This window comes from Candidatus Accumulibacter sp. ACC012 (genome assembly GCF_907163155.1).
GTDB lineage: Bacteria > Pseudomonadota > Gammaproteobacteria > Burkholderiales > Rhodocyclaceae > Accumulibacter > Accumulibacter delftensis.
Genome location: NZ_CAJQUC010000016.1, coordinates 1 through 57,671, shown reverse-complemented (window position 1 = coordinate 57,671; position 57,671 = coordinate 1). Strand labels below are relative to the sequence as shown.

Genomic DNA, 57,671 nt, shown 5'->3' with positions numbered 1-57,671 from the left:
TGGCGTCATTCAGCTTGACGAAGCAGCGCCGCTGGCCGCTCCCGACCAGCAGCGTGCGCGAGATCGAAGCACCGCCAATCGGTGTAGCGGCGTCGATCGCGGTGGGCTGTGCTTCGCTGTCGCCATCAATCAGCGCACGCAGCGCGTCGCCCAGCGCAGCATTCGTGGCCAAGCTCGATTTCATGTGCTTCCCGCCAGGGCCGAGGCTGGCGTCAGCTCACTTGTTGACCACGGCAGGCTGCGGGCGCGGTGCCAGATTGACACGATTGCGACCCTCGCCCTTGGCCGCGTAGAGCGCTTGATCGGCGCGTGCGATGAACTCTGCGGCCGACTCGCCAGCGACGTAATCGGCGATACCGATGGAAACGGTAATCTTGCCGATCAAGAGTTGCTTGCCGCCGCCGGTCTTGATACGGCTGGCAGCGACCAGCGCGCGCAAGGCCTCGGCCAGGCCGACGGCGCCGCCGCGCGGCGTTCGTGGCAGGATGACGGCAAACTCTTCGCCACCATAACGAGCAGCTGTGTCCTTGCCTTTCACGTTGGCCCTGAGCATTTCGCCGACGCCGGCCAGCACCTTGTCGCCGAACAGGTGACCGTGGGTATCGTTGAGCCGTTTGAAACGGTCCAGATCGATCATCAGCAGGCATGGTCCGGGGCCGGAAGGGATGTTTTGTTGCAGGCTGGCGGCCAGGGCCAGATCGAAGCCCCGGCGATTGGCCAGCCCGGTCAGGCCGTCGACCAGGGCTTCTTCGCGGGCACGCGCGACCTCGTGTCGCAGCTCCTGCGCTTCACGACTGCTGTTCTCCAGGCGCGCCTGCAGGTCCCCGATCGCCTTCTGCATGTCGCGTGTACCGCGTAGGATCTCGGCGAGACCGGGTGGCGGCGGCTGTGCCCCCTTGGCATTTGTCGGGTGCTGCAGCGTCTCGCCCCAACGTTCCAGCGAGTCGCTGTAATGTGAGGCCTGATCGCCGGCATGAGTTGCCGAGTCGGCGACCTGGTCGACCAGATGGCCGACGCTGTCGCCGATACTCAGCGCGGTTTTCGAGTCCAGGTCGGCGACGTGTTTGTAATACAGCGCGCAGGCGGTGGGGTCGTCGAGCTTGCCTTCCGTCGTGAGGCACGCGTCGAGCGCTATTTGCAGGTCGCGATTGATGCCCGACACATATTCGTACCAGATCGCGTAGCTGAACGGGTGCAGGCCGGCCTCCTGCTGGCCCATCCGTTTCACTGCCTGGCGCAGAAACTCGGCGCTTTGCGCGAAAGTGTGCTCGTACCTCATTGTTGTTCTCTCTTGTCCGGTTGGTCTGCAAGCTGTCTTTGCAATTTGTCGTCTGCCCGGGTTGCTTGCGGCGGCAGTTCGATGCTGCCCTGTCGCAGCAGCTGCTCGACCTCGCCGGGTGGCCGCGGTCGGCTGAACAAATAACCCTGCATCTTCGGGCAGTTGGCCTGGCGCAGGAATTCAAGCTGCGCGTGGGTTTCGACACCTTCCGCGATCACCTCCAGCCCGAGGCTGTGCGCCATGGCGATGATGGCGGTGGTGATGCCGGCATCATCGGCGTTGTCCGGCAGGCCGCGGACGAAGCTCTGGTCGATCTTCAACATGCCGATCGGAAAGCGCTTGACGTACGACAGCGATGAATAGCCGGTGCCGAAATCGTCGATCGAAAAATGCACGCCGAGTGCGCGCAGACGATGAAAGCCGTCGATTCGTCGGGCCTCCGGCTCCATCAGAATGCTCTCGGTCAGTTCCAGTTCGACCTGGCTGGGTTCAATCCCCGTCTCGGCGATGATTGTCGCAACCGAGCCCAGGAAGTCGTGCGTGCGCAACTGGCGGGCTGAAACGTTCACCGCCACTCGTGGCGTCGCCAGACCCATCGCCTGCCAGCTGCGCAACTGTTGGCAGGCGGTGCGCAGCACCCAATCGCCGAGGGCGACGATCAGACCACTGTCTTCGGCGACGGGAATGAACTGTGCCGGCGAGACCAGGCCGTGTTCCGGGTGCTGCCAGCGAATCAGCGCCTCGAGGCCGACGATGCTGCCGTCGTCGGCGCTGACCTGTGGCTGGTAGAAGAGGCGAAACTCGTCGCGCTGCAGGCCCTTGCGCAGGTCGTCCTCGAGCCGGATGCGAGTCATCGTCTGGGCAGTGAGCGACCTGTCGTAGAGCTGCCAGTTGTTGCGGCCCTGGTCCTTGGCGTGGTACATCGCGGTATCGGCGTGCTTGAGTAGCGTCGCAGCGTCATCACCGTCTTCCGGGAAGATGGCGATGCCGATGCTGGCGGTGACGGTGATATCCTGACTGCTGATCCTGAAAGGTCGGGTGAGGAGCGCCTGCAGGCGTTCGGCGACCATGCTGACCGTCTGAGTGTTCTCGAGGTCGGGCAGGACGACCGTAAACTCGTCGCCGCCCAGGCGGGCGAGGTGCAGACCGCCTTCTACCAGGGCCGGCCGGGTGACCACGTCACCGGCGCGCAGCTTTTCTTTCAGTCGTGCGGCGACGGCCTGCAGAAGATAGTCGCCGGCGCTATGCCCGAGGGTGTCGTTGACCCGCTTGAAACCGTCGAGATCGAGGAACAGCAGCGCCACCTGACGCCGTGCGCGGCTTGCCCGCAGCAGTTCCAGGTCGAGCTTTTCGAGAAAATTCTCGCGGTTGGGCATACCGGTCAGGGTGTCGAAGTATGCCAGGCGCCTTATTCTCTCGTCGCTGCGCTTCTGCAGGGTAATGTCACGTACGACCATGACCACTGCTTCCGGGCCACACGGTGCGATGCGGCCTTCGTAGTGATGGACGCCGTCGGGCATCGTCAACTTGTACACCACGGACTGCAGGTCGCCGTGCTCGCTGGCGCGCTCGACGCCAAGCAGAATGACCGCGGCAACGTCGCTGGGCAGGACTTCCGACAGCTTGCGGCCGAGAAATTCGTTCGCCGGGACATAGGGCTCGGCGCCGAAACCTGCCTTGTAGTCGAGGTGGACTCCGTAGCGATCCATCAGGAAGATCATGTCAGGCATGGCGCGCACGATCGCTGCCTGCTTTTCCTCCAGTTGGCGCAACTGTCGCGCCTCCTGCGCCGAACGCAACACGTAGCGCGCCCGGTGGCCGAGAATCGGCCAGTTGATCGGCTTGGAGATGAAGTCGTTGGCACCCGACTCGTAGGCCTGGTTGATCGACTCGATATCATCCATGCCGGTGACCATGATCACCGGCAGCTCGCTCATGTCCCAGCGTTGGCGAATGTGTCTACAAACGGCAAAGCCATCGACTCCCGGCATGTCGACGTCGAGCAGGACCAGCGCAGGCGGTGGCCCAGCCAGTAGTTCGATCGCTTCTTCACCGTCGGCCGCGATGCTGACTTCGAAGTCGAACTGCGCCAGCGTCTCCTCTTCGAGCATGCGCATCACAGGGTCGTCGTCGACGATCAGGACTCTCGGTCGTGTGGCCGCCTCAGGCAGCTGCATGGTCTGGACTTTCGGCAAGGATGGTCGCCAGTGAGGCGAGTACGCGCGGGATCTCGAATTCTACTACTTCGAGCAGTGGCTTCGCGCCGTCCACGGTTTCTTTGCGAGCGAGTGTTTCGAGTTCCCTGCATAGCGTTGCCAGTTGTTCGGCGCCGACATTTGCGCTGCTGGATTTCAGCGCATGCGCGGCCTTGCGCAAGGTTTCGGCGTCGCCTGCTGCGGCAGCAGCGCGCATCTGCGCGAGACGCCGGGGCGTATCGGCCAGGTAGGCGCCGACCACCTTGTTGACCAGCGCGGCACCATTGGGTCCTGGCAAGCGGCGGATGGCGTCGAGTGCGCGCGGGTTTATCGGCCCCTCGCCGCTCGCGGCGGTCGTCTGTTCGGCCGTGACGGGTTTTGCAACGGGCGTTGCCGACGGAGCGGCTGGGGTCTCGGTGCTTGCCAGCGGCAGCCAGCGCCGCAAGGTGGCGAGCAGGCGCTCACGCGAGAAGGGTTTGCTCAGGTAATCGTCCATTCCCGCCGCCAGGCAGCGCTCGCGGTCACCGTCGACGGCGTTGGCGGTGAGGGCAACGATCGGCAAGCGGCCGCGCAGGCGGCCGTCGCCCTGCCGGGCACGGATCTCGGCGGTGGCCTCGAAGCCGTCCATTTCGGGCATCTGGCAATCCATCAGCACGAGGTCGAAAGCTTCCTCCTGTAGCCGTTCGACGGCCAGGCGGCCGTTGTCGGCCAGGCTACAACGCAGCCCCAGCGACTCGAGCATGGCCAGGGCCACCTGCTGATTGACCGGGTTGTCTTCGGCGATCAGGACGCGGCCGACCAGACTGGTGGGTCCGTCGTCGGCGAGCGAGTGTGGTGATTGCGGCGAGTGCACCGAAAGCAGGGAGCGCTCCTGTGTACCGGCCAGCGACGGTTGCGCCATCGCCGTGGCGATGGCGTCGTAGAGGTCCGACTGGCGCACCGGCTTGCTGAGGTAGTAATCGATTGGGGCCTGCCGCCGGCGCGCGTGATCGTTGGCGATGCTCACCGACGACAGCATCACCAGTGGCAAGCCTTGCCAGCGGGTTTCCGTTTTGATCGCCTGGGCGAGCGTAAAGCCGTCCATTTCAGGCATGTGCAGATCGAGGATGGCGAGGTCGAAAGGCGCGCCGCTCGCTTGCTGCAGGGTCTGCAGCGCCTCGCGTCCGCTGGCCGCATCGGTGGTGTGCATTGACCAGCCGGCGAGCTGGTGGGCGAGAATCTCACGGTTGGTGGCGTTGTCATCGACGACCAGCACGCGCAAGCCGCGCAGGCGTACGGCCATATCGACTACCGCGCGCGCGTGCGCATCCTGCTTGAGCAGCGGGATCTCGAACCAGAACAGTGTGCCGCGTCCGGGCTTGCTGTGCAGGCCAATCTCGCCGTCCATGGTCTCGACCAGGCGCTTGGCGATAGCCAGGCCCAGGCCGCTGCCGCCGTACTGGCGGGTGGTCGAACTGTCGGCCTGGATGAAGGCGCTGAACACGCGCTCCTGCGCCCGCTGGTCGATGCCGATGCCGCTATCCTCGACTTCGAAGCGGAAGCGGGCCTGCGCGGCATTCTCTTCGCGCAGGGTGACGCGAACGACGACCTCGCCATCGGCGGTGAACTTGATCGCGTTGCTGACCAGGTTGGTCATGATCTGGCGGATGCGTACCGGATCGCCACGCACCGCCACCGGCAGGTCGTGCGGCACGCTGCAGGCCATCTCCAGGCCCTTGCTCTCGGCCGCCTGGGCGAACAGGCAGCCGACGTCCTCGACCAACTGACGGAGGTTGAAATTGATGCTTTCGATCTCCAGCCGGCCGGCTTCGATCTTCGAGAAATCGAGGATGTCGTTGATGATGTTCAGCAGATGCTCGCCGGACTGGTAGACGGCGTCGGTGAAGCGGCGTTGCCGGGCGTCGAGCGTGGTGCTGCGCAGCAGTTCGGTCATCCCGAGAACGCCGTTCATCGGGGTGCGGATCTCGTGGCTCATGGTGGCCAGGAACTCGCTCTTGGCGCGGCTGCCGGCTTCGGCCTGCTCCTTGGCCTGGCGCAGCTCGGCGGTGCGCAGCTCGATTTCGTTCTCCAGGACATCGCGGTGCGCCGCCAGGCGCTGCTCGCGATCCTCGATCTGTTCGAGTATGACGTTGAAGCCCCTGGCCAGGGCGCCGATCTCGTCATTCGACTCGATCGCCGCGTGCGCGCCGTAGTTGCCGCTTTGCGAGACCTCGCGTATGACTCCGACCAGGCTTGATATTGGCCGCATGATGCCGCGGTAAGCCCAGACGAAGGTCGCCAGCAGAGCGAAGGTCATGAACACCACGCCGGCTGTCGCCAGACTGCGCAGACGCTCGGCCTCGTCTTCAGCCGACGCCCTGGCAGCGACGCGCAGTTCGTCGAGCTCACGGCTCAACAGTTCGGCCTGGCTGATCAATCTGCCGAAGGCGATCATGGCTTCGTCGTTGTCGGGTCCCGGCAGGCGAATTGCCAAAAAGCTGTCGACGCCATCGCGGAACTCTCGCCAGCGGGGCTGCAAGACGCTTGTGAGCTGCACTTGCTGAGCCGGGTCATCGCTTTGCGTAATCAATGTTGGCCACGTTCGGGCGAAATTGCGCATGTTCTCGGCGACCAGCCGCCGGGGGGCAGCGGTGCCTTCGGTGAGGACCGTCTCATGAAGCCCGCGCAAGGCCAGCTGCAAGCTGATGAACTGCTCGGCAGCGGCATCGGCCATTGCCGATTTGCGTTCGATTGTGCGATAGCCGTGCACCACCGCCGCGATCAGAAAGCTGACCATGGCCAGTGAAAGCAGGACGATAGCGAGCAGCCGGGCACGTAGCGTCATGGGCGTCCTTGTCACTGACAGCGCGTCGCGCCGCTTACTCGACCGGTAGACCCTTTGCTGTCCATCCGGCAAAGCCCTCGCGCATCCAGAGTACGTTCCTGTATCCCGCCCTGGCCGACAACACGGCCGCCTTGTAAGACTTCCAGCCTTGCGGGCCGTGACTGTAAATGATGATCGTGGCGTCCTTGTCGGCCGGCAACTTGCTGAGGTCGAACGAGTCCTGCGCCGCGTCGAAGTCGGTCGCGAACTCGCTTTTTTCCTTGTAAGCGAGGAGGGTGGCACCGGGGACGTGGCCCTTGCCGAAGTTGAGCGCGTTGCGGGTATCGAAGAAGCGGGCTGCTTTCGTGTAGAGCAAGCTCCTGGCTTCGCCGACGGCGATGATTTTTGCGTTGTTGATGGTGGTCGGCGTGTCAGGCCTCGAATCGACAGCGCTGCTCGGCGTGCTGGCGAGGGTCAGGGCAGCGACGAGGCTTAATAACAGTCTTGCAAACAAAGTGATTCCTCCTGCAAGGGGTAAAAAAATTATGTCGCGGCCATGGTCTTGCCGCGATTCATGTCATGGAACGGCAATCTGAGCGGAAACTTTATGGCTAGATGCAGTGGTCTGCGCGCTTCGCTGCCGGATTGGCGCGGGTCGGTGTGTGGAGCGGACCCGGACCATCCCTACTCCTGGCCGCAAGGGGTAGTGGGCCAGGCGGGGAAAAGTGCCGTGCGGGCGTATTCACCTGCGGAAGACGCCGACTGCAGCGGGCAGCTCGTTGGCCATCGTTTTCAAGTCTGCCACCGCGACGCTCGAAGCCTGTACTGCACCGAACTTCTCCTGCGCGAGGTCGGCGATGGCTTCGACGTGCCTGACAATCGGCGCGCCGCTTTCCTTGCTTGCCGCCGCTGCCTGTGCGATCACATCGACCACGGTGATCACCTGCAGGCCCGTGCTGCACACCTGCGCCATCGATTCCCCGGCGCGGGCGGCTTCGATGGCTGCGTTCAGGGCAAGCAGATTGGTCTGTTCCGCAATCTGCTTGATCGCGGCAACGATTGCGCCGATCTCGCGCGAGCGCCGGTCGAGGCCATCGAGTTCGTCGGAAACCGCGCTTACCGCTTCGGCTGTTGCCTGCATTTCCTGTGCCGTCTGCATCACGATCTGGCCACTGCCGTCGCTTCGCCCGATGAATGTTCCTGCCGGGCCGATCCGGTGCGCACGGACTCCGAGGTTTCGGCGAGGGGTATTGCCGAAGCCTTGATCTTGGCCTTGAAGTCGAGCTCAGCGGCCACAGCCTGAGAGGAAGCGAACCAATATGGTTGGCGCTTGTGGCGGATCGCTGAATTACGCGTCGCCTGGAGCCCGGTTTTTTGAACTTCTGCCCAATTCCTGGCTGGCCACCGCCATGAACAGGGAATGGGACCAGAAACCCGGATAGTCGAAAGCGACGCACGAGCCCTTGAGAGACTGGTCGACCAGCAAGCAGGCAATTCGCAGGTGGCCACGGCCGGTGATGATTGGCGCACGGGCTGTGCATGACATGGCGGGGTCGGCAAAGGGCACCATGATGGCTAAGCTGCCGGCGATCATCCGGCAGTGGCGGCTACGCCTTCACCGCTTGTACGGCGCGCCGCAGCAGGTAGCCGAGCAGAATCGACGCCAGGGTCAGACCAAGCAGCGAGGCCAGCCAGAAGCCGGCGGCGCCCATTGCCTGTCCGGCATGAAAGGCTAGCCACCAGCCACCGAACAGGCCGACGCCCCAGAAGCAGAAGACGTGTACCAGCATCGGCACGAACGTAATCTTGTAGCCGCGCAGGGCGTGCGCGGCAATTGTCTGTACGGCGTCGAAGACCTGGTACAGGGCGACGTAGCCGATCAGCGCCAGGGCCACCGCCTGTACCGCCGGATCGTCGGTGTAGGCGGCGATCAGCGGCTTCGCGATCAGCCACAGCAAGAGGCCGAGCAGCGTCGACAGCACACCGGCAAGCAGCAGTCCGGCGCTGATCGACAGTTCGGCCCGCCGCCAGTCGCGTGCACCGGCGGCATGTCCGACCTGGGCCAGCGTGGCGATGGCCAGCGCCAGTGGCAGCATGTAGCAGATTGCGGCGAGGTTGGCGACGATGCGGTGACCGGCGACCACCGTCGCGCCGAGTTGGGCGACGAACAAGGCCATCAGCGTGAATGAGGAAATCTCGACGAAGCTCGAGAAACCCATCGGCAGGCCGAGACGCAGCAGTTCTGCCAGCGGGCGGCGGCGTGGCAACTGCCAGTCGGCGAGCAGCTGGTAAGGCTGCAGCGCCTTGGCGAAGAGCAGGTAGCCGGCAGCAGCGAGCATCGAGAACCAGCCGACGACGGCGTTCGAGACGCCGCAGCCAAGGACGCCGAGCGCTTCGCCGCCCCAGCGCCCGGTGACCAGAAACCATGCCAGCAGCGCGTGCAGGAGGGTGCTGGCGACGCTGATGACCAGCAGTGGGCGGGGTTTTCCGAGGGCGTTGCAGAAGGCGTGGAAAGTTCGGTAGAGGAGCACGCCCGGCAGTCCGACGGCGAGCAGGCTGAGGTAGGCGCGCGCCTTTTCTTCGACGCCCGGGTCGATCCTCGAGAGCGCGAACAGCGGCTCGGGGTGGAGCAGGATCAGTACGCCGGGGATGGCCAGCAGCAGCGCCAGCCAGAAGGCCTGCTGCAGGGTGCCGGCGATCTCCTGCTCGCGGCGGGCGCCGCGCAGGTGGGCAACGCTTGGCGCGACGGCCTGCAGGATGCCGGCGAAGGCAAAGAGCACCGAGATGTAGATGCCGCCGCCCACGGCCACCGCCGCCAGATCTTCGGTCCCGTAGTGGCCGAGAAGGGCGGTGTCGATGATCATCATGCCCATCGACGTCAGCTGCGCGATCAGCATTGGCGTCGCGTGCGCGACAATCAGGCGGGACTGCTGGGCGAGCATCGGTGGCGGAAGCGAAGAGGGCCGCCAAGGCTACCCGATTTTTCCCGCGCGCGGGTCGGCGGCGGCCGCCATGCGGGTTCGTGGCGATCATTCGCGTGCTCGCCAAAAGACCGCCTGAGTGAATGAACGAAATGAACGCGCGAGTGAATGCCTTGGCGAGGCTTTGCCCGGCAGCCGGGAGGAAGGCATCGAGCGGCGCAGCGAAGGGCTGCGATGATCTTCCGAAAATGGACAGCTGCGCCGCAAATCGGCCATAATCTCGGGATATTTTTGCGGCGTTCCTGATGAAGTTTCTCTTCGACCTTTTCCCGGTCATCCTTTTCTTCGTTGCTTACAAGCTTGCGGACCTTTATGTCGCGACCGGAGTGGCGATCGCTGCCACTTTTGCGCAGATCGCCTGGCTGTTGTTCCGGGGCCGCAAGATCGACACCATGCTCTGGGTCAGCCTGGTGGTGATCACCGTCTTCGGAGGAATGACCCTGCTGCTGCACGATGAAGCCTTCATCAAGTGGAAGCCGACCATCCTCTACTGGGGGTTTGCCGCGATCTTGCTGGGTGGCGTGCTTTTTCGGCGCAAGAACCTGATTCGCATCCTGATGGCCGGGCAGATGGATCTGCCGGAGGCTGCCTGGGACAAACTCAACTGGGCCTGGATGGGATTCTTCGTATTCATGGGAATCATCAATCTGCTGGTCGCTTTCAATTTCTCGACGGACGACTGGGTCAACTTCAAGTTGTTTGGTGCCACTGGCCTGACGCTGGTCTTCGTGCTCGCGCAAGGTTTGCTGCTGTCGAAACATATCGAGGAGAAATAATGATGCTTTACGCCATCGTCGGTGAAGATCGCCCGGACTCGCTCGCCGACCGTCTCGCGGCCCGGCCGGCGCACCTCGACCGTCTCAAGGCGCTGCAGGCAGAAGGCCGCCTCCTCCTGGCCGGTCCCTTTCCAGCGATCGATTCCCCGGATCCCGGGCCGGCTGGCTTCTCGGGCAGCCTGATCGTTGCCGAGTTTTCCTCGCTGGCAGCGGCGCGCAGCTGGGCTGATGCCGACCCCTACGTGGCCAGCGGCGTCTACCAGGCGGTCAGCGTCAAGCCGTTCAAGAAAGCGCTGCCGGCGTGAGCGATCAGTATGCGGCCGCTGCGGCTGCCAAGCGCGAAGCGGTCATCCAGCAGCGCCTGGCCGTGCTGCTTCCGCAGCGTTGCGAACTGATCGACGACTCGGCTCGACACGCCGGTCACGAAGGTGCCCGCGGCGGCGGCGCCCACTATCGCTTGTTGATTGTTTCGCCGGCCTTTCTCGGTCACAGCCGTGTCGCCAGGCACCGCATGGTTCATGAGGCCCTTGGCGATCTGCTGCGCAGTGCGATTCACGCCCTGAGCATCAGGGCGATGACTCCCGAGGAAGCGGCCTTGACGTCGGCGATCGATTCCTGATCGCGCTTGTTTCACCCCCCCAAAGAATTCAAAACTCACACCCACAGAAGGACACAGACATGCACAACCTCTCCAAGCTGGCTAGCGCACTGCTGCTCGGCGCCATGATTTCCTTGCCGGCGGTGGCGGCCAAGAGCGGCACCCTGGTGACCGTAAACGGCGTCGCCATTTCCGACAGCGTCGGCAACGCCTTCCTGGCCGAACAGGAAGCCCAGGGCACCGCCGCGACGCCCGAGCTGAAGAACGCCATCAAGGAAGAACTGATCCGCCGCGAATTGCTGGCTCAGGAAGCCAAGAAAATGGGCCTCGACAAGCAGGCCGATGTCGCTGCCCAGGCCGATCTGGCGCGGCAGGCAATTTTTATCCGCGCCTTCATCCAGGACTACATCAAGAAGCACCCGATCAGCGACGCGCAGCTCCAGGCCGCGTATGACCGCGTCAAAACCCAGATGGGCGGTACCGAATACAAGGTGCGCCATATTCTGGTCGAGCAGGAAGCGGATGCCAAGCAGATCATCGTCAACCTCAACAAGGGCGACAAATTCGAAACCCTGGCCACGCAGTCCAAGGATCCCGGCTCACGCGAGAAAGGCGGCGACCTCGGCTGGAGCAGCCCGGCCAACTACGTCAAGCCTTTCGGCGAGGCGGTTACCGGCCTGGCCAAGGGCAAGTTTACCGAGACGCCGGTGAAAACCGATTTTGGCTATCACGTGATCCTGCTCGAGGACAGCCGTCCGCTGACCCCGCCGCCCTTCGACCAGATCAAGCAGCAACTGGCGCAGCGTCTGCAGCAGGAACAGATCCAGAAACTGGTCATCGATCTGCGCGCCAAGGCGAAGATTCAGTAAGTCGCCTTTGTCGTATGTCGTAGGCAATGAGAAAAAGGCGCCGGCTTTGCCGGCGCCTTTTTCAATGGTGGCAGCCATCTGAAAACGATGGCGGACTGGCCCGCGCTGGCCATCCCGGCATATCTGGATACGTCACACGCCTGGCTTAGTCAACCCAGCGCCGCGCGTTGCGGAACATGCGCAGCCAGGGTGAATCGTGCCAGCCGCGCGCGTCCCAGTCGGCGGGGCGCCAGGACATCTGGACGCTGCGGAAAACGCGTTCGGGGTGCGGCATCATGATCGTGAAACGGCCGTCCGCAGTGGTGAGAGCGGTGATGCCGGCCGGTGAGCCGTTCGGGTTGTCCGGATAGCGCTCGCTCGGCTGCCCGGCCGGGTCGACGTAACGCATCGCCACCAGCGCGCGCGCCTGCTCCTCGGCCGAGGCAAAAAGCGCGCGTCCCTCGCCGTGCGAGACGACCACCGGCAGCCGGCTGCCGCCCATGCCGGCAAAGAAGAGGGATGGCGACGCGGGCACTTCGACCAGCGAAAAGCGCGCTTCGAACTGCTCGACGCGGTTGCGCTCGAAGCGCGGCCAGGCGTCGGCGCCGGGAATCATTTCCTTGAGCGCGCTCATCATCTGGCAGCCGTTGCAGACGCCGAGGGCGAAGCTGTCCGGGCGGGCGAAGAATGCCGCGAAGCTGTCGCGCGCACGCGCGTTGAAAAGGATCGTTTTTGCCCAGCCCTGGCCGGCACCGAGGACATCCCCATAGGAAAAACCGCCGCAGGCGACGGCGCCCTTGAAATCGGCGAGGGTGACGCGGCCGGAGAGGACGTCGCTCATGTGCACGTCGATGGCGGCAAAGCCGGCGCGATCGAAAGCGGCGGCCATTTCGACGTGGCCGTTGACCCCCTGTTCGCGCAGGATCGCCACGCGCGGGCGGGCGCCGCTGTTGATCATTGGCGCCGCGACATCGTCGCCGGGGTCGAAGCTCAAGCTCACTGACAGGCCGCTGTCGGCGGCGTCGAGAATGCGGTCGTAAGCCTGCTCTGCGCATTCCGGGTTATCGCGCAACTGCTGCATGCGGAAACTGGTTTCCGACCAGGCGCGTTGCAACTCGACGCGCGGTTCGGCGAGCACTGCTTTGGCATTGCGGATGATGCGCACCTGGTCCCAGGGATTGGGCGCGCCGATGAACTGGCTGCAGGCGCCGAGCCCGGCGGCACGCAGGATAGCCATCACCGGGCTGCGTTCGGCGCGGCGAATCTGTACCACGGCGCCCAATTCCTCGTTGAACAGGGCGCCCATCAGCCGCTCGAAGGAACGGCCGCCGAGCAGGTCGGGGCGTTTCTCGTTGCCATCGACGTCATTCATCAGCGGGTCGTAGCAGAGACTGTCGGTATCGATCGAGACGCCGCAGTGCGCGGCGAAAGCCATTTCGCAGATGGTGGCGAAGAGGCCGCCGTCGGAGCGGTCGTGGTAGGCGAGGAGCAGGTTTTCGCTAGCCAGCTTGCGGATGGCGCCGAAGAAAGCCACCAGGCGGGCCGGGTCGTCGACATCCGGTGTTTCACTGCCGGTGGCGTTGAACACCTGCGCCAGCGCCGAACCGCCGAGGCGATTGCGGCCAGCCCCGAGGTCGATCAGCAGCAGGTCGGTGTCGCCGACATCGAGCACCAGTTGCGGAGTCAGCGTGCGGCGCGCATCCTGCACCCGTGCGAAGCCGGTGACGATCAGCGACAAGGGCGAGACGACCTGTTTTTGCGCGCCGGAATGCTGGCCCGCTTCTTCGTCGGTTTTTTCGTTTCCTGCTTCCTGCCAGGCGCTGCGCATCGACAGCGAATCCTTGCCGACCGGGATGGCGACACCGATCTGCTGGCAGAGGTCGGAGACCGCACGCACGGTGTCGAACAGGCGCGCGTCTTCGCCCGGAAAACCGGCGGCGGCCATCCAGTTGGCCGACAGCTTGACGCCAGCGAGCGCGGCGATGTCCGCCGCGGCGATGTTGGTGAGCGCTTCGCCGACCGCCATGCGCCCTGAAGCCGGCGCATCGAGCACTGCCAGCGGCGTACGTTCGCCGATCGCGAACGCTTCGCCGAGATAGCCTTCAAATGCCATCAGCGTCACCGCCACGTCGGCGCAGGGTATCTGCCAGGGTCCGACCATCTGGTCGCGCGCGGTCAGGCCGCCGACGCTGCGGTCGCCGATGCTGATCAGGAAAGTTTTGTCGGCCACCGCCGGCAGGCGCAGCACGCGAGCGGCCGCTTCCCTGAGATCCACTGCGGTGGCGTCGAAAGGCACGCTCAGTGGCGGCAGATGCGTGGCCGTGCGTGTCATCCGTGGCGGCTTGCCGAGCAGCGCCTCCATGTCCATATCGACCGGCTGGTTGCCGAAATGGCTGTCGGCAACGACCAGGCGCTTCTCGCGGGTGGTCACGCCGACGACCGCAAAAGGGCAACGCTCGCGCTCGCAGAGGGCGCTGAATTCGGCCAGGCGCTCGGGCGCGATGGCCATCACGTAACGTTCCTGCGCTTCGTTGCACCAGATCTCGGCCGGTGACATCCCCGGTTCCTCGATGTTCACTGCGCGCAGTTCGAAGCGCGCGCCGCAGCCGGCGCCGTGCGCCAGTTCCGGCAGGGCGTTGGAAATGCCGCCGGCGCCGACGTCATGTACCGAGAGAATCGGATTGCCATCGCCGGGGGCCGAAGCGTCGCCGGTGGGGGCGCCCATCTGCCAGCAACGGTCGATCACTTCCTGCGCGCGGCGCTGGATTTCCGGGTTGCCGCGCTGCACCGAGGCAAAGTCGAGATCGGCGCTATTGCTGCCGGTGGTCATCGAGCTGGCCGCGCCACCGCCGAGGCCGATGAGCATGCCGGGGCCACCGATCTGGATCAGCAGGCTGCCGGCAGGCAGAGTTTCAGACTTGAAGGACTGGCTGGCGGCGATACTGCCGACGCCGCCGGCGAGCATGATCGGCTTGTGGTAGCCGCGCAGCAGGCGACTGCCCGGGCTGTCGGCACTGCCGGTGAACTGCTCGTAGGTGCGGAAATAGCCGGCCAGGTTCGGGCGGCCGAACTCGTTGTTGAAGGCGGCGGCGCCGATCGGCCCTTCGAGCATGATGGCCAGCGGCGAAGCGATGCGCGCCGGGCGGCCATAGGCGGCGGATTCGGCTTCCCAGGGTTGCAAGGCCTTCGGGATGTTGAGGTTGGAGACCGAGAAGCCGCACAGGCCGGCTTTCGGCTTCGAGCCGCGGCCGGTGGCGCCTTCGTCGCGAATCTCGCCGCCGGAACCGGTCGCCGCCCCCGGAAAAGGCGAAATCGCCGTCGGGTGGTTGTGCGTCTCGACCTTGGCCAGGATGTGCGTTAGCTCCTCGTGCCAGACGTAGCGAGCATCGGCGCCAGGGTGGAACAGCGGCACGCTGGCGCCTTCGATGACCGAGGAATTGTCCGAGTAGGCGACGACGGTTCCCGCCGGGTGCGCCTGGTGTGTCTCGCGAATCATCCCGAACAGCGTTTCGCTGCGCGCCTGCCCGTCGATCACCCACGCAGCGTTGAAGATCTTGTGCCGGCAGTGCTCCGAATTGGCCTGCGCGAACATCATCAGCTCGACGTCAGTCGGATTGCGCTGCGCTTTCAGGAAAAGTTCGACGAGGTAATCGACTTCGTCGTCCGACAGCGCCAGGCCCAGGCGCGTGTTCGCTGCGGCCAGCGCGGCGTGCCCGCCTGCCAGCAGATCGACACGGGTCAGCGCTTGCGGCGGGAAGTGGCGGAACAGTTCCGCGCTCTGCGCGAAGTCGTCGAGCACCGTTTCCAGCATGCGGTCGTGGAGCAGGGCGGCGATCGTCGCCCGCTCGGCAGCCGACAAGGTGCGCTTGCCGGTATCGAGCCGGAAGGCGATGCCGCGTTCGATGCGTTCGACGGTGAGCAGGCCGCTATTCGCGGCGATGTCGGTGGCTTTCGACGACCACGGCGAGATGGTGCCGACACGTGGCGTGACCAGGAACAGTTCGCCGCCGCCAGCGGCCGCGGCCGGCTGTTCGCTCTGCTCTGCCAGCAGCACTGCAAGTTGCCGCCGCTCGCTGTCGCTCAGCGCGCTGCGCAGGGCGACGAAGTGCCAGTAGTCGGCAGCGGCAATGCGTATTCCGGGGACGCCAGGAACGGCGGCCGCGAGGCGCTGCTGCAGACCCTGCAAGCGGAAAGACGAAAACGCGGCGGCACCGCGAAGAAAAAGGATATCGGCCATGGCGGGCGGGCTGCAGAGAAGGGCAGGCAAAGCTGCGTGCGGAAAGGACGCCAGGAAAGATCGGCGAGGAGCCGCGATTATAGCCGACCGCGGAGGGGCTCCGACTGTCGCGGCCGGCGGCCGGCGCGTTGTTCAAGGCCGGGCCCCGCCATGCCGGCGAACACCGCGCCGCTTTGCAAGACTTGACACGGCTTTTGCTGTTTTTTGAGGCCAGCCGGCAACGGTGCTCTACCGGGAAGGGCTGGTTCAGGTCGATGGCAGCCGCAAGGGCCGCGGCTACGCCGGCCGCCTCCAACTGTAGACCGGAAGCCCCTTGCCATTCCTGAGAAGTCATGGCTGCTTGTCGGAATATTTTACATTCATCAACTGTTTAGATGTTCTTGCCTGGCCGACCGTTCACATGGCACTAATTTAATATCATTTAATTTGATGCGTCGTTTCTGGCCCCAATTTTGCTTTACACGGTTCGGAGCGTCTATGTCGTCAAACGTAACCGACTTGTAGCCAAGTGATTGCCGAGTTCAACGAGATCGGTAGCAGTAGTTTTTCAGGGATGGCAGACGTGATCCCACTTCGATTCAATTTTTGTCAGGAGATACCCATGTTGAACTCATTTTCCGCTATGCGAACCGGCTTGGCGATTGCCGCGACGATCGCCTGCAGCAGTGTCTTTGCCGCACCGACCTATGTAGGTAGTTGGGAAGTGGACGACGGTCCAAGCTGGACGGTCGTTCCGCCTTCGTACACCGGCCAGGAAGCCGCGGCTCTCCTGTTTGGTGGCGCCGCCTCTGATTACGTGATTTCGACGATCGACAGCCTTGTTGCGAACATCGACCACTTGACCTGGGTCAGCACCTGGGGCGGCGCTTGTGGCGGTTCATTTCCTTGTGGAACAAAGGTTGCTGAAACTTTCGAAGTCAGCACCGGCGGCTTGTATGCGACCCCCGGCGACACCTCGGCCTATGTCAGTGATTGGGCGACAGGAACGGAATACACGAACTACGCGTTCAAGGTTGACGCTGTAGTACCAGAGCCTGCCTCTCTGGCGTTGCTGGGTATCGCTATCGCCGGGTTGGGCGTGACGCGCCGCCGCAAGACGGCCTGAACTGGTAAATAGGCGGGCAGTTCCTTGAGCGCTCTGGCGGGGTCGCCGCCAATCCGCTCAAGGACGCGCAACAGGTCGCGAAGCTGCTCAAGAAGCTGCGTATCGAGCAGACCAGATCACGCTCGCGTCATAGCAAGGACAAGGAGGCCTTGGCCGAGAGCAAGAATGCCAGCGTGGTGCGCAAGCACAGGGGCCATGAGCAGATCCGAAAGTACTTCGCACAGCGGATCAATGCCTTCTATCAGAAAACCTTCAATGCGTGGCTCAAGCTGCCGCGCCCCTGCCTGTTCGCCACCGCGGTCGTCAGCCCCAAGGGCAAAATCGTCAAGCGTTACCGGCACGAGGACGTGAAAACTCCCCTGGAGTGCCTGGCCCAGCTGTACGACAAAAACTTGCTTCAGATGAACCCCGGGGTGACGCTGCTGGCCTTGCAGGCACAAGCACGCTCACAAACCGACCTGGCCGCTACGCAGGCCATGCAACGCGCCAGGGGCAGCCTCTTCGACAGCTTTGACAAAGCGAAGCAGCGAGCCTGACGGCGCCCCCAATCCCCTGCCGCCCAGGTTCCGCGATTCAAACTGAATAGATAGTCGGAAGGCCGCGCCAAGCCTTGATCTTGGATAGAGTGATGTTATCGAGACAGTCACCTATTTGGAGAAGAAAGGAGGCGGGGCGATGGGGACTCTGGCACAAACGGTGCTTCCATTCAAGGTTGAAGCAACGGAAGAACGGCTGACGGCGAATGCCGGGCTGGTGCTGTTCGGGGAGTTTGTACGCGGCGTGGGATTAAATCGCTGGTTGGGCGCGGAGATGCCCCAGCCCAGCCCGGCAGTCGGCGTGGCTATCAAGCCAGTGCCTACGTGACGCCGCTGGTGCTGATGCTGACCGGCGGTAGTCGTTCGTTGGAAGACCTGCGTACGCTGAAGAACGACACGGCCTTGAGCCATCTCCTCAAGCAGTGCGTGTTGCCGAGCACCGACGCGGTAGGTGACTGGCAGCGTCGCACGGGTGCCGGTGAAGGACTTGCCAGGCTGGATCGCATTAACCGACGCGTCGTCGCGACACGGCTTCGTCAGACCGGCCTTACCGCACACACGTTGGATGGTGACGCTTCCCAGATCGTCGCCGAAAAGGAAGTCGCGCAGTTCACCTACAAGGGAGAGCAAGGCGACATGCCGATGATCGGCCATATGGCTGAAGCCGGTATCGTCAATTACTGCGAAGACACCGGCAAGATCTTCGCCATCGGCGGACGGCTGGATGGTCCGACGCAACAGGCCATTGCCGGAATCCCCGGAGCCAATTGGAAGACCTACGCCGACTGCGCCGTTGCCGAGACGCTACACGGTATGAACGAGACCAGGAAAGCGTTTCGTCTGATTGTCGTCAAATACAAGCGACAGGCTGAACTGTTCGATGACGCGCCGAAATATCACGTCATCGTCAGCAACCGCGCCGAATCGACCGCAGACACCCTGATCTGGCAGCGGAAACAGGGGGACGCACCACCAGCGGAAACAGGGGACGCACCACGGTTTTTGCGGAGCCAGGATCGTATTCACGACGTCCAAAACTCGGTTCTAAACCGTGATCTGTCCCCGAATCTCCGCGCGAATCTCCGCCCCGAATCTCCGCGCGAATCTCCGCCCCGAATCTCCGCCCGAATCTCCGCAGGCCCCGACCAACTCGCTGACAGCTCGCGCCGGCAAGAGCATGGTCGCTGCCGCCCACCAGCAAACCCATGCCGGCCGGGCCGATTGCAAGGGTCGGAGCTTCCCTGACGAGTCGGGATGCTTCCACGAGGCGTCACGATGCTTCCCGGATGCGTCGGGATGCTTCCCGGATGCGTCGGGATGCTTCCACGAGGCGTCACGATGCTTCCATGATGCGTCGGGATGCTTCCATGAGGCGTCACGATGCTTCCATGATGCGTCGGGATGCTTCCATGAGGCGTCACGATGCTTCCCTGATGCGTCACGATGCTTCCATGATGCGTCGGGATGCCTCCCGAATGCCTGCGGCCGCCTCCCTGGTCATGCAGTGGCCGATTCGGCAGGAGAGATTGCCGGCACGGATCAAGCTGTGCGCATTATCAGCGGGCCCGGTGGCCGCTGCGCGCACGCGCCACGAAACGTGTTGACAATTTTGGCGGCCCGGTCCTAATCTCTTCTCCGAGGGTAATCCGCTCCTCGGCAACTTCACCTTCCGGGAGAAAAAAATGGCAAAGAACGAGAACGTTCGTCTGCAGGCAGAAATACTCCAGGCGGATGAAAGAGCCTTCCTGGCGGTCAAGGCGACCACCGATTACAGCCCGGCCAACCCGGCCTACAGTTTCGCCACCCTGGCCGCCAAGAACGAGGCCCTGCACGCCGCCCAGGAAGCCGAGCTGCGCGCCGAGAACGCCTTCAACGCCGCGCGCGACGCCAGCGTTGCCATCCAGTGGGAGTATCACAATCTCATTCTCGGCGTCAAAGACCAGGTCATCGCCCAATTCGGCCCCAATTCCGACCAGGTCGCCTCGCTGGGCCTGAAGAAGAAATCCGAGCGCAAGTCACCGGCCCGCGCCAAAAAACCTGCCGCGTAGATCGGCGCCTGTGATTTGGCACGCGTTCAGCATGGCGGGAAACAGTGGAGGCGGGAAACAGGGGGGAAACAGCGGACGCACCACGGTTTTCCGGAGCCAGGATCGCCTTCACGACGTCCAAAACTCAGCTCTAAACCGTGATCTGTCCTCGAATCTCTCTATAGGTGAACTAGTAACTATCTTGAACGCGCAAGTGCATCCGAGTGCGAGGGAAGCCTAACCAATCCATGGAGCGAACGTCCAGCGGGCTGCGCCCGCTGTCCGCCGCTCATGTCAAACGTGTGCGCCGGGCATGGCGCGTTACTTCGTAGGTGAAAGTCCTATGGCCAGGTTTTCGCAGAGCCGAAGGCAAGGAGAAGGGCAAGGGCGTCGTCGTGAGGCGGGGTCTGAAGGAAGCCCAATCCAAAGCTGCGGGGCGATGAACAAAAACCGGATATGAGGCGTGATGCATCCGGGGCGAGCGGGCACGTGACCGCGAAGCCCTCCATCTGCGGTTGGGGTGCATTTTGTAAATCCGGCGTCTATGCAGCGAAGGTGGCGCGTCTTACCCCGGGAGATCTCCCCGGTGCTTCGGAACACTGAAGCTGGGCATCTGGAAACGGACGCTGAATACCGTGGAGAAGTCAGCCGAGGGCATAGTAGGTGGGCTGCCCCCACTGAAGGCCCGAACGATGAAAGGCGAAGGACCATGACAAAGAGAAACGGGAGCGCACCTGACCACCTGCAGACGCAGGCTGCGGCGACGCCGCAGGGTGAACTCGTCGCTGGATTGTCAGGGACACCTGAGTCGATTCACAACCCAGCGTTGCTGGCCCAGGTCCTTGACCGAGCCAATCTGCAACGCGCCCTGAAGCAAGTGCGCCAGAACAAAGGCGCGCCAGGCATCGACGGCATGAGCGTCGATGCCCTGCCGGAACACCTCCGACACCACTGGCTGGAAATTCGCGCACAACTGGAAGCGGGCAGCTATCGCCCGCAACCGGTCAGACGTGTGGAAATCCCGAAGGCTGGCGGAAAGACCCGCCCGCTGGGCATCCCGACGGTGTTGGACCGTTTCATTCAGCAAGCCATCGCGCAAGTTGTCTGTGCGCAGTGGGAACCGCACTTTCATCCACACAGCTACGGATTTCGCCCACAGCGCTCGGCCCATCAAGCCGTTCGTGAAGTACAGGCGAATATCCGGGCAGGCTACGGCTGGGTGGTTGACATGGACCTGCAAGCCTTCTTCGACCGAGTCAATCACGACCGCCTGATGGCGCGGCTGAAAAGTCGCTGTCCGGACGCCGATCTGTTGCGGCTGGTCAATCGCTTCCTGAAGGCCGGCGTGAGCGTGGGTGGCAAAATTGAGCCCACGTCCATGGGCGTCCCGCAAGGCGGGCCGCTCTCGCCGGTGCTGGCCAACGTGGTGCTCGATGAACTGGATTGGGAACTGGCTCGGCGCGGCCACCGCTTTGCCCGCTATGCCGACGATTGCAACATCCTCGTCAAAAGCAAACGCGCCGGCGAGCGGGTGATGGCCAGCGTGACACGCTTTGTCAGCGACACACTGCGACTCACAGTGAATCCGCTGAAGAGCGCGGTCGATCGACCCAAGAACCGCAAGTTCCTGGGTTTCACGGTTAGCCGCAACGGCGCCAAGCTCAAGGTGGCCGATCAGGCCATCGACAAGCTCAAGGACCGCTTGCGGGAACTGACCCGTCGTACGCGAGGCACCAGCATTGGCGCACTCGTCGCGGAGCTTAGAGAAACCCTGCTTGGTTGGAAAGCGTACTTCGGCATTGCCGAGGTGCTGAGTCCTCTGCGCGAGATCGACAAGTGGGTACGACGCAAGTTGCGCTGCTATCTCTGGAAACAGTGGGGGTCGTCTGGCTATCGGCAACTGCGCCAACGTGGCATCTCGGTCCGCGAAGCGTGGAACACCAGCAAGTCGGCCCATGGCCCGTGGCGGCTGTCCAAAACACCGGCTCTGTCCATCGCGCTACCATTGCGCTTCTTCGAAACATTGGGACTACCCAGCCTTGCGCCACGGTAGGAATTCAATTCATCGAACCGCCGGATACGTGACCCGTTCGTCCGGTGGTGTGGGAGGGGGAGGCCGTGAGGCTTTCTCCTATCCCGATTAGCCGTCGGAATCAGAGGACCTATCGATGTGGGACGCATTTATTAGCCATGCGAGCGAAGACAAGCCAGAATTCGTTCGCCCACTCGCTGACGCTCTTGCTAAATATGGCCTAGCAGTATGGTACGACGAGCTTTCACTATCAATCGGCGATAGCCTTAGCCGCTCGATCGATAAAGGACTGGAGAATAGTAATTTCGGCATTGTAGTATTGTCGCCAGCCTTCTTTAGTAAGAATTGGCCGGAGTATGAACTGCGCGGCCTCATTGCAAAGGAAGCCCACAGAGGAAAAGTTATACTTCCGGTCTGGCATAAACTTACCCAGCAGGATGTGCTTACTTATAGTCCAACGTTAGCTGATAAGTTCGCGATCGCAACTGATACTCGTGGAGCAGATCAAATCGCAATCGAACTCATCAAGGTAATCAGGCCAGACGTATTTGCCAAAATTCACAGAAAGCTTCAGTGGGAAGAGCAGCTACGCAAAGCCAAGTCGCTAGATATTGACGTCGACGCCATTAAGATCGGACCGATCATACATGAAAGCCTTTCCAATTCACTACTCGGACGAATTAGACTACTTCGCGCAGCCCTTTGGGGTGCCCATACCCATTCAATGAAGACTTGGGTTGATGGATTCAGACACGATATGAATCCGGAACAGGAGGTCGAATGGTGGGAGCATGTCGCCGCGTGCTATCTCGAATTTATAAAGTCCAGGTCTCTCACTCCCCAGCAGATTGAAGCCGCCTTCTCATTCATCTTTTTCAGCTGCAACGGTGAAAAACCTGAGGACTTATCGCAATATGCGGTGTTATTCGATAGCACGGACCTTGAGCTACTAACCAATCTCCAAAAATATAGATATCCTTTGCTCGATGTGAAGGAAGAACTGCCAAAGAAGACCACAAGACTATCGAATGAAGTCTACCGAAAAATACGTGCCGTTCAAATTGATGGCATACCATCTTCACCCAGCGACCGCTAACCCGCGGCTCAACCGTAAAAAGAAAGGGTAAAACGAAAGGGGCCAGGGTCGAATGCAAAAACGAAAAAACGAAAGGGGCCAGGGTCGAATTAAATGCAAGTCAATACCCTAACTCTGTGCTCCAACGGACGCTGCGCAATAAAGCCGCGCAGCGCTCCTGAGCTTTCACGTTAGCCATATCTCCAAGACTATCCGCAATGCCAAGAATTAAAGGGGCCAGCAAGAATTAAAGCAAGAATTAAAGGGGCCAGGGTCAAATAATAAAAGTAATAAAAGGGGCCAGGGTCGAATTGAGCAATAAAAAGGGCCAGGGTCGATTTAGATGCTAATCCACGTTGAGATGCAAGACTAGAGGTGACACTTGAAATCTACCGTTCACATTGAAACTTCAATGGAAGAAATGGGCCAAGGTCGAATTAAATGCAAGTCAATAGCCTAACTCTTCGCTCCAAGGGACGCTGCAGAATTAAAGGGGCCAGGGTCGAATTAAATGCAAGTCAATAGCCTAACTCTGCGCTCCAACGGACGCTGCGCGATCAAGCCGCGCAGCGCCCCTGAGCTTTCACGTTGGGCGTGCGAGGCCAAATCATGACCCCAGGCGGCCGTGGCCGAGGGTAAAGGGGCCAGGCTCGATTTAGAAGGTAAAGAGAAGGTAAAGGGGCCAGGCTCGATTTAACTGGAAGAACCTGCTATCCTCAACGACATGCCCCGTCGTCCCCGCATTCATCTCCCAGGTTTTCCCCTGCACGTCGTTCAGCGGGGACATAACCGCGACGCCTGCTTCTTCGCGGAGGAAGACTACCTCGCCTACCGCGAATGGCTGGGCGAGGCGTGCCAAGCCACCGGTTGCGCGCTGCACGCCTACGTCCAGATGACCAACCACGTGCACCTCTTGCTGTCTCCGCCGGAATCCGAGGCTGTCCCCCGGCTGATGATTTCGCTGGGCCGGCGCTACGTGCAGTACATCAACAAGTCGTACCGTCGCACCGGCACCTTGTGGGACAGCCGCTACAAGTCTTCTCTGGTGCAGGCCGATTGCTATCTACTCCTTTGTCAGCGCTATATCGAACTCAATCCCGTGCGCGCAGCGATGGTCGATGACCCGGCGCACTATCGCTGGAGTAGTTATCGGACGAACGGACTGGGGCAGAGTGACTCATTGCTGACTCCGCATGCGGTGTATTCCAGTCTGGGCGCAAACGAGGCTGACCGGCTGGTGAACTATCGGTCCTTGTTCCGCCCGGAACTGGATACCGAGGCAATCAGCGACATCCGCATGGCCTTGGATCAGGGACAGCCGCTCGGGGATGCTCGGTTTATCGACAGCATCGAACGGGCCACTGGACAGCGGCGCGAAATTCGCCCGCGGGGTCGGCCGCGGAAGGCAATGCTTGAAGAAACAGGACCACAGGACCAGAAGTCACTTCATATGTGAATGTGAGGCTGGCCCCTTTTTTGCTCCTTCCTCGCTGTCTGGAATATACACCTATAAACTATGGTCAAGCGGAGAGTAATTCGAACGGTCGCTGCCTTCGAGGCATGTAAAGGAGTCGTTGTTCTCCTAGCATCACTTGGATTTCTATCGCTCATCCACAAGGACATGCACGAACTTGCGGTTAGACTCGTGGAACATACGCACCTCAACCCAGCGTCGAAATACCCTCACATATTTATTGATGTAGCGGGTGAACTTCAGAACTCGCGTCTAGTACTCCTTGCGTTTGGCGCGGCAGCATATATTTCAGTACGTTTCATCGAGGCCTACGGCCTCTTCAATGAGCGAGCCTGGGCGGAAGCACTCGCCGCGGGAAGTGGTGCCGTCTATATCCCGCTTGAGGTGCTGGAACTGTTTCGAGACGCGAACTGGTTAGGGATCGCACTACTGGTAGTCAACTTTGCTATCGTGGCCATAATGATTCGAGCACTACTTCTGCGACGGCAGACCGCTGCAACAGAAAAATAAAACGTGGGAATCGGGGACCGGGAATCGGGCGGGAATCGGGGACAGGCGGGAATCGGGGGCAGATCACCGTTCTTTTGAAAATCATGCACCGACTCGTCTGACAAGAGTAATCTCTTCGCCGAGGGTAATCCGCTCCTCGGCAACTTCACCTTCCGGGAGAAAAAAATGGCAAAGAACGAGAACGTTCGTCTGCAGGCAGAAATCCTCCAGGCGGATGAAAGAACCTTCCTGGCGGTCAAGGCGATCACCGATTACAGCCGGGCCAACCCGGCCTACAGTTTCGCCACCCTGGCCGCCAAGAACGAGGCCCTGCACGCCGCCCAGGAAGCCGAGCTGCGCACCGAGAACGCCTTCAACGCCGCTCGCGACGCCAGCGTTGCCATCCAGTGGGAGTATCACAATCTCATTCTCGGCGTCAAAGACCAGGTCATCGCCCAATTCGGCCCCAATTGGCTCTATGTCGTTTCGTGTGGAACGGGCGCTGGTTTTGGCGGTTTGAGGGGGCGGCGATGTCAAGGGCGGACGCAGTCCGGGCGCAGCCGAACCCTTTACATCGCTGCCCGCTCGCTTACGCTTCCTCCGGGCCGAGGAAGGCAGTCTGCCGCCCTCGGCATGGAGGACAATAGCGGCCTTTCCTCTCGCGGCCTCTTCCTCATGATTGAAACGCTGTTCACCCAGGCTCTGGGCCTCGTTGCTCCTTGGCAGGTAGCTGAAGTCATCTTCAAGCCAGAGTCGGGACGGATCGATTTCCAGGTCCGATTTGGCGCGGCCAATCATGCTTGCCCGGCTTGCGGTGCGGCAGCGCAGCCGCTGCATGACCGCTTGGCGCGTTCCTGGCGCCATATGGATTTCTTTCAGTACGAAGCCCACCTGCATGCCGAGGTGCCGCGAGTGGCCTGTGCCGGTTGCGGCAAGGTCACGCAGATCGCCGTGCCTTGGGCGCGAGAAGGCAGTCGCTTCACCCTGCTGTTCGAGGCTTTGACGCTGATGCTGGCGCCGACCATGTCGGTCCTGGCGGCCGGCCGACTGCTGCGTGTGCGCAGTCGCAGACTGTGGCGCGTGATCAATCATCATGTGGGCCAAGCGCGTGCGCAGGAAAGTCATGCCGAGGTTCGCGTGATTGGCGTCGATGAGACCGCCAGTAAGCGCGGCCAGACGTACATCTCTGTTTTTTATGATCTTGATGCACAGCGCTTGCTGTTTGCGACGCCGGGACGGGACAAGGCCACGCTCGGGAAGTTCGCCAGCGACCTTACCGAGCATGGTGGTCAGCCGACCGCGATCACCCATGTCAGCATGGACATGAGCGGCTCGTTCCAGGCCGGCGCCGCCGAGCACTTTCCAGCAGCCGAGGTCTGCTTTGACCGCTTTCACGTCGTTGCTCTGAGCAGCACGGCGCTGGACGAGGTGCGACGAGCAGAGGTCAAGAGCGAACCCGAACTGAAGGGCACCCGCTGGGGCCTGCACAAGAAGCCCGCCGACTGGACCGTCAAACAAACCGAGACCATGCACTGGTTGCAGCGCTCGAACCTCAAGACCGCACGGGCCTGGCGGATCAAGCAGGCGCTGCGCTCCATCTACGCCACCGCCACGACACCTGACGAGGCCACGCCCCTGCTCAAGCGCTGGCTCAGCTGGGCCAGCCGCTGCCGACTCGAACCATTCAAGCGCCTCGGCAGGACGATCAGCAAGCATCTTCCTGGCGTACTCAACGGTTTTAACGCCGGCAAACACAACGGCCGCGTCGAAGCGATGAATCGATCGCTCCAGGAGGCGCGCGCACGGGCGCGCGGCTATCGCCGCGTCGAAAACTTCATCGCCATGGCCTACCTTATCGCTGGGAAGCTCACTCATTTGCCCGCCTCGCCCTTCGCCCCGTTCTTGCCCGTTCCACAGGAAACGACCTAAACCCCCCCAATTCCGACCAGGTCGCCTCGCTGGGCCTGAAGAAGAAATCCGAGCGCAAGTCACCGGCCCGCGCCAGCAAACCTGCCGCGTAGATCGGCGCCTGTGATTTGGCACGCGTTCAGGATGGCCGGAAGGCTGCCTCGGGCGAATCATGGGGTGGGGGTCAACGAATCCTGAATGAAGCGTTGCCAACCGGCAAACCGCTCCGACTCGCACCGCATCGCTAGTCCAATGCGTCGAGCGGGCTGCGCACCCCTCGCCCGCCCTTGTTGAGGACGTGCGTGTAGATCATCGTCGTCGCCACGTCGGCATGCCCCAGGAGTTCCTGTACCGTACGAATGTCGTAGCCGCTTTCGAGCAGTGAGGTCGCAAAGGAATGCCTCAGGGTGTGCGGCGTTGCGGGCTTGGCGATGCCCGCCGCCAGCACGGCCTTTTTCATCGCGCGTTGCAGCAGCTTTTCGTCGAGATGATGACGCCGCTCCACGCCACTGCGCGGGTCGACAGAATAACTCCCCGAGGCGAAGACGTATTGCCAACCCCAGCTGGTGTCAGCTCCCGGATACTTGCGCTGCAGAGCATACGGCAAGTAGACGGCGGACTTCCCTTTCTGTAAGGCGTCCTCGAACACCTGTCGCCGGCGCAGCAGATGAGCGCGCAGATCTGACACCACCGCCTCGGGCAGCATCGTCACCCGATCCTTTGCACCTTTGCCGTCACGGATCAGGATTTCGCTGCGGTCGAAATCCACGTCTTTCACACGCCAACGGATCACCTCCATCAAGCGCATGCCGGTGCCGTAAAGCAGGCAGGCAAGCAAGGCATGGACGCCCTCCATGCGCTCGAGCACCCGTTGGACTTCTGCGCGCGAGAGAACCACCGGCATACGCTGCGGCCGCTTTGCCCGCACCACGTCATCCAGCCACGGCAAATCGACGCCCAGAACCTCGCGATAGAGGAACAGCAGCGCCGACAAGGCCTGGTTCTGCGTTGCCGCTACGACCTGCCCTTCCACCGCCAGATGGGTCAGAAACGCCTCCACCTCGGCAGCACCCATATCCCGGGGGTGACGCTTGTGGTGGAAGAGAATGTACCGCTTGGCCCAGTGGACATACTGGGTCTCAGTTCGTATGCTGTAGTGCTTGAGGCGGATGCGATCTCGAAGTTGGTCGAGGAGCCTAGGTTCAGAAGGTGTGTTTTGCGAGCCATCAGGTGCGTTCATGTCTGGCACCCCTATGAAAATCAGTGACTTACGCCGGCCGGACAGGATTACACACCTGCACGCGCCGAGATATACATCGAAATCGGTGTCGACTAAACGTTAGGAGATTCAATGCACCGCGACATGGATGTAATCCGAAAAATCGTTCTCGCAGTTCGCGCTGCGCCAGATGTCGTCAATTCGGTTGATGGCGTATCCCGAGAAGACTTTGCATACCACGCGCAACTGCTCGAAGAAGCTGGCCTTATCTCAGCCGCAATCCAGGGTCAAGGGAAACGCATTGCTGAGGTAGCCGTTATATTTAGGCTCACTTGGGCTGGGCAAGATTTTGCAGACTCGATCATTGATGACAATCTTTGGAATAAAGCAAAAGAGAACATTATTAAACCCTCCGCGTCATGGACTTTTGGAATCCTTCTTGACTATCTGAAGTTCGAGATCAAGCGAAGAATCCCCGGCCTCGATCAGATGCCGTAACTGGAAAGCGCAATTTGCATAACATATGGCACCATGCTCAATGAATCGCCTTTGGAACTCATGTTGTTCTTTCTCCGCACAACGGAATTTTGATCGTGCAACTGCCTCCCATTCGGTCACAAGTCCCATGAGTTTTTCTCTCCGAAAATCCCCTAACCCGGCGCTCAAACTCGCTCCCTTCGGTCGCTGGACGCTGCGCGATAAAGCCGCGCAGCGCCGGTTAGCTCTACGTTCGGCGTCATTTCAACGTGCATGACCAATCGTGGGCTCCGAGATAAATGAATCAACACCTACCCAGCGTCCTCTTGCCCCTCTCGGAGGTATCGAGCCCCACGCGCCACTTATGCGCATCCCGCCAGATGATCAACTGCTGTACAAGGTCATGACGGTCGAGAACCTATTGCGGTCGGTCACGAACAATTATCTCCATTTCAATCGCGTCGACAGCTATTTAGACTTTCCCCACGCCGACGAAAATGACGGGCGGCAATTGCCGAAGGATCAACCTCTCAACGCTGCCGCAACGTTCCAGAAGGCCCCCGACTTTTCTGCGGCGGACTACTACGACCAATGCCGGAGCAGAACCTACGCTTGCTGCTTGTCGGTTGAGAATTCCCCCTACATCTGGGAGAACTACGCGAACGGCAGCGAGAAGGGAAAAGCCTGCGTCGTGTTCGAGTTCGGGAAGCTGAGGGCTATGCTCAACTCGGCACTAAACCCCGAGGGCGCCGTCCTTCTCTACGAAGGCAATCCCTGCCGTCAGATATTCTCGGTGAACTACGGGCTGGTCAATTATGTCCCCTGGGGTACTCATCGAACCAATAAGGAGTATCTGTCCAATCCGATTCTTTACACATACCTCAAGGATGGCGACCGCTTCCGCGAAGAACAGGAATTGCGCATTTCTCTGTCTGCCGTCGGCATCGGGCATTTCGCCCTAAAGGATGGTTCGCTGATTGAATTTCCGTCTTCTCTGCAACTTGGGTTCGACTTTCGGAACGCAATCGCTAGTGCTGCGATTCGGGAAATCCTGCTTACTCCTGAAGCCGATTCGAGCTTCCTTAAGGACGAGTTGAGCAAACTCCGTATTGAGCCTGCACCACCGTCGGAGAAGAAATGACGCCGAACCCTACAGTCGAGCGGACCTGCGCGAAAAGCCGCGCAGGCCGCTCACTTCTACGTTGGGCCGCACAGACACACTCTTCCTCGTCCCCCAAGTCGTAACCCACTTAGGAGCACCGATGACCGCAGAACAAAAGATGCTGCTTGAGCAAATTGCCGCGGCCCTGTCCACCAACTCAAGTATCGGCACTTACGATTACGTCATCCTGCACACGATCTTTTGGATCTCTATCATTGCAAGCGCAACTGCAGCTTTGCTGACGGCAATAAGTAAGGGCGAGAAGTGGTTGGTTGCGGTGCTCGCTGCTCTTCCTGCTCTGTGCCTCACTGTTGAAAACACTTTTTCGTTCACCACAAGATATTCGATCAGAAATCAAGCAGTGCTTGATCTCAAAGCATTGACGCGAGATATCGAGTTGAAGAACACGGTGACAACATCGGAAGGCGTAGATCGTCTGAACAAGATTGAGGCGATGGTCGCGCAATCTCCCCTGCCTCGATTCGCAACAACGGACACGAAGCAGAGCCAAAGTACGCCTGCCAAGTCGGCAAGCTCTACACAATAGCTGGCAGTAAAGTGCGGCCTAACCAGTCGCTCAACCGGAGGTTTTACGGCACACGTCGGTTGGGCTTCGTTTCATTCTCGCCCAACCGTCGCGTGCCGTAAAACGCCGGTTAGCTCCAACGTTAGAGGTGTCATGAGCATCCTCACGTCATTGCCAAAAAAATTTCGCCCGTTGGTAATTGAAGACCAGTTTTTTGGCTCGCTCATGTACATGAAGATGCCAAAGGGGCACGTCTCGTACTGGGAGGCAACTCGCCATTTTTCACCTACGAATCGTGAAGTCGAGCTATTCATTGATGCTCCAGCACCAGAACAACCGCCGAGTGAGTTACAACGCCAGTTCTTCTCCTCTGTCGAGTATAGATTCAAGGAGATTCTTACTTCTGCCGAAGCAATTCTCCGCTCCCAGTTTGAGGAGTGGTGTCGTCAGCCCTTAGGGCAGCCTTTCCAGGTCGAGTTCACTACGGCAAGTTTTTCCGTACCGACCTTGCCTTTGGAGCAAGCAAACTGGGAAATTTCTTTCGTATCTCAGACCGACGAAAACCATTTGTTCTCGGTGGCTTTCGGTGGCTTAAGCGCGAATGGTGTAACGATCGATGGATAACACCTCTAACATGGCGGTCGACCTCGCTCCCTTCGGTCGCTGGACGCAGCGCGATAAAGCCGCGCAGCGCCGGTCGCCGCCCCGTCGCGGCTGGCGCAGCGGCTTGCTGGGAGGCCGTTGCTGCGCTGCGGCCTCATCGGCTGCCGCGCTTATGGTGCCGCGTGCTCCGCTGGCATGCTGACCCGTGGCCGTGGCTAGCAATCCGGGACAGACCACGGTTTCAACAAAAGGACTGAATTCATGAAGCGCAGAATCTACGTCGAAACTTCCGTCATCAGCTATCTGACGGCGCGCCCAAGCAAAACCATTATTGGTGCCGCTCATCAGCAGATAACGCTGGCTTGGTGGGAACTGCGCTCGGACTATGAACTTCTTGTTTCTCAGTTGGTCTGGCAAGAGTGCGCCGCTGGCGATTCTTTGGCTGCGCAGAAAAGGCTTGCGGCACTTGAGGGGATATCCGTACTCGCGGTTACGCAAGACATGATTCGCTTGGCCAAATCGCTTATTGAACAAGCGATCATTCCCGCCAAGGCGATTGAGGATGCGCTTCATATTGCGGTTTCGACACTGCATCACGTTGATTTTCTAGTGACTTGGAACTGCCGTCACATTGCCAATCCAGTGATTCAGGAAAAGATTGCCGTGTATCTTGAGACAATCGGATTGTTCCTCCCGATCATATGTACTCCCGAGGAGCTTCTTGGAGGAGATAACGATGACTGACGAAATCATGATGGAAATTCATGCGATCAAGGACGCGATTGGCGTCAAGTATGGCAACAATCTGGATGCACTGTTCAAAGAGATACAGCTTGGCGAAGCCAGACTTAAGGAGACTGGCGCCCGGGTTTTGGCTCCCCCGGTCAATCCAGAAAATTTGCCTAACACTGCATTGCAACGGACTCGCTTCGCTCGCCGCTGAGTTTCGACGTTATGCCGCACAAACGCTACTGGGGGGAGATTTCACATGCTTCAAGTACTCATAGCGCTCGTTCTCACCGTCGTCGGCGTCCTAATGAAAGGGCTTCTTAATCTCTCACTGGCCGAGGTTGCTTTACTCCTCGCGGCCCCGTGCGTATTTCTCGACCACGGAATCGGGGACAGACCACCGCTCTTTTGAAAATCATGCGCCGACTCGGCTGACAAGAGAAAACCTTTCCGGATGGCGAAGCGACTCAAAGGCGAAATCAATATCAAGTTCGGGCCAGTACAGATGCTTTGCAGAGGGGAGTTCGACGTGCAGGATCTTGCCGACCGGAAGCTCTCGAAACCAGGGGAACTCCGAGAACGGGAGGAACAGCTCGGCGTCTTCCAGCAAGAGCCGGAAGCCATGTTTGGAGAGCTTGGTCACCTCAACCGGGAAAGTGCTTATGCCAGGCGCTGCGAATGTCATCTTGGTGCTCCCGAACTAATCGAAGGGCCTGGTTGGTTTCGCGCGGTGCGAGGCCGATGTGCTGGGCCAGTTCAATCGTGGGTTCGAGCCAGAACTTGGCCTCGCCATTTTGGCCTTGAACATGGAGACGAATTCTCGATTCTTCTCGTGAAAAGAACCGGAAGCCACTTTCTTGAAATACAGTCGGACTGCGTGAGCAGAATGATGGGCGCAGTAGTGGCCTGTGGCGATCCAGGCGAAAGAGTACCCCCCAAGTTCCCGAGTAACTGCGGAGGACGAGTTTGACCTGTCGAGCACTCTGCTGGCCAACCGGACGTCCGGAAGGGGGCGGAGAAGTTCTCGGCTACACAAGGGTACTCGTGCTCGCACCAGCGCAGGTCGGCTAGAATCGGACTGCTCCACTCCTTGGTCGTCCTCGTGAAACTCTTCTATAGCGACGTTTTCGTCCTGCCGCTGCCCGCCGGCCATCGCTTTCCGATGGAGAAATACGCGCGTCTGCGCGAGCGCTTGCGTGCCTCCGGAGCCTTCGTTGAGGGCGATTTCCAGACCCCGGAAGCCGCGACCAGCGAGCAACTCTGCCACGCCCATGATGCGGCTTATGTCGCGCGGGTGAGCGCGGGCGAATTGAGTGCTGCCGAGATTCGACGCATTGGTTTCCCCTGGAGCGCGGCGATGGTCGAACGTTCGCGACGCTCGGTGGGGGCGACGATCGCCGCTTGCCGCGCGGCGCTGCACACGGGCTGTGCGGTCAATCTGGCGGGTGGGACGCACCATGCGCATGCCGCCCACGGCGAGGGTTTCTGCGTCTTCAACGACACCGCGGTGGCTGCTCGTGTGCTGCAGGCCGAGGGTCTGCTGCAGCGCGTCGCGGTGATCGACCTCGACGTCCATCAGGGTAACGGCACGGCGAGCATCTGCGCCGATGACGAGGCGATCTTCACTTTTTCGATGCACGGCGCGCGCAATTTTCCTGTCCGCAAAGCGAGCAGCGACCTGGACATCGAATTGCCCGACGCGAGCGGCGATGCGCCGTATCTGCAGCAACTGGCGGTGGCGCTCGAACGCGTCTTCACGCTGGCCCGGCCCGAACTGGTGATCTACCTGGCGGGCGCCGATCCTTACCACGACGATCGACTCGGGCGCCTGGCGCTGAGCTTCGCTGGCCTCGCGGCGCGCGACGAGATGGTGCTCGCTGCCTGCCGCCAGCGGGCCGTCCCGGTGGCCATCAGCATGGCCGGCGGCTACGCGCGCGACATCGACGACACGGTCAGCATCCACTGCCGAACGGTGCTCACGGCGCGGCAAATTTTCAATCCTCTTCTGGGCTAGTGTAGTGTTGCGTTCTTGATGAGACGTTCGGCAAGCATCTACCACCCTCTGTCATTGCGAGGAGGCGACGCCGACGCGGCAGTCCAGAGGTTTGGCTTTTCGTGTGGTCACGATGTCAATGTGTCGATGCGGCGGGACATAGTGAGAGGATGGAACTGGATTGCCGCGTCGGCTGCGCCTCCTCGCAATGACGCGGGGGTTCGTGTGGTGCCGCATTCACCATCCACCACTCACCATCCACCATTCACCATTCCCGACGCGGCCTTCAGCAAGCATGACAGCGGTGCGAAACCCACAGGGTAGCGGGAATTTACAGGTTCCATACTGCGTGCAACACTACACTCGTATCCGGCAATGACCACTCCGATCCGATCCGAAGCGCTTTATCGCGCCGCCGACTTGCGGCGTATCGAGGCGGCTGCCGCCGCGCAACCACTGATGGAACGTGCTGGCGAGGCTGCCGCCGACCTGGCTATTTCGCTCTCGCGTCTCGAAGGTGGCGCGGTGCTGGTGCTCGCCGGACCCGGCAACAATGGCGGCGATGCTTTCGTCGCTGCTCGCCATCTGCGCCTGCGCGGCTTTGCGGTGAGCGTTGTTTTTGTCGGTGAGATCAGCCGTTTGCCGAAAGATGCCGCCGCCGCGTATCGGCATTTCGACGCCGATGGCGGCACGACGCTGCAGGCCATCCCCTCCGGTTCGCGCTGGTCGCTGATCATTGATGGCCTGTTCGGCATCGGCCTGCAGCGAGCGATCGCTGGTCGCTACGCCGAGCTGGTGCAGGCCGCCAATACCCTCGCGCTGCACCACCATTGTCCCTTGCTGGCGCTCGACTGTCCGAGCGGCCTCGATGCCGATACCGGCCAGCGCTGTGGCGAGACGATTCGCGCCAGCCACACCATCACCTTCATCGCCGGGAAACCGGGTCTGCTCACTGGTGACGGCCCGGAATACTGCGGCAGCATCACCCATGCCGCGCTCGACCTGCATGCCGAGCGCCTGGCGCCGCCCAGTGCGCGCACCATCGGCAGCGATCTGTTTGCCGCCTGGCTGCGCCCACGCGCCAAGAACACCCACAAGGGCAGCTTCGGCAGCGTTGGCGTGCTCGGCGGTGCGAGCAGCATGGTCGGGGCGGTTTTTCTCGCCGGACGCGCGGCGCTGAAGCTGGGCAGCGGTCGCGTTTATCTCGGCCTGCTCGATGCGCAGGCGCCGACCTTCGATCCGCTGCAGCCGGAGCTGATGTTGCGCCGCCCCGAGGCACTGCTGGGCACGGCGCTGAGCGCGCTCGCCTGCGGCCCGGGAATGGGTGGCAGCGAGGAAGCGCGTTCGCTGCTGCTGCGCGCCTGCGCCCTGGAGCTGCCGCTGCTGCTCGACGCCGACGCGCTGAACCTGTTGGCCAGCGACGAGCGCCTGCAGGAAGCGCTGAGCGAGCGGGCGCAGCGCGGCGTCGCGACGCTGCTCACGCCGCATCCGACCGAGGCCGCGCGCCTGCTCGCCCGCGACACGGCAGAGGTGCAGGCCGACCGTGCCGGCGCGGCGCTCGAACTCGCCAGCCGTTACCACGCCGTGCTGGTCTTGAAGGGCTGCGGGACGATTGTTGCCGCGCCTGACGGGCGCTGGTTCGTGAACACCACCGGCCACCCGGCGCTGGCCAGCGCGGGCACCGGTGACGTTCTCAGCGGCATGATCGTCGCGCTACTCGCGCAGGGCTGGCCGGCGCTGGAGGCCTCTCTGGCGGGCGTACACCTGCACGGCGCCGCCGCCGAGGAAAGGGTTGCCAGTGGCTGCGGGCCGGTTGGGCTGACCGCCAGCGAGATCATCACTAGCGCCCGCCTGTGCCTCAACCACTGGATCGCGCATGGCCGTTAATGTGAAAGTCGCGCAAGCGACTCACGAAACTCCCTTCTCCCCTTGCGGGAGAAGGGGCAGGGGTGAGGCGGGGAATTCAGGGAGCATGCTCCCTGCCCGGCGAACGATTCCGGCGTGCAAGCCGGAATGCGCACGGCAAGTGAGAGGGAAACGGTCATGACTTTCATGATTTGGGGTGTCTCCACGTGTCATGACCGTTAATGTGAAAGTCGCGCCAGCGACTCACGAAACTCCCTTCTCCGCTTGCGGGAGAAGGGGCAGGGGTGAGGCGGGGAATTCAGGGAGCATGCTCCCTGCCCGGCGAACGATTCCGGCGTGCAAGCCGGAATGCGTACGGCAAGTGAGAGGGGGGCGGTCATGACCTTCATGATCCGGGGCGGCCGCAACTGCAATGGCCGTTAGCCAGGATGTTCAGCTTGACCAGGCGAGCCTGGCCAACTCGGACGGCGCGCCGCTGCGCCTGCACGCGGCCCTGCTGTTCCTGACCGCATTACTCCTTTTTGCCGCGCTCGACGCGACCGCCAAACATCTCAGTGCCCTTTTCGCCGTGCCGCTGCTGGTCTGGGCGCGCTACCTGGTGCACCTGGTGATTATGCTGTTCGCTGTCGCGCCAAGCATGGGGCGCCGCCTGATCGTCACCGAGCGGCCGTGGCTGATGAGCCTGCGTGGCCTGACGCTGGTTGCCGTCACTCTGCTCGGTCAACTGGCGCTGAAGACACTGCCTCTGGCCGAAACGACGGCCCTGGTCTTCGTCGCACCGCTGCTGGTGGCCCTGCTCGCGGCGCCGCTGCTTGGCGAGACGGTGCGCTTGCGGACCTGGCTGGCGACCATCGCCGGCTTCGTTGGCGTGCTGCTCATCGCCCGGCCCGGCGGCAGCCTGTTCGGCCCGGGCGTCGCTTACGCGCTGGGTGCGGCGCTGAGCTATGCCGCCTACCAGATCCTGACCCGCAAGCTCGCCGCCACCGAGCATCCGATGCGCCTGCTGTTCTACACTGCGCTGCTCGGCACGTTGGCCATGCTGCCCGTGCTGCCGGTCTATTGGGATGGAAGCTGGCCGACGCCGCTGCAGAGCCTGCTGATCATCTCGCTCGGCCTCTATGGCGGCATCGGCCACTTCCTGCTGATCCGCGCTTTCCACGCGACTTCGGCCTCGCTGCTCGCGCCGTTGATCTATACCCAGCTGCTCTGGGCGACTCTGCTCGGCTGGCTGGTCTTCGACCACTTTCCGGACCTGTTGACCGTCGTCGGCATGCTGATAATCGGCGCCTCGGGACTCAGCCTGGCGATTCGCTGGCGGCGCTGAGTAGTTCTCAGCCGCTTATCCCGTCAGCCCGAAAACAGCGTCGCCGCTTCCTCCTGGCCGAGCTCGAAGTAGCGCTTCTGGGCGCTGCTGTCCTGCAGGGAAATGGTCATGCTTTCGAGGTCTTTCGGGCGCAGCACATGGATGGGTTTGGCGTAGTAGCGCTTGCCGTCGATGTCGACGCTCTTCTTGCCCATCGCCTTGAGCATGTCATTGACCAGCCTGGCCTGCGTGAATACCCGGGCGTTGGGCAAGGAGAGCTGCATGTCGCTGACCAGCAGATGGGTATCGATGCTGGTGAATGGCAGGCTGAAAGTGCTCGCGTTGTAGAGTTTGTCGAGTTCGCGGTGATAGTCGTAGTCGGTGAAGTCGACGGCGATGATTTCGTCGACCTGGTCGTCCTCGAACAGCGTGCGCAGCGGCGTGTTGTCCAGGTAACCGCCTTCGATGAAGTAGTCACCGTCGATGGTGATCGCCTTGAAGTAGGGGATGGTGGTGATGCCGGCGAGGAAGGCGTCCATGAAGACATCCAGACTGGCGTCGTCGACAGTTTTCAGGATCTCGTTGACCTTGAAGAAGTGCCCCTGCCGCTTGCTGAGGTTGGTCGCGCGGATGTCCCAGCGTACGCTTCCGAGATGTTCGGCGAGCAGGGCTCGTCGTTCGGGCTCGTCGAGGAGCAGCGATTTACGGCACTTGTCCTTGTTGACCGTGAACAGGTGCGTGCCGGTGGGCAGCAACTGCGGACGCAGTCCGAGGAAGTTGGAAAAGATATGGAAAACGTCGCTCGCGCTCATTCGCGTCGTGCGCGTCAGCACCGGCGGCAGTTCCTCGCTTTGCACGTTCCAGAGCAGGTAGTCGACGACGATGTTGTTGCCCGAGCTGGTCGACGTGATGTGCACCACCGGCACCTCGTTTCTCTTCAGCCACACCAGCACGCCTTCGGTGTAGAAGCTCCGATAACCGCCGCCCGAGGCGACGAAACCGTATCTGGTCATCTTTTTATCCCCCTCTATTTGTGGCGTGCCAGCGAGTGCCAGCCGCGTGGTCGACTGTGCCACAGTTGCGCGGACGGGAGTGATGGGAGTGGCGCGAGTGGCGCGAGTGGGGGCAAGGGCCGGCGAGGGGGCAGTCCACACGCGGCCTGAGCCCGCGGCCTGAGCCCGCGGCCTGAGCCCGCGGCCTGAGCCCGCGGCCTGAGCCCGCTGCTGCGAAGTCAGGGACGGTCGTCGGAAAGGTTCTTTTTGTGCTACCGTCCGAAAAATACGGCGCTGGTCGGGGTGACGGCGGGACGAGCGAAGTCAGACCTTGTTGAACTTGCCCACGGGCGCCTTTTCTTTCGACTCGGTTGGAGAACAGACATGGACCTGGATGAAGCGCAGCTGCTGGCCGATTTTCGCGCCAAGTTTCGCGTTGAGGAACTGCTCATCGCGAGCACGCCGGCCTGGTCGTGGTCGCTCAGGCCGGCGCAGGCGACAGTGGGCGCCGGGATCTTGTCCCTGAATCGCTACGCGGCCAGTTTCTCGGACGTCAGCGGCGCGGAAATGGCCGAGTTGGCGGTGCTCGTCGCGCAGCTGGAAAGGGCGCTCAAATGTGTCTTCGCCTACGACGTCATCAATTACCTGATGCTGATGATGGTCGACAAGCAGGTGCACTTCCACGTCATCCCTCGATACCAGGGCGTACGCCAGTTTGCCGGGCTGGAATGGGTTGACAGCGGCTGGCCGGCGGTGCCGGCCTTGTCCGTCAGCCAGCACTCCGGGGAGGAGGGCGTCCTGTCGGCGATCCGGGAAGCGGTCGGCCTGGCATGCGCCAGCTAGCCGCTCGGCGGACCGCTCCGCTGCGGAGAGCCGGGAGCGATCAACGCTGGCTGTGCTTGTGCGACGGCCGTGTTGGGCGGCCTGCCGCGCCGCGGGCCTTGCGGCCAGGGAGTCGCTGATGCGAGCGCTCGACCTCCTGAAGCTGCCGCTGCACGCGCTGGCCCTGGCGGGCAAGACCAAGTCCTTCGTTGCCAATCCGCTGATCGGCTCGCACTGGCTCAACGAACGGGGGCTGCACCGGCAGCGTGTGGACTTGGCCGACCGTAGCGCCTGGGCGCGGCGCCGACAGCTGGGAAAAGTGCTGGCCGCCGAGGAGCGCGATGCCTACGCGCGTGACGGCTTCGTGGTCAAGCGCGACTTCCTGCCGGCCGAGCTGTTTGCGCGGCTACAGGCCGAGGCGCCGGCGCATGTCGCCGCGGCACGCGAGATGCGGCAGGGGCCTGCGGTCACCCGCCGGGTCGCACTCGATAGCGTCGATGCGGCAAATTTGCCCGCTTGTGTGGCGGCGGCCAACGATCCGCGCATCGATCAACTGATGCGTTATGTCGGCGCCCACGACGCGGTCCCGCTGCTGTATCTGCAGACGATCATCGTCGATCCCGCCCGCGGCAACCAGGATCCGCAGACCGTGCTGCACCGCGATACCTTCCATGCCATCGCCAAGGCCTGGCTCTTCCTGCAGGATGTCGGCGAGGATGACGGCCCTTTTTCCTACGTGCCCGGATCGCATCGCCTGACCGATGCCATGCGCGCCTGGGAGTACGAGGAGTCGCTAAAAGCGGCGCATTCGGAGAACGTATATCACGCGCGCGGCTCGTTTCGCATGCCGCCTGAGGACCTCGGACGGCTTGGCCTCGGGCCGGCGCTGAAGGTCGTTGTACCCGCCAATACGCTGGTCGTTGCCGATACCCATGGTTTTCATGCGCGCACGCCGTCGCTGCGCCCGACGCTGCGCATGGAAATCTATGGGACCTTGCGCGGCAATCCCTATGGCCTCGGTTTTGGGCTTGACCCCCTGGCCTGGCCGGGAATCCGTTCGCGGCGGACGAACCTGGTCGATCAGGCGGAGGAGCTCGCGGGGCGCCTCAAGCTGGGCGGCAAGGGTTGGCCGGTGGTCTCGGCGCGGCGGATGGACAGCCCGGAGATTGGTTGACTTCGGTGGGCTGCGGTGGGCTGCGCTTGACTGCGCTTGACCGAGCTTGATTGGCAGGCCGAAGCCTATTTCTCTACTTCTTTTCGTTGCGCCAGTCGTGCAGCGTTTCCTTGCGCGGTATCGGCGGCGTGCTGCCGCCGCCCCGTTTGCTGATCAGCGGCAGCGCGCCGCTGATCACGAATACCACACAGATTCCAAAAACGATCCAGCCTGCGCTCATGACATCACTCCTTGGGGAACAAATCAGGCTTGTCCGGTCTTGTTGACGCGCTGGAAGAGGCCGCGCAGCGTACTTTGCAGATCGGCGGGCAGGAGCACGACTTTGGCGTTCTCGGATTCGGCGAGCTTGGTGATGCTGGTGATGTACTTCTCGCCGAGCAGGTAGAGCATCGGCAGTTCGTTGTCGCCAAAGGCGGCGTTGACTTTCTTGATCGCCTGCGCCGACGCTTCGGCAAGGGTGATCTGTGCCACGGCGTCACGCTTGGCCGATTCCAGGCGCGCTTCGGCGCTGAGGATCATCGACTGCTTTTCGCCTTCGGCACGGGTGACCATCGCCTTGCGCTCGCGTTCGGCCGACGCCTGCAGTTCCATCGCCCGCTGCATCGATTGCGAGGGCTTGATGTCCTGGATCTCGACCGACTTGACGGTCAGTCCCCAGTCCAGCGCCTCGTCGGCGACGCCGGCCTTCAGGCGCGCCTTGATCATGTCGCGTGAGGACAGCGCTTCGTCGAGTTCCATGTCGCCGACGATCGAACGTAGCGTGGTCATGATCATGTTGCGAATCGCTTCCGAATAATCCTCGACACCGTAGACGGCTTTGACCGGGTCGGTGACCTTGATGAACGAGATCGCATTGACCACGATCACCGCGTTGTCGCGGGTGATGACCTCCTGCTCCTGGACATCGAGAATGATGTCCTTGGTGGTTACCTTGTAGGAGATGTTGTCAACGTAGGGAATGATGAAGCGCAGCCCGGGGAGCAGCGTTGTGCGGTATTTGCCAAGGCGCTGCACGATCCACTCTTCGCCCTGGGGAATGATGCGTACGCCGTTGGCGACGGTCACCACCACGAACAGGAGGATGACCAGGGATACGATGGTCATGCCATTCATCAGGTTGCTCATCTTGCTTTCTCCACTTTGATATAGCTGCCGTTGACGGCGACGACGCGAACTCTTTCGCCAGCGGCGATTGCCGTGTCGGAATACGCCTCCCAGACATCGGCGCCGAGGATCGGCTTCTGGAAACGCACCTGGCCGCGGCTATCGGGGGTCAGGGCGGCGACCAGGATGCCGACTTCGCCGGCCACCGTTGCCGCCGAAGTGCCGACCGTGGTCATCGTTCGTGGCCGCAGGTAGCGAAACCAGATTCCCACGAGCATGGCCGAGAGGCCCGCCCAGAGGAGGAGCTGGGTCGGCAGCGCGGGGGGCGGTAGCGCCAGGGCTGGCGCGGCCAGCAGGATCAAGCCGACCAGGGCCGCTGCGATCCCGAACCAGACCACGAAAAACGAGACAATGGCGAGTTCGGCCATCGTCAGGAGCAGTCCGAGTACCAGCCAGTGCCACCATTCCGGCGCAAACATGTCGTGTTCCTCTGTCAATTCGCCCGCGTACACCGCCACGATTGAGCCCGGCAGCGCACGCGCGCGGCGTTCGCAAGCGTCGATCGCGCGCGCGGCGAAGCCTGTGGATTAGACGCCAGAACGGGATGGCTGGCAAGTCGGGAGCTGGATTCCGCTACCTGTCGGGCGGTTGTCGGAGCAGCAGCCTTGCTCGGAGCGCTTGCGGTGCTTCTGTTCAGCCGCTGTCGCCCGATTCATCGGGAAATGTTCAGCTGGACGCATCGCTGGCATTGCCGGCTACGTGTGGACGAAAGCCTCTTCGTGCCGGCAGCGTCGCTCGACCACGCGGCACAACAGCGCGGCGGCGGTCTCGATGGTCTGGGCGTCGATCGCGGCAAAGCCGAGGACCATCCCGGAGCGGCAGTTCGCAGCGTCGGCGTAGTACATGGACAGCGGTCGCACGATGATGCCGGCTTCGAGCATCTCGTTGGACAGTGCGACATCGTCGAGAGGCTGGGTGAAGAAGTAGGGAAGATGCAAGCCGGCCAGACCTCCGGTGGTGCTCACCAGGTCGCCGAGCCGCGATTCGATGGCGCGGCGCAGCACGTTGCGGCGTTCCTGATAGATGCTGCGCACCCGTTTCAGGTGCGCGCCGAGGTGGCCGGCGTCGATGAACTCGGCGAGTGCGGCCTGTTCGATCATGCGCCCTTCCCGGTAAAGCTCGGCGTTGCCGACAGCGAAGGCTTCGGCGAGTTGTTCGGGGACGACCAGATAGGCGAGGCGCAAACCGGGGAACATGGTCTTGCTGAAAGTGCCGAGATAGATCACGCGCTGCGAACGCGCTTGACCGAATAGCGAGCCGATGGTGTAGGGGTGATAGCGAATTTCGTTGTCGTAGTCATCCTCGATTACCCAGGCATTGTTCGTTTCGGCCAGTTCGAGAAGCTGCATGCGGCGACTGAGGGACATCACGACCCCGGTCGGGTACTGGCTCGAGGGGGAGACGAAGATCAGGCGCGGTGCTGCTGGCGCACCCGGCGGCGGTAGCGAGAGGCCTTCGTCGTCGACCGGGATCGGCGCGATCTGCAGGCCATTGGCGCGCAGGACGTTGCTCGCACCCCAGTAGCCGGGGTCCTCCATCCAGGCATGATCGCCGTGGTCACAAAGCATGCGTGTGCAGAGGTCGATGGCCTGGTGCGAGCCGTTGAGGATCAGGATTTGCCGTGGCGAACAGCTCATCCGGCGTGATGCACGCAGGTAGTCGGCGAGCGCCGCCTTCAAGGGCCCGTAGCCGCCGTGGCTGTAGCGCGCGAGGTGGCGCTGTTCGAAGCGAATGTTCTTCGCCAGCAGGCGCCGCCAGGTGGCGAAGGGAAACAGACCGACGTCGGGCGCTCCCGGTAGGAAGGCGCCGCCCTGGATGCGGCTGCTGGTGGCGTGCTGCGCGATCTCGCGACCGCGCCGCGACAAACTCGTCGCCAGACTGCCCTGCGTCGAGTGATTGGTGGCCGGGTGCGTCCGGCGCGCGGAGCCGGGCAAGGCCGCGGGCAGCGCTTCCGACACCAGCGTGCCTGAGCCGCCGCGACTCTGCAGATAGCCTTCGACGAGCATTTGCTCGTAGACCCTGACCAGGGTGCTGCGGCTGACGCCGAGTTCGCTGGCCAGGCGTCGGGTTGGCGGCAGCGGGCTGCCAGCAGGTAATTCGCCGTCGAGAATCAAGCGCCGCAGGACAAGGTGCAGGGCGGCTTGCGTCCGCGATCCCCGCGGCTCGCTCTCGAATCGATCACGAATGAGCTCTATGTGCAGCGACTTGTCCATCGGTGAGCGCCTGCATGGATTCGTTGATGAGGGCGGGCAGAATTGGTATCAGAAATTATCAGGCAATTGGTTCGATAGTGCACCGTTTTGGGGCGTACAGTCAATCTCTGACCTCCGCAATGGGCAGCGCAGGCGAGCAAGTATTCGCCCCGGTGGCGCCGCTTTTTGCGCTCAAGACCGAGGCTGAAGCGGTGGCCATGGCCACCGATACCGAGTATGGTCTGGCGTCCTAGGTGATTTCTGTCAAGGGACAACCCGTCTTGCCGGTCTTTTCGTCCGCCGCACGTCTTTTCGGCAATCGCCCTGATTCACTACCGAGAATCTGGCGCCTGGCATGCGTGTTTCGAGTGCTCTGGAATCCTGCGGCAGCGAGGACTACCTGGAAATCAGGCACGTTTGCATTGGCGGTATTAGGCGATTGCCGGAAAAGAACGTACCAGATTGCGCCGGATTTTCGGTCGACTTCAAGGCGCGACAACAGGCGCATAGTCGAACTATGTAACTGTTGTCGCAACACAGAAGACGGGCGAAAAGACAAGCAAGATGGTAGGTGGTTTGACAGAAATCGCCTTAACTGCGCCTGCGGGCGAATTGAAGAGGAGAAGGAAATGACGGCAGCGAACGAAAAGACGAGCACCCAAACCAACGCCGAGCTGATGGCCCGACGCCAGGCAGCCTTGCCGAGAGGTGTCGGCCAGGCGCACGCGCTGTTCGCGGAACGTGCCCGGAGCGCCGAGATCTGGGACGTCGAGGGGCGTCGCTGGATCGATTTCTGCGCCGGTATCGCGGTGGTCAATACCGGACACTGCCATCCGCGGCTGATCGCTGCGGCACGCGAACAACTGGAGGCGTTCACGCACACCTGCTTCCAGGTGGTCGCCTACGAGTCCTACGTCGAGCTGTGCGAGCGGCTTAATGCCGCTGCCCCGGGCAGCACGCCGAAGAAATCCTTTCTGGTCAATACCGGCGCCGAAGCGGTTGAGAACGCGGTGAAGATCGCCCGCGCGGCTACCGGACGGAGCGGCGTCATCGCTTTCGGCGGCGGCTTCCATGGTCGGACCATGTTCGGTCTGGCGCTGACCGGCAAGGTGGCTCCGTACAAGGTCAAGTTCGGACCCTTCCCTGGCGGCATCTTCCACGTGCCGTTCCCGAATGCCCTGCACGGCGTCTCGGAAGACGACTCCATCACCGCCATCGAACGTCTCTTCGCCTACAGCATCGAAGCCAGCGATGTCGGCGCCATCGTTATCGAACCGGTACAAGGCGAGGGCGGCTATCTGCCCGCACCGCTCGGTTTCCTGCGGCGCTTGCGGACCTTGTGCGACAAGCACGGGATCCTGCTGGTTGCCGACGAAGTGCAGTCGGGCATTGCCCGTTGCGGCAAGCTGTTTGCCAGCGAACACTACGACGTCGAGCCGGACATCATTACCCTGGCCAAGGGTCTTGGTGGTGGCCTGCCGGTTGCCGCCATCGTCGGCAAAGCCGAGATCATGGATGCGGCAGAAGTCGGCGGTCTCGGTTCCACCTACGCCGGCAGTCCGATTGCCGTCGCCGGTGCGCTGGCGGTGCTCGACATTGTCGAGGAAGAACAGCTCTGCAGTCGTTCGATGGCCCTCGGTGAGCGCATGCGTACTCGCTTCACGGCGATGAAGGCGAAGTATGCGAGCATTGCCGACGTGCGTGGCCTCGGCGCGATGACGGCGGTCGAGTTCTGTCGCCACGGTGATCCGCAGCAAGCGGCTGCAGACTTGGCCACGGCGCTCAAGAACGAAGCGGCGAAACGTGGCCTGCTGTTGCTGTTGTGCGGATCGCACGGTAATGTACTGCGCGTAATGATTCCGCTGACCATTTCCGAGGCGCTTCTGGACGAAGGCCTGGATATCATCGAGGCCTCACTGCAGGCGATTGGCGCCTGAGTTGGCGACGCTGTCGGAATGCCTGTCCGACAGTGCGGCATGCCGGCAATCCGGATTGCTCAGGAGCTGCGCATCGGCCACTTGCCGCCAGCGGTGATCCGGTTGAGTTCGCTACCCCGGAGTTCGCTGTCAATTCGACAAATTTTTGTACCGATACACCCCTAAAGCGGCAGGAGAGCCCATTTCATGATTCCTTTTTCAATTGCCGGTATCCAGATGAACATCTCGATGGAGCGTGAGAACATCACCGCGATGGGGCACAAGCTGGATGTCGTCATGGCCCGTTTTCCATGGGTGCAGATGGTCGTCTTCAGCGAGCTGGCTGCCTTCGGGCCGGCGCCTTATCACGCCCAGCCGACCGGCGGGCCGGCCGAGCAGATTTTTTGCCAGATGGCCGCCAAGCACGGCCTTTGGTTGCTGCCCGGGTCGATGTTCGAACGCATTGGCGATGACATCTACAACACCACGCCGGTGATCGATCCAAACGGAACGGTGATCGCCCGTTACCGCAAGATGTTCCCCTTTCTGCCTTACGAAATGGGTATCAAGCCCGGAACCGATTTCTGTGTGTTTGACGTCCCCAACATCGGGCGTTTCGGTGTCTCCATCTGCTACGACATGTGGTTTCCCGAAACGACCCGCACGCTGGTCTCGATGGGGGCGGAATGCATTCTCCATCCGACCATGACCGACACCATTGACCGCGATGTCGAGCTACCAATCGCCCGCGCCAATGCAACCATCAATCAGTGCTATTTTTTCGATGTGAATGGTGTGGGCGACTGCGGCACCGGCCGTTCGATCATTGTTGGCCCTTCCGGCTACGTCATCCATGAGGCCGGCGGTGGCGAAGAAATCATGCCGGTGGAAATCGATATATCGCGTGTTCGTCGAGAGCGCGAGGTGGGCATTCGTGGCCTCGGGCAAACGCTGAAGAGTTTCCGTGACCGACCGATCGAGTTTCCGGTGTACCAGAAACATCTTGGCCATGCGGGGGACTATCTGAATAGCCTGGGTCCTCTGATCAAGCCGACGCGTGGAACACGTTCAGAGCCTGTTGCCCTGCCGGCCGGCGTAGTTGCCGGGCCGGACGGATTGCACGTCAAGGTGGCCGATCTGAAGACGAACATCGACGTCGCGGCCGCAGAGACGGAGAACCCAGCACCGTACTTTGCTGGTCCATGAGTCGCTTGATTAAGGTGAAGGTCGCGCCCGCGACGCACGGAACTCCCTTCGCCACCTGCGGCCGATGGGCTGGGAGAAGAGGGGGGGCGGTCATGACCTCCATGACCGTTAGCGGGCGAAAGCGGGTGGCCTGGTGAGTACCGGTTTGATTATTGTCGGGCTGCTCATCGGCTCCCTTCTCGGATTCGGGATTTTTGCGCTACAGCAGCGCCGCAACAAAGCAGCACCTCAGAAAAATACACTACCTCAGAGGAGACAAGAAATGACTCAAGCCCCGTTGTCAACAATCACCAGCATGTCCGACTTGCGCCTGTTTTTCCACCGCAACAAGCGTCCCATCTACTTCATCAGTGCCACCAACTTCAACCTGGCAGGCATGGACGAAAGGGTGCCACACTTCAAGCACATCAACTATATCGATTGCTACGACGGTCGCCATCCGAACGTCTTCGTTCCCAAGGAGCAGCCGCATCCGGAGTTCGAAGGCATCGAGGACATCAACAACTATCTGTTGCAGAACAAGGAAGTCATCGATTACATCAAGGGGCGCGGCGGCGATCCGGTCGCCGTGTTCCTGATGTTCGACGAGAAGACCGAGGAGTTGTGCAAGGATCTGGGCATCGAGCTGTGGTTTCCGCCGGCCTCCCTGCGCACGCGCTGCGACAACAAGATGGAAACGGTACGCATCGGCAACAAGGCCGGTGTGCCGTCGGTGCCGAACGTGCTGGCGAAGGTCGAAAGCTACCAACAGCTGATCAAGCTGACCGAGGAAAACGGCCTGGGTAGCGACCTGGTGATTCAGTCGGCTTTTGGCGACTCGGGTCACACCACTTTCTTTATTTCGAACGAAGAAGAGTGGAAAAAGTACGCCGACGAGATCGTCAAGGATCCCGAGGTCAAGGTAATGAAGCGGATCAACTGCCGCGGCGGCACGCTCGAAGCTTGCGTCACCCGTTGCGGCACCGTGGTCGGACCGCTGTTGACCGAAATCGTCGGCGCCAAGGAGTTGACGCCGTACAAGGGTGGCTGGTGCGGCAACGAGGTCTTTCCGGGCGCCTTTCCCGAAAAGGCACGAATCACCGCGCGCGACTACGCCTATACCTTCGGCAACCAGCTGCTCGAGGAAGGTTATCGCGGCTACTTCGATCTCGATTTTCTGGTTGATCAGGACAGCGAGGAGGTTTATCTCGGTGAACTCAATCCGCGCGTCTGCGGTGCCAGCCCGATGACCAACCACGCCGCTTTCTCCTATGCCGACGCGCCGCTGTTCTTCTTCCACCTGCTCGAGTTCAGCGGTGCGGACTTCAAGCTCGACGTGGCGGCGATGAACGAACGCTGGAAGAATCCGAAGTACATCGACAGCTGGAGCCAACTGGTGATGAAGTACACGGACAAGGAGGTGGATGTCGTCGAGCAGGCGCCACAATCCGGGATCTACCGCATGGACGACGCCGGCAAGGTCAGCTATCACCGCTTCGATTATCACCGCCTGGCGGTCGAAGGTGAGCACGAGGCGTTCTGGCTGCGCATCACCGGCCCCGGTGACTACCGCTATGAAGGAGCCGATCTGGGGATTCTGATCACCCGTGGCCGTTCGATGACCGAGGAGTTCAAGCTCAACCCGCGGGCGGAGAACTGGATCCGCGGCATTCAGAGCTTCTACAAGGGCCGGCCGCTGGATACCGGCATTCAGGAACCGGCGCCGTCGGCCGGCGCGTTCAAGATCCTCTGAGCATCGGCCGAGCTGGATGGCGCTCATTCAGACCCAGTCGCTGCTCTTCCGGGCCATCGAGGAGGCACGACCGGGCGCCATCTGGCAAGCGCTGTTTGCGGAGTTCTGGCCGTCGTATCGCCGCTGGTACCTGCAAGCCGGCAATACGGCGCGCCCCTACTACCTTCCTTGCGTTCGGGCGCTGAAAAAGCACATGCCCGAGCTGCTGCCGACCTACGAAAGGCTGGCCGAGCTCGCTGGTGGCGGCGATCTGGAGGCCCGCTTCCTGTCGCTGTTCTGTCCGCCGCCGTATGTCACCGCGTGTTCGCAGGTCGCCTGGCCCGGTGCGCAGCCGCTACTGCTGCGCAACTACGACTATCCGGCGCAGTTGTGCGAAGGCGTGATCCTGAAGACCGCCTGGAACGGGCGCCAGGTGATCGGCGTCAGCGACTGCGTATGGGGTTTGCTCGACGGCATCAACGACGACGGCCTGGCGGTATCCCTGTCGTTTGGCGGCCGCCTGGACGTCGGCGAAGGATTCGGCGTGCCGCTGGTCCTGCGCTACGTCCTGGAAACCTGCAGCCGAACGGCTGCGGCGACTGCCGCTTTGGCGCGGGTGCCGGTGCACATGAGCTACAACGTGACTGTGCTTGATCGGCACGGCGACTTTGCGACGGTCTATATGGCGCCGGGCAAGAACGGCGATATCCAGCGCATTGCGGCGGCGACCAACCACCAGCAGAAGGTCGAGTGGCAGCAACATGCGCGTGCCACGTCGACGGTCGAGCGCCTGCGTTTGCTGCGGCTGATGCTGGACGACAGCGCGATCACCAGCGAGGCGCTGATCGCCGCTTTCCTGCAAGCGCCGATCTACTCGAACGCTTTTGCCCGTGGTCTTGGCACGCTCTACTCGGCCGCCTACTGGCCGGGCGAAGGGCGTGCCGATTTTCTCTGGCCAGGCCATAGCTGGTCACAGTCGTTTGCCGATTTCACGGTTGGCGCGCGGCTCATCGAGTTTGGCAGTTCCCCCACCACCGCCTAACGATACGCCAGGCATTGACCGGCGTGAGGAGACAAGCAATGAAGACAGAAAGCAAGAGCAAGAAGTCGCTGGGTGAATATTACAGCGCGCTGCAACTGCGCACCGACCGCTGGAGTGCCTTGAAAATCGCCTGCGAGCAACTCGTCCAGAGCAACTCGGATCGTCGGCGCAACGAAGCCGAGCGAAAAGTGGTCGAGTTGATCGACGCCTTGCGTCCGATCGAACTCTACTGGGCTTTCCCGGGGCACGACACTTTCGGCCGGCTCGGCGAACTGGTCACCCTGGGTCGCTTTGACGTGCTGGCCATTACCGTGCGCAACATCTGTCACGCGCTGCTGAGCAACAGCTATCGACGCAATCCGCATCACCACGACGTCGAGGAGTTGACCGAGGGCAGCCCGGACGACGAGTCCACCGAAAATGCGACCAAGGATGTGCTCTACTTCGAGGTCTTGTTCGTAGACAAGTTTTCGGCGATGCAGGAAGAGAATCTGCGTCGCACCCTGCGTTCGCTGCGCCGCCCCGAAGACCCCTTCCTCTATGAACCGGTGTTCGTACCCAGCCTCACCGATGCCCTGATCGGCGTGATGTTCAACCACAACGTGCAGGCGGTGGTTATTCGCAACGACCTGAAGCGCGAGTCGGAACAGACGCTGGAACTCCTGCATCGCTATCTTTCGCGCCTCGAAGAGGCGGTTCTGGAAGAGGTGGAACCCAAGGAGTACGGTCCCGAACTGTGCCGAATGATTGCCAAGCTTCGTCCCGAACTCGACGTCTACCTGTTCACCGATCAGTCGGTCGAAGAGATAGCCGGTACCAAGCTCGGCAACTGCCGGCGGGTCTTCTACAATCAGGAAGACCACCTGGACCTGCACCTGAACATCCTGCGCGGCGTTTCGGAGCGCTTCGAGGCGCCCTTCTTCAACGCCCTGACGCAGTACGCGCGCATCCCCACCGGAGTCTTTCACGCCATGCCGATCAGTCGCGGCAAGTCGATTACCGCCTCGCACTGGATCAAGGACATGGGCGACTTCTACGGGATGAACATCTTCCTGGCAGAAACCTCGGCCACCTCGGGCGGCCTCGACAGTCTGCTCGAGCCGCACGGTCCGATCAAGAAAGCGCAGGAGATGGCCGCCCGCGCCTTCGGCTCGAAACAGACTTTTTTCGCCACCAACGGCACCTCGACCTGCAACAAGATCGTCGTGCAGGCGATCGTCCGCCCGGGCGACATCGTGCTGGTCGATCGCGACTGCCACAAGTCACACCACTACGGCATGGTCCTGGCCGGCGCGCAGGTCGTTTATCTCGACAGCTACCCGCTCAACGCTTACTCGATGTACGGCGCCGTGCCGATCAAGGAAATCAAGCACCGCCTGTTGGAATTGCGGGCGGCAGGCAAACTCGACCGGGTGCGCATGTTGCTGCTGACCAACTGCACGTTCGATGGCGTGGTCTACAACGTCGAGCGGGTGATGGAGGAATGCCTGGCGATCAAGCCCGATCTGGTCTTCCTGTGGGACGAGGCGTGGTTTGCCTTTGCCCGTTTTGGTCCCGCCTACCGCCGGCGCACGGCGATGTACTGCGCCGGCCTGCTGCGCGAGCGTTACCGTTCGCCCGAGTACCGTGCGGCCTACGCCGAGTACCAGGAAAAAATGGCCGGTGCCGATGACGAAACGCTGCTCAAAACTCGGCTGATGCCAGACCCGGAGCAGGTGCGGGTGCGTGCCTACGCTTGTCAATCGACGCACAAGACGCTGACCGCGCTGCGTCAGGGGTCGATGATCCACGTGCACGATCAGGACTTCAAGGACGAAGTCGAGCAGGCCTTCCACGAGGCCTACATGACGCACACCTCCACTTCGCCGAACTATCAAATCATTGCTTCGCTGGATATCGGCCGGCGGCAGGTCGAGCTCGAGGGCTTCGAGTTCATCCAGCGCCAGGTCGAGCAGGCGATGTCGCTGCGCAAGGTGATCAATACCCACCCGCTGATCAGCAAGTATTTTCACGTCCTCACCGTTGCCGAAATGATTCCGGACGAGTATCGCAAGTCGGGGATCAAGAGCTACTGGGATCCGGAGCATGGCTGGAGCGACATCATGGCCGCCTGGAGCGAGGACGAATTCGTCCTCGATGCGACGCGGATCACGCTGTCGGTGGCGGGTTCGGGCTGGGACGGAGACACCTTCAAGAACGAAATCCTGATGAACAAGCACGGTATCCAGATCAACAAGACCTCGCGCAACACGGTGCTGTTCATGACCAACATCGGCACCACGCGCTCGTCGGTGGCCTATCTGATCGAGGTCCTGGTCAAGATCGCGCGCGATCTGGATGACCGCCTCGACGACGCCAGCAGCGTCGAGCGCAAGATCTTCACGCGCCAGGTCAAGGCCTTGCGCGAGGATCTGCCGCCGCTGCCCGATTTCAGCTGCTTTCACGATTCGTTCCGCCTGAGTTCGGGCGAAGGCACGCCGGAGGGCGACATCCGCTCGGCGTTCTTCCTCGCTTACGACGAGAGCAAGTGCGAATACGTGCCGATCGCCGGTCGGGCCATCGAGAAGGAACTCGCCGCCGGACGGCAGCTGGTGTCGACCACTTTTGTCATCCCGTACCCGCCAGGTTTTCCGATTCTGGTCCCGGGACAGGTGATCAGTCAGGAAATCATTACCTTCATGCGCGCTCTGGACGTCAAGGAGATTCACGGCTACCGGCCCGAACTTGGCCTGCGCGTGTTTACCGAGCACGCGCTGGCGGTGCTCGAGGTATCACCGTCGTCGATTCAGGAATTGCCGACCTGAGAGCGGCCGGCGGCGCGGCTCGCCGCTCTTCGGGTCGCGCCGACTCGTTCACTTACCGAGAGAAGAGGAGCGCTAGAGATGCAGAGCGAAACGATCATTTATCGATCGGCCGACGGGATCGCAGAAATCCGTTTGAACCGACCCGAGCGGCTCAACGCGGTCACGCAGCAACTCTACGACGAAGTCAACGCCGCGCTTGGCGTCGCCGAAGCCGACCGCGACGTACGGGTGGTGCTGTTGACCGGCGAGGGCCGGGCCTTCTGCGTTGGCGCTGACCTCAAGGCCCATAAGGCGGGCCGAACGGCCTTCGAGCGACGCCAGTATCTGCTGGGCGAGCAGCGAGTCTGCAAGCGGCTGCTGTTGTTGTCGAAGCCGGTCGTTGCCGCGGTCAATGGTTTTGCGCTCGGCGCCGGTGCCGAAATGGCGATCGCTTCGGACTTCATTGTGATGGCCGAGAGCGCGCAGATCGGCCTGCCCGAGGTGAGTATCGGCACGTTTCTCGGCGGTGGCGTCACTTATCTGCTGCCGCGCCTGGTCGGGCTCGCGAAGGCGCGCGAACTGGTCTTTCTCGGCGAACGAATCAAGGGCGAAGAGGCGGTACGCATCGGCCTGGCCAATCGCGTCCTGCCCGACGCCGGCTTTCTCGACGCGGCGCGTGAATTCGCAGCGCGGATCGCCGGCAAGGCGCCCTTGTCGATGCAACTGGCCAAGGAACAGCTGAACATGGCTGCGGAACGTACGCTCGACGCCGCACTGACCGCCGAGCTCGAGGGAATGACCTTCGTCGGCAGCACGCATGACTGGCGGGAGGGCATCGACGCCTTCGCCGAAAAGCGCCTGCCGGTCTTCAAGGGCTGCTGAGATGACGACTACCGAACCGGCAAGCACGCGCAGCCCGCTGCACGATTTTCTCGCCCCCCGACTCGATCGCCATCATCGGCGCCTCGACCGATCCCACCAAGCGTGGCTACAAGGCCATGGTCGGGCTGATCAAGGACGGCTACGCGGGCAAAATCTACCCCATCAATCCGCGGGTGGATTGGGTTCTTGGCGTCAAGGCCTACCCGTCTCTGGCAGACATTCCGGGCACCGCCGATCTGGCGCTGATTTGCACGCCGGCTTCCTCGGTTCCGGCTTTGCTGGTCGAATGCGGCAAGAAGGGGGTCAAGGGGGCGGTGATCCTGGCCAGCGGCTTTCGCGAGACGGGCCGCCCGGAAGGTATACAGCTGGAGCAGGAAATGCTGGCTGCCGCACGCCAGAGCGGCGTACGGGTCATTGGCCCGAACACCTCGGGATGTTCAACCTGCACAAGAAGCTGAACCTGCTGGCGCTGAGCAATGTCAAGGCCGGCGGTATCGGCCTCATCTCGCAATCGGGCAACATGCTGTTGTCGCTGGTGCTGGAAGCCGAGCGCAACGGTCACGTTGGCTTCAGCACCTACGCCGGGCCGGGTAACCAGGCCGATATTGGCTTCAATGATTATCTGCGCTACCTTGGCGAAGATTCGCAGACGCTTGTCGCGACGCTATACGTCGAAGGCTTTCGTGACGGGCGTCGCTTCCTTGACGCGGCGCGCGAAATCACGGTGCTGAAACCGGTGGTGGTGTATAAGTCCGGATCAACAGCGGCGGGTCGGAAGGCGGCCAGTTCGCACACCGGCGCCCTGGCCGGCAGCTATGCGATGACGGTCGACGTCCTGCGTCAGGTCGGCGTCAGCGTGGTGCAGCATTCGGACGAAATTCTGCCGGTCGCCGAAGGTCTGGGGCTGTTGCAGAAGGCGGGTGGCAAGCGCGTGGTGGTCGTCGCCGACGGTGGCGGTCAGGCGACCATCGCCTGCGATCGCCTCGCCGAAGCCGGACTTGAGCTGGCCGAGCTGAGCGCGGCAACGCAAAGACGCCTCGGCGAAATCCTTTTCCCGCAGGCCTCGCTGGTCAATCCTGTGGACGTCGCCGGCAGTAGCGACGCCAACCCGGCACTGCTCGCCGATTGCCTGGAAATCGTCGCCGAGGACGACAATGTCGACAGCATTTTCCTGGTCGGCATGTTCGGTGGCTATTACACGCGTTTTGCTGAAGACCTGCTCGGCAGCGAAATGCGTGGCGCCGAAGCGATGATCGAACTGGCGCGCAACTGCGCTAAACCGCTGATCGTCTATAGCCTCTACGCGCCGGTCAATCCGCCGGCCTTGCGCCGACTGCACGAAGCCGGTGTGCCGGTCTACAGTTCGATTGAACACGCCGTGCGCGTCCTGGCAGCCCTGGGCGAACGCGGCATTTATCTGGCGGCGAGCAGCGGCCAGAAAAGCCTGCCGACGGTGCTGCCCAGCCGCCAAGGGCAGCTCGCTTTTGCCACTGCTCGGAGCGAGGGCCGCGACCTCTTCGAATTCGAAGCCAAGAACCTGCTGCGCGCGCACGGCCTTGCCGTACCGGAAGAGCTGCTGGCCAGTTCGCCTGACGATCTGGCCAGTTTGCGGCGCGCTTCGGCGATCAGCCGCTGGCCATGAAGGTGGTTTCCAAGGATATCCTGCACAAGTCGGATGCCGGTGGCGTCAAGCTCAATGTGCGCGGCGAAGCCGGCATGCGCAGCGCTTTCGACGAGATCATGGCCGCCAGCCGGGCCTACGATCCGCAGGCGGTGATCAAGGGCGTGCTGCTGACGCCGATGGCGCGCAAGGGGGGTCGAGGTCATCATTGGTGTCATTCGCGATCCCATTTTCGGGCCGGTATTGATGTTCGGGCTGGGCGGCATTTTCGTCGAGATCCTCGAGGATGTTGCTTTTCGTGCCATTCCGCTGTCGCCGCATGACGCGTCGTCAATGCTCGAACAGATCAAGTCGCGCAAGATTCTTGCCGGCGCGCGCGGCGAAGCGGCCGTCGACAAGGCGGCGCTGGTCGACTTGCTGCTGAAAGTGTCGAGCATCGTCGAGGCTTATCCGGAACTGGTCGAACTGGACCTCAACCCGGTCATCGCCCTGAGCGATGGTTATGCGATCGTTGATGCTCGGATAATCGTCAGCCGCGAAGCAGTCGCGCCAAAGGAGATGTCGTCATGAGCATCCCGCAAGTCACCGATGCCGCTCTCGAAGTCCGACGGCCGTGTGGCGCTTCTTCTCACCCTCAATCGCTACGACGTCCGCAACGCCCTTACCGAACGCAGCTGCTCGATGACAATCGTCCGCGTTGCTGACATGGGTCCAAACCGCTGCGACGAGGTGTCGTGCTGGTGATTACCGGTGCTGGCGCCGCTTTCTCGGCCGGTGGCAACGTCAAGGACATGGCCAAACGCAGTGGTGATTTCGCGGGCGATGTGGCCGAAGTCGCGCAGCGCTATCGGCGTGGCATCCAGCGCATCCCGTTGGCGCTGAGCGAGGTCGAGATTCCGATCATTGCGGCGGTGAACGGTGCGGCGATCGGCGCTGGCTTCGATCTGGCCACATGGCCGATATCCGCCTGGCGTCGCGGCGGGCCAAGTTCGGCGAGACTTTTCTCAATTTGGGCATTATTCCCGGCGACGGCGGTGCCTGGTTCATGCAGCGGCTGATTGGCTACCAGCAAGCTTTCGAGCTGACGCTGACCGGACGCCTGGTCGGCGCCGAGGAGGCCAAGGCGCTGGGGATCGTGCTTGACGTCGTCGAGCCGGAGCGCTTGCTGCCTGCGGCGCTCGATCTCGCTGCGCGCATCGCGGCGCAACCGCCGAAGGCGCTGCGCCTTAGCAAGCGATTGATGAAAATGGCGCAACGCATGGAGTTAAAAGACTTTCTCGACATTTGCGCTGCTTTTCAGGGGATGTGCCATAACGAAGTGGAGCATCTGGCTGCGGTGCACAGGATGCTCAAGGAATGACTGCGGCGCTGCATTGGTAGCAAATATTTGCCTGGAATTGGTCCGGGCGTGAGCGCGTTTTGTGTGTAGAGTCGTAGCGCGTTGCTTTTCGTCGCTTGCACGAGGCGCTATGTTTCGGTAGATTGATGTCAGCCAGCGTGCCGACTGGAGCGGGCATGACTGACGGATGACTGCTCAAAAAGTGGCGCTGAGTTGATGCGGTGGTGGCGAAGTTTTTCTCACTTTCCCATAATCACACTGCCACCCTGCCTGGTCGCGGGATGCCTCGTTCCCGTCGCTTAACATATTGAAGGAGACAACTTTGAACAAACTTACCGTTCTTTGCCGCAGCCCTTGCCATTGCCGCCAGCGTCGCCAGCCCAACGGCGTTCGCCCAACAGAAGTTCGTCACCATCGGTACGGGTGGCGTGACCGGCGTGTACTACGCGGCGGGCGGCGCGATCTGCCGCCTGATGAACAAGGAAAGGGCGACGCACGGCATTCGCTGCTCGGTCGAAAGTACCGGCGGCTCGGTCTATAACGTCAATACCATCAAGGCCGGTGAGCTTGACTTTGGCGTTGCTCAGTCCGACGTGGCGTACAACGCGCTGAAGGGAGAAAACCAGTTCAAGGGGGCAGCCTTTGGCGACTTGCGTTCGGTCTTCTCGATTCATCCCGAGCCGCTGGTCGTGCTCGCCCGCGAGGACGCCAAGGTCGTATCGCTGCTCGACTTCAAGGGCAAGCGCTTCAACATCGGCAATCCGGGTTCCGGACAGCGCGCGACCATGGATATCCTGCTGCCCGCGTTGGGCATGAAAACCAGCGACTTCTCTCTGGTGTCCGAGATGAAGGCCGATGAACACGGCGCAGCGCTGTGCGACAACAAGATCGACGGCTTCGCCTACGTCGTCGGCAACCCGTCGGCGAATATCCAGGACCCGACCACCACCTGCCACGCACAACTGATCAATATCATCGGACCGGCAGTCGACAAACTGGTCAAGACCTATCCCTACTACGCGGCGGTGAGCATCCCGGGTGGAATGTACGCGCACAACCCGAACCCGACGAACACCTTCGGCGTGGTTGCGGCCTTTGTCTCGTCGTCGAAGGTTTCCAATGACGTGGTCTATGCGATGGTAAAAGCGGTCTTCGACAACCTGGACGACTTCAAGAAGCTGCATCCGGCTTTCGCGCACCTCGATCCGAAGGAAATGATCAAGAATGGCCTGGCCGCACCCCTGCACGACGGCGCTGTGAAGTACTACAAGGAGAAGGGCTGGATGTAACGCGGTCGGAAGCATGCGGGAGCGGCGCGCAGTCGAGTAGTTATTGTCAGCCGTTCCCGGTAGCCCCGCCGACGGCCCCGACGGGGCCGTCTTACTTTGAAGTCTGCGGAGATTGAGCACATGGCTGAAAAAGAAACCGAGGCCGTCCTGACGGACGAGCAACTCAAACAACTGGTTGCCGAAAGCAGACACCGGTGGTCGCAAGCCGACTGGCGCGGTCGCCAAACTGATCATGTTTACGGCCCTGGCCTGGTCGCTGTTCCAACTCTGGATCGCTTCGCCGCTGCCGTATTCGCTGGGCATCCTGGTGCTCAATGACACCGAGTCGCGTTCGGTCCATCTGGCTTTTGCCATCTTTCTCGCTTATCTCGCCTACCCTGCCTTCAAGAGCTCACCGCGGGCCTATGTGCCGCCTGTGGACTGGGTGCTGGCCCTGGTCGGCGTTTTCTGCGCCTCGTATCTTTTCGTCTTCTACTCCGAGTTGTCCACGCGACCCGGTCAGCCGACGACGCTCGACCTGGTCGCCTCGGTCGCCGGCATAATCCTGCTGCCTCGAAGCGGCACGGCGCGCGCTGGGCCCTGCCGATGGTGATTCTGGCGGCGATCTTCATTGGCTACATTTTTCTCGGTCGCACATGCCGGACCTTATCGCCCCCAAGGGAGCGTCTCTCGGCCAAGGCATGTCGCACCTGTGGTTGAGCCACCGAAGGCGTCTTTGGCGTGGCTGGGTGTTTCATCGGGCTTCATCTTCCTCTTGTGTTGTTCGGGCCCTTCTGGAAACCGCCGGTGCCGGCAACTATTTCATCAAGTCGGCCATCTCGCTGCTCGGTCACCGCGTGGTGGTCCGGCCAAGGCGGCAGTCGTTGCTTCGGCATGCACCGGGCTGATTTCCGGGTCGTCGATCGCCAATGTCGTGACCACCGGAACTTTCACCATTCCCGCTCATGAAGCGGGTCGGCTATCGTCCTGACAAGGCCGCCGCCGTCGAGGTTCGCGGCTTCGGTCGACGGTCAGATCATGCCGCCGGTGATGGGCGCTGCGGCTTTCCTGATGGTCGAGTACGTCGGCATTCCCTACACGCAGGTGCTCAAGCACGCCATCCTGCCGGCGCTGATCTCCTACATCGCGTTGTTCTACATCGTGCACCTGGAAGCGATGAAGGCCGACATCCGTGGCATTCCGCACGTGCACGAGGACAGCTTGAGCCAGCGCATGATTTCCTTCCTGATGACCGTTTCCGGAATGGTCATCCTTGCCGGCATCGTTTACTACGGCTTTGGCTGGCTCAAGGACGTTC

The 57,671-nt window shown here is 61.8% G+C and carries 48 protein-coding genes and 5 pseudogenes (1 of these 53 running past the window's edge); 36 read left to right on the top strand and 17 right to left on the bottom strand.

Translation table 11 applies throughout. The features are described from left to right. From QZ648_RS16100 to QZ648_RS16065, 8 genes are all read right to left on the bottom strand, one after another. On the bottom strand, positions 1-184 hold the start of the coding sequence (locus QZ648_RS16100) for a fructosamine kinase family protein (protein ID WP_169068028.1). It extends 734 nt beyond the left edge of the window; only the first 184 of its 918 coding nucleotides appear in the window; it begins with the start codon at positions 182-184; the stop codon falls past the left edge of the window. 33 nt (positions 185-217) lie between these two features. Then, positions 218-1,279: a GGDEF domain-containing protein gene (locus QZ648_RS16095; protein WP_291997667.1), complete on the bottom strand. Its 1,062-nt coding sequence runs from the start codon at positions 1,277-1,279 to the stop codon at positions 218-220. After that, positions 1,276-3,456, bottom strand: a complete 2,181-nt coding sequence (locus QZ648_RS16090; protein WP_291997666.1) for an EAL domain-containing protein — start codon at positions 3,454-3,456, stop codon at positions 1,276-1,278. The genes QZ648_RS16095 and QZ648_RS16090 overlap by 4 nt, the downstream gene beginning before the upstream one ends. Beyond that, on the bottom strand, positions 3,443-6,298 hold the full coding sequence (locus QZ648_RS16085; RefSeq protein WP_291997665.1) for a response regulator: 2,856 nt from the start codon (positions 6,296-6,298) through the stop codon (positions 3,443-3,445). Before QZ648_RS16085 ends, QZ648_RS16090 begins: the two co-directional genes overlap by 14 nt. A 34-nt stretch (positions 6,299-6,332) precedes the next feature. Then, positions 6,333-6,791, bottom strand: coding sequence for a rhodanese-like domain-containing protein (locus QZ648_RS16080; RefSeq protein ID WP_291997664.1), 459 nt, complete (start codon positions 6,789-6,791; stop codon positions 6,333-6,335). A gap of 228 nt (positions 6,792-7,019) precedes the next feature. Continuing rightward, positions 7,020-7,436, bottom strand: coding sequence for a methyl-accepting chemotaxis protein (locus QZ648_RS16075; RefSeq protein ID WP_291997722.1), 417 nt, complete (start codon positions 7,434-7,436; stop codon positions 7,020-7,022). A 189-nt stretch (positions 7,437-7,625) separates the two neighbouring features. Then, positions 7,626-7,871, bottom strand: coding sequence for a hypothetical protein (locus QZ648_RS16070; protein WP_169068019.1), 246 nt, complete (start codon positions 7,869-7,871; stop codon positions 7,626-7,628). A 13-nt stretch (positions 7,872-7,884) separates the two neighbouring features. Continuing rightward, positions 7,885-9,174 carry an MATE family efflux transporter gene (locus QZ648_RS16065; protein ID WP_291997663.1) on the bottom strand — a complete coding sequence of 430 codons (1,290 nt, stop codon included), beginning with the start codon at positions 9,172-9,174 and terminating at the stop codon, positions 7,885-7,887. A gap of 329 nt (positions 9,175-9,503) precedes the next feature. On the opposite strand from QZ648_RS16065, the gene QZ648_RS16060 reads away from it, so the two are divergent. Genes QZ648_RS16060 through QZ648_RS16045 form a run of 4 tightly spaced genes read left to right on the top strand, consistent with a single transcriptional unit; the run spans position 9,504 to position 11,501 of the window. Beyond that, the gene (locus QZ648_RS16060) at positions 9,504-10,034 is read left to right on the top strand and encodes a septation protein A (RefSeq protein ID WP_169068021.1); all 531 of its coding nucleotides are present in this window, start codon (positions 9,504-9,506) and stop codon (positions 10,032-10,034) included. A 2-nt stretch (positions 10,035-10,036) separates the two neighbouring features. After that, the gene (locus tag QZ648_RS16055) at positions 10,037-10,339 is read left to right on the top strand and encodes a YciI family protein (RefSeq protein ID WP_169068061.1); all 303 of its coding nucleotides are present in this window, start codon (positions 10,037-10,039) and stop codon (positions 10,337-10,339) included. Further along, entirely contained in the window at positions 10,336-10,653 is a 318-nt protein-coding gene (locus QZ648_RS16050; protein WP_291997662.1) for a BolA family protein, read from the top strand. The genes QZ648_RS16055 and QZ648_RS16050 overlap by 4 nt, the downstream gene beginning before the upstream one ends. Positions 10,654-10,712: 59 nt before the next feature. Then, positions 10,713-11,501: a peptidylprolyl isomerase gene (locus QZ648_RS16045; RefSeq protein ID WP_169068297.1), complete on the top strand. Its 789-nt coding sequence runs from the start codon at positions 10,713-10,715 to the stop codon at positions 11,499-11,501. Positions 11,502-11,646: 145 nt separating this feature from the next. Here the strand turns inward: QZ648_RS16045 and purL are convergent, their stop codons facing one another. Then, the gene (purL, locus tag QZ648_RS16040) at positions 11,647-15,717 is read right to left on the bottom strand and encodes a phosphoribosylformylglycinamidine synthase (RefSeq protein ID WP_291997661.1); all 4,071 of its coding nucleotides are present in this window, start codon (positions 15,715-15,717) and stop codon (positions 11,647-11,649) included. A gap of 508 nt (positions 15,718-16,225) precedes the next feature. On the opposite strand from purL, the gene QZ648_RS16035 reads away from it, so the two are divergent. From QZ648_RS16035 to QZ648_RS15990, 10 genes are all read left to right on the top strand, one after another. After that, positions 16,226-16,822: a PEP-CTERM sorting domain-containing protein gene (locus tag QZ648_RS16035; RefSeq protein ID WP_291997660.1), complete on the top strand. Its 597-nt coding sequence runs from the start codon at positions 16,226-16,228 to the stop codon at positions 16,820-16,822. Positions 16,823-16,995: 173 nt separating this feature from the next. Further along, positions 16,996-17,358: a hypothetical protein gene (locus tag QZ648_RS16030; protein WP_291997659.1), complete on the top strand. Its 363-nt coding sequence runs from the start codon at positions 16,996-16,998 to the stop codon at positions 17,356-17,358. Positions 17,359-17,497: 139 nt separating this feature from the next. Beyond that, positions 17,498-17,686, top strand: coding sequence for a hypothetical protein (locus QZ648_RS16025; protein ID WP_291997658.1), 189 nt, complete (start codon positions 17,498-17,500; stop codon positions 17,684-17,686). Between the two features lie 8 nt (positions 17,687-17,694). Next, positions 17,695-18,603, top strand: a complete 909-nt coding sequence (locus tag QZ648_RS16020; protein ID WP_291997657.1) for a hypothetical protein — start codon at positions 17,695-17,697, stop codon at positions 18,601-18,603. A gap of 437 nt (positions 18,604-19,040) precedes the next feature. Next, positions 19,041-19,406: a hypothetical protein gene (locus QZ648_RS16015; RefSeq protein ID WP_291997656.1), complete on the top strand. Its 366-nt coding sequence runs from the start codon at positions 19,041-19,043 to the stop codon at positions 19,404-19,406. Positions 19,407-20,094: 688 nt separating this feature from the next. Continuing rightward, the gene (ltrA, locus tag QZ648_RS16010; protein ID WP_291997655.1) at positions 20,095-21,438 is read left to right on the top strand and encodes a group II intron reverse transcriptase/maturase; all 1,344 of its coding nucleotides are present in this window, start codon (positions 20,095-20,097) and stop codon (positions 21,436-21,438) included. Positions 21,439-21,553: 115 nt separating this feature from the next. Continuing rightward, positions 21,554-22,513 (top strand): toll/interleukin-1 receptor domain-containing protein, encoded by a 960-nt coding sequence (locus QZ648_RS16005; RefSeq protein ID WP_291997654.1) that lies wholly within the window; start codon positions 21,554-21,556, stop codon positions 22,511-22,513. 703 nt (positions 22,514-23,216) lie between these two features. Then, positions 23,217-23,948, top strand: a complete 732-nt coding sequence (locus QZ648_RS16000) for a transposase (protein WP_291997653.1) — start codon at positions 23,217-23,219, stop codon at positions 23,946-23,948. A gap of 60 nt (positions 23,949-24,008) precedes the next feature. Continuing rightward, entirely contained in the window at positions 24,009-24,476 is a 468-nt protein-coding gene (locus tag QZ648_RS15995) for a DUF2127 domain-containing protein (RefSeq protein ID WP_291997652.1), read from the top strand. Between the two features lie 612 nt (positions 24,477-25,088). Further along, entirely contained in the window at positions 25,089-26,384 is a 1,296-nt protein-coding gene (locus QZ648_RS15990; RefSeq protein WP_291996641.1) for an ISL3 family transposase, read from the top strand. A 223-nt stretch (positions 26,385-26,607) separates the two neighbouring features. On the opposite strand, the gene QZ648_RS15985 is transcribed toward QZ648_RS15990, so the two are convergent. Further along, a complete protein-coding gene (locus tag QZ648_RS15985; RefSeq protein WP_291997651.1) occupies positions 26,608-27,603 on the bottom strand; it encodes an integron integrase in 996 nt (331 codons plus the stop codon). 111 nt (positions 27,604-27,714) lie between these two features. Here QZ648_RS15985 and QZ648_RS15980 point away from each other — a divergent pair, with 111 nt between their 5' ends. The 6 genes from QZ648_RS15980 to QZ648_RS15955 all read left to right on the top strand — a co-directional run bounded on the left by QZ648_RS15980 (position 27,715) and on the right by QZ648_RS15955 (position 31,293). Next, positions 27,715-28,080, top strand: coding sequence for a DUF2513 domain-containing protein (locus QZ648_RS15980; RefSeq protein WP_291997650.1), 366 nt, complete (start codon positions 27,715-27,717; stop codon positions 28,078-28,080). A 343-nt stretch (positions 28,081-28,423) separates the two neighbouring features. Continuing rightward, the gene (locus QZ648_RS15975) at positions 28,424-29,200 is read left to right on the top strand and encodes a hypothetical protein (RefSeq protein WP_291997649.1); all 777 of its coding nucleotides are present in this window, start codon (positions 28,424-28,426) and stop codon (positions 29,198-29,200) included. A gap of 121 nt (positions 29,201-29,321) precedes the next feature. Then, positions 29,322-29,768 carry a hypothetical protein gene (locus QZ648_RS15970; protein ID WP_291997648.1) on the top strand — a complete coding sequence of 149 codons (447 nt, stop codon included), beginning with the start codon at positions 29,322-29,324 and terminating at the stop codon, positions 29,766-29,768. 132 nt (positions 29,769-29,900) lie between these two features. Further along, positions 29,901-30,371, top strand: coding sequence for a hypothetical protein (locus QZ648_RS15965; protein WP_291997647.1), 471 nt, complete (start codon positions 29,901-29,903; stop codon positions 30,369-30,371). A gap of 240 nt (positions 30,372-30,611) precedes the next feature. Further along, a complete protein-coding gene (locus tag QZ648_RS15960) occupies positions 30,612-31,094 on the top strand; it encodes a type II toxin-antitoxin system VapC family toxin (protein ID WP_291997646.1) in 483 nt (160 codons plus the stop codon). Continuing rightward, the gene (locus tag QZ648_RS15955) at positions 31,087-31,293 is read left to right on the top strand and encodes a hypothetical protein (protein WP_291997645.1); all 207 of its coding nucleotides are present in this window, start codon (positions 31,087-31,089) and stop codon (positions 31,291-31,293) included. The genes QZ648_RS15960 and QZ648_RS15955 overlap by 8 nt, the downstream gene beginning before the upstream one ends. 201 nt (positions 31,294-31,494) lie before the next feature. On the opposite strand, the gene QZ648_RS15950 is transcribed toward QZ648_RS15955, so the two are convergent. Beyond that, positions 31,495-31,764: a DUF2442 domain-containing protein gene (locus QZ648_RS15950; protein ID WP_291997644.1), complete on the bottom strand. Its 270-nt coding sequence runs from the start codon at positions 31,762-31,764 to the stop codon at positions 31,495-31,497. After that, entirely contained in the window at positions 31,724-31,897 is a 174-nt protein-coding gene (locus tag QZ648_RS15945) for a DUF4160 domain-containing protein (RefSeq protein ID WP_291997721.1), read from the bottom strand. The genes QZ648_RS15950 and QZ648_RS15945 overlap by 41 nt, the downstream gene beginning before the upstream one ends. A 284-nt stretch (positions 31,898-32,181) precedes the next feature. On the opposite strand from QZ648_RS15945, the gene QZ648_RS15940 reads away from it, so the two are divergent. The 3 genes from QZ648_RS15940 to QZ648_RS15930 all read left to right on the top strand — a co-directional run bounded on the left by QZ648_RS15940 (position 32,182) and on the right by QZ648_RS15930 (position 36,262). Beyond that, the gene (locus tag QZ648_RS15940) at positions 32,182-33,093 is read left to right on the top strand and encodes a histone deacetylase (protein ID WP_291997643.1); all 912 of its coding nucleotides are present in this window, start codon (positions 32,182-32,184) and stop codon (positions 33,091-33,093) included. 354 nt (positions 33,094-33,447) lie between these two features. Next, positions 33,448-34,959, top strand: a complete 1,512-nt coding sequence (locus QZ648_RS15935; RefSeq protein ID WP_291997642.1) for an NAD(P)H-hydrate dehydratase — start codon at positions 33,448-33,450, stop codon at positions 34,957-34,959. Between the two features lie 391 nt (positions 34,960-35,350). Then, a complete protein-coding gene (locus QZ648_RS15930) occupies positions 35,351-36,262 on the top strand; it encodes a DMT family transporter (protein WP_291997641.1) in 912 nt (303 codons plus the stop codon). A gap of 23 nt (positions 36,263-36,285) precedes the next feature. Here QZ648_RS15930 and QZ648_RS15925 read toward each other — a convergent pair whose 3' ends face one another. Then, the gene (locus tag QZ648_RS15925) at positions 36,286-37,254 is read right to left on the bottom strand and encodes a patatin-like phospholipase family protein (RefSeq protein ID WP_169067131.1); all 969 of its coding nucleotides are present in this window, start codon (positions 37,252-37,254) and stop codon (positions 36,286-36,288) included. 363 nt (positions 37,255-37,617) lie between these two features. Between QZ648_RS15925 and QZ648_RS15920 the strand changes: the two genes are divergently transcribed. Both QZ648_RS15920 and QZ648_RS15915 read left to right on the top strand, forming a co-directional pair. Then, a complete protein-coding gene (locus QZ648_RS15920) occupies positions 37,618-38,076 on the top strand; it encodes an HIT family protein (RefSeq protein ID WP_291997640.1) in 459 nt (152 codons plus the stop codon). Between the two features lie 118 nt (positions 38,077-38,194). Further along, entirely contained in the window at positions 38,195-39,229 is a 1,035-nt protein-coding gene (locus QZ648_RS15915; protein WP_291997639.1) for a phytanoyl-CoA dioxygenase family protein, read from the top strand. Between the two features lie 73 nt (positions 39,230-39,302). On the opposite strand, the gene QZ648_RS15910 is transcribed toward QZ648_RS15915, so the two are convergent. From QZ648_RS15910 to QZ648_RS15895, 4 genes are all read right to left on the bottom strand, one after another. Further along, the gene (locus tag QZ648_RS15910) at positions 39,303-39,449 is read right to left on the bottom strand and encodes a hypothetical protein (protein ID WP_291997638.1); all 147 of its coding nucleotides are present in this window, start codon (positions 39,447-39,449) and stop codon (positions 39,303-39,305) included. A gap of 23 nt (positions 39,450-39,472) precedes the next feature. Continuing rightward, positions 39,473-40,342 carry an SPFH domain-containing protein gene (locus QZ648_RS15905; RefSeq protein WP_169067143.1) on the bottom strand — a complete coding sequence of 290 codons (870 nt, stop codon included), beginning with the start codon at positions 40,340-40,342 and terminating at the stop codon, positions 39,473-39,475. An 8-nt stretch (positions 40,343-40,350) separates the two neighbouring features. Beyond that, positions 40,351-40,812 (bottom strand): NfeD family protein, encoded by a 462-nt coding sequence (locus QZ648_RS15900; protein WP_169067125.1) that lies wholly within the window; start codon positions 40,810-40,812, stop codon positions 40,351-40,353. A 276-nt stretch (positions 40,813-41,088) separates the two neighbouring features. After that, entirely contained in the window at positions 41,089-42,606 is a 1,518-nt protein-coding gene (locus QZ648_RS15895; RefSeq protein WP_291997637.1) for a PLP-dependent aminotransferase family protein, read from the bottom strand. A gap of 110 nt (positions 42,607-42,716) precedes the next feature. On the opposite strand from QZ648_RS15895, the pseudogene QZ648_RS15890 reads away from it, so the two are divergent. The 11 genes and pseudogenes from QZ648_RS15890 to QZ648_RS15840 all read left to right on the top strand — a co-directional run. Beyond that, positions 42,717-42,830: pseudogene (locus tag QZ648_RS15890) on the top strand (aldehyde dehydrogenase family protein); the annotation flags it as partial. Between the two features lie 384 nt (positions 42,831-43,214). Beyond that, a complete protein-coding gene (gene gabT, locus QZ648_RS15885; protein ID WP_291997636.1) occupies positions 43,215-44,522 on the top strand; it encodes a 4-aminobutyrate--2-oxoglutarate transaminase in 1,308 nt (435 codons plus the stop codon). Between the two features lie 186 nt (positions 44,523-44,708). Next, positions 44,709-45,707 (top strand): carbon-nitrogen hydrolase family protein, encoded by a 999-nt coding sequence (locus QZ648_RS15880; protein WP_169067121.1) that lies wholly within the window; start codon positions 44,709-44,711, stop codon positions 45,705-45,707. Positions 45,708-45,969: 262 nt separating this feature from the next. Beyond that, positions 45,970-47,439 (top strand): biotin carboxylase, encoded by a 1,470-nt coding sequence (locus QZ648_RS15875; RefSeq protein WP_291997635.1) that lies wholly within the window; start codon positions 45,970-45,972, stop codon positions 47,437-47,439. 16 nt (positions 47,440-47,455) lie between these two features. Then, entirely contained in the window at positions 47,456-48,460 is a 1,005-nt protein-coding gene (locus tag QZ648_RS15870) for a C45 family peptidase (RefSeq protein ID WP_169067119.1), read from the top strand. A 38-nt stretch (positions 48,461-48,498) separates the two neighbouring features. After that, the gene (locus tag QZ648_RS15865; RefSeq protein WP_291997634.1) at positions 48,499-51,264 is read left to right on the top strand and encodes an aminotransferase class I/II-fold pyridoxal phosphate-dependent enzyme; all 2,766 of its coding nucleotides are present in this window, start codon (positions 48,499-48,501) and stop codon (positions 51,262-51,264) included. A gap of 78 nt (positions 51,265-51,342) precedes the next feature. Beyond that, positions 51,343-52,125 carry an enoyl-CoA hydratase/isomerase family protein gene (locus QZ648_RS15860; RefSeq protein ID WP_291997633.1) on the top strand — a complete coding sequence of 261 codons (783 nt, stop codon included), beginning with the start codon at positions 51,343-51,345 and terminating at the stop codon, positions 52,123-52,125. A 1-nt stretch (position 52,126) separates the two neighbouring features. Continuing rightward, positions 52,127-54,316, top strand: a pseudogene (locus tag QZ648_RS15855) (acetate--CoA ligase family protein). Continuing rightward, positions 54,313-55,106 (top strand): annotated as a pseudogene (locus tag QZ648_RS15850) (enoyl-CoA hydratase-related protein). Before QZ648_RS15855 ends, QZ648_RS15850 begins: the two co-directional pseudogenes overlap by 4 nt. Before the next feature lie 326 nt (positions 55,107-55,432). Continuing rightward, positions 55,433-56,374 (top strand): annotated as a pseudogene (locus QZ648_RS15845) (TAXI family TRAP transporter solute-binding subunit); the annotation flags it as partial. 175 nt (positions 56,375-56,549) lie between these two features. After that, a pseudogene (locus tag QZ648_RS15840) lies at positions 56,550-57,671 on the top strand (TRAP transporter fused permease subunit); the annotation flags it as partial.

What these genes read in the sequence shown, in the direction of transcription:
- QZ648_RS15870 (WP_169067119.1), top strand. Translation starts at nt 47,456, where the DNA reads ATGGCGCTCATTCAGACCCAGTCGCTGCTCTTCCGGGCCATCGAGGAG.
- QZ648_RS15920 (WP_291997640.1), top strand. Translation starts at nt 37,618, where the DNA reads ATGGACCTGGATGAAGCGCAGCTGCTGGCCGATTTTCGCGCCAAGTTT.
- QZ648_RS15905 (WP_169067143.1), bottom strand. Translation starts at nt 40,342, where the DNA reads ATGAATGGCATGACCATCGTATCCCTGGTCATCCTCCTGTTCGTGGTG.
- QZ648_RS15995 (WP_291997652.1), top strand. Translation starts at nt 24,009, where the DNA reads ATGGTCAAGCGGAGAGTAATTCGAACGGTCGCTGCCTTCGAGGCATGT.
- QZ648_RS15960 (WP_291997646.1), top strand. Translation starts at nt 30,612, where the DNA reads ATGAAGCGCAGAATCTACGTCGAAACTTCCGTCATCAGCTATCTGACG.
- QZ648_RS16005 (WP_291997654.1), top strand. Translation starts at nt 21,554, where the DNA reads ATGTGGGACGCATTTATTAGCCATGCGAGCGAAGACAAGCCAGAATTC.
- QZ648_RS15975 (WP_291997649.1), top strand. Translation starts at nt 28,424, where the DNA reads ATGCGCATCCCGCCAGATGATCAACTGCTGTACAAGGTCATGACGGTC.
- QZ648_RS15900 (WP_169067125.1), bottom strand. Translation starts at nt 40,812, where the DNA reads ATGTTTGCGCCGGAATGGTGGCACTGGCTGGTACTCGGACTGCTCCTG.
- QZ648_RS15955 (WP_291997645.1), top strand. Translation starts at nt 31,087, where the DNA reads ATGACTGACGAAATCATGATGGAAATTCATGCGATCAAGGACGCGATT.
- QZ648_RS15930 (WP_291997641.1), top strand. Translation starts at nt 35,351, where the DNA reads ATGGCCGTTAGCCAGGATGTTCAGCTTGACCAGGCGAGCCTGGCCAAC.
- QZ648_RS15990 (WP_291996641.1), top strand. Translation starts at nt 25,089, where the DNA reads ATGGAGGACAATAGCGGCCTTTCCTCTCGCGGCCTCTTCCTCATGATT.
- purL (WP_291997661.1), bottom strand. Translation starts at nt 15,717, where the DNA reads ATGGCCGATATCCTTTTTCTTCGCGGTGCCGCCGCGTTTTCGTCTTTC.
- QZ648_RS15895 (WP_291997637.1), bottom strand. Translation starts at nt 42,606, where the DNA reads ATGGACAAGTCGCTGCACATAGAGCTCATTCGTGATCGATTCGAGAGC.
- QZ648_RS16045 (WP_169068297.1), top strand. Translation starts at nt 10,713, where the DNA reads ATGCACAACCTCTCCAAGCTGGCTAGCGCACTGCTGCTCGGCGCCATG.
- QZ648_RS15970 (WP_291997648.1), top strand. Translation starts at nt 29,322, where the DNA reads ATGACCGCAGAACAAAAGATGCTGCTTGAGCAAATTGCCGCGGCCCTG.
- QZ648_RS16090 (WP_291997666.1), bottom strand. Translation starts at nt 3,456, where the DNA reads ATGCAGCTGCCTGAGGCGGCCACACGACCGAGAGTCCTGATCGTCGAC.
- QZ648_RS16095 (WP_291997667.1), bottom strand. Translation starts at nt 1,279, where the DNA reads ATGAGGTACGAGCACACTTTCGCGCAAAGCGCCGAGTTTCTGCGCCAG.
- ltrA (WP_291997655.1), top strand. Translation starts at nt 20,095, where the DNA reads ATGACAAAGAGAAACGGGAGCGCACCTGACCACCTGCAGACGCAGGCT.
- QZ648_RS15925 (WP_169067131.1), bottom strand. Translation starts at nt 37,254, where the DNA reads ATGACCAGATACGGTTTCGTCGCCTCGGGCGGCGGTTATCGGAGCTTC.
- QZ648_RS15880 (WP_169067121.1), top strand. Translation starts at nt 44,709, where the DNA reads ATGATTCCTTTTTCAATTGCCGGTATCCAGATGAACATCTCGATGGAG.
- QZ648_RS15875 (WP_291997635.1), top strand. Translation starts at nt 45,970, where the DNA reads ATGACTCAAGCCCCGTTGTCAACAATCACCAGCATGTCCGACTTGCGC.
- QZ648_RS15980 (WP_291997650.1), top strand. Translation starts at nt 27,715, where the DNA reads ATGCACCGCGACATGGATGTAATCCGAAAAATCGTTCTCGCAGTTCGC.
- QZ648_RS15950 (WP_291997644.1), bottom strand. Translation starts at nt 31,764, where the DNA reads ATGACATTCGCAGCGCCTGGCATAAGCACTTTCCCGGTTGAGGTGACC.
- QZ648_RS16075 (WP_291997722.1), bottom strand. Translation starts at nt 7,436, where the DNA reads ATGCAGACGGCACAGGAAATGCAGGCAACAGCCGAAGCGGTAAGCGCG.
- QZ648_RS15860 (WP_291997633.1), top strand. Translation starts at nt 51,343, where the DNA reads ATGCAGAGCGAAACGATCATTTATCGATCGGCCGACGGGATCGCAGAA.
- QZ648_RS15985 (WP_291997651.1), bottom strand. Translation starts at nt 27,603, where the DNA reads ATGAACGCACCTGATGGCTCGCAAAACACACCTTCTGAACCTAGGCTC.
- gabT (WP_291997636.1), top strand. Translation starts at nt 43,215, where the DNA reads ATGACGGCAGCGAACGAAAAGACGAGCACCCAAACCAACGCCGAGCTG.
- QZ648_RS16000 (WP_291997653.1), top strand. Translation starts at nt 23,217, where the DNA reads ATGCCCCGTCGTCCCCGCATTCATCTCCCAGGTTTTCCCCTGCACGTC.
- QZ648_RS15865 (WP_291997634.1), top strand. Translation starts at nt 48,499, where the DNA reads ATGAAGACAGAAAGCAAGAGCAAGAAGTCGCTGGGTGAATATTACAGC.
- QZ648_RS16015 (WP_291997656.1), top strand. Translation starts at nt 19,041, where the DNA reads ATGGCAAAGAACGAGAACGTTCGTCTGCAGGCAGAAATACTCCAGGCG.
- QZ648_RS15965 (WP_291997647.1), top strand. Translation starts at nt 29,901, where the DNA reads ATGAGCATCCTCACGTCATTGCCAAAAAAATTTCGCCCGTTGGTAATT.
- QZ648_RS15910 (WP_291997638.1), bottom strand. Translation starts at nt 39,449, where the DNA reads ATGAGCGCAGGCTGGATCGTTTTTGGAATCTGTGTGGTATTCGTGATC.
- QZ648_RS16070 (WP_169068019.1), bottom strand. Translation starts at nt 7,871, where the DNA reads ATGATCGCCGGCAGCTTAGCCATCATGGTGCCCTTTGCCGACCCCGCC.
- QZ648_RS15915 (WP_291997639.1), top strand. Translation starts at nt 38,195, where the DNA reads ATGCGAGCGCTCGACCTCCTGAAGCTGCCGCTGCACGCGCTGGCCCTG.
- QZ648_RS16065 (WP_291997663.1), bottom strand. Translation starts at nt 9,174, where the DNA reads ATGCTGATCGCGCAGCTGACGTCGATGGGCATGATGATCATCGACACC.
- QZ648_RS16085 (WP_291997665.1), bottom strand. Translation starts at nt 6,298, where the DNA reads ATGACGCTACGTGCCCGGCTGCTCGCTATCGTCCTGCTTTCACTGGCC.
- QZ648_RS15935 (WP_291997642.1), top strand. Translation starts at nt 33,448, where the DNA reads ATGACCACTCCGATCCGATCCGAAGCGCTTTATCGCGCCGCCGACTTG.
- QZ648_RS16025 (WP_291997658.1), top strand. Translation starts at nt 17,498, where the DNA reads ATGGGGACTCTGGCACAAACGGTGCTTCCATTCAAGGTTGAAGCAACG.
- QZ648_RS16055 (WP_169068061.1), top strand. Translation starts at nt 10,037, where the DNA reads ATGCTTTACGCCATCGTCGGTGAAGATCGCCCGGACTCGCTCGCCGAC.
- QZ648_RS16060 (WP_169068021.1), top strand. Translation starts at nt 9,504, where the DNA reads ATGAAGTTTCTCTTCGACCTTTTCCCGGTCATCCTTTTCTTCGTTGCT.